This window comes from Paenibacillus lautus NBRC 15380 (assembly GCF_004000945.1).
In the GTDB taxonomy this organism is placed as follows: Bacteria; Bacillota; Bacilli; order Paenibacillales; family Paenibacillaceae; genus Paenibacillus_AQ; species Paenibacillus_AQ lautus.
In genome coordinates, this window is record NZ_BIMF01000026.1 from 1 (window position 1) to 56,795 (window position 56,795).

The following is a 56,795-nucleotide window of genomic DNA, read 5'->3' on the forward strand; positions in this document are numbered from 1 at the left end:
CCTTTTCCTATATGGAGGTAACCTATTATGTTGCCCCTTGATCACCGATGGTTCTACTCCACGCAGGCGCTAAGTTACTTATGATGGGCACCAGCTATTAAGCTAATACTTAAAAAGACGATCCCGCCGAGATCGTCTTTTTTGTTTCAGGAACCAACAATAAAATCATGAGCGATAATTTGCCTTTGTGACCTTTATATTGCCTTATATCCCTATTTGTACATCATGCGCACTCCGTTATCTCTGCGAGCTGTGGTGTGTCCGGGCACTCATGGATAGCTGCCAACCATATATACTTTATGACTTATGCTTCAACCAGGTTCCTAACATTCCTCTGTTCATAAGGCAGCACTGCAAGTGGAACGCTGATAGGTTCACTGTGGCGGATAACCCCCATTACAATCTCCTCGCTAGGCTTCATCGATGTGGTCTTATCCTCCAGCTCATTATAACATTGGATATTAAACGAGCTTTGAATTAAAAATTAGGCTTTACAGAACCAAAACACTAGTGTACTATTTAACTATAACACCGATACAATAAGGAGTGGGAGCAAAGCATGAACGGGAACGGTTCAAATGAAGCAACAACCAATATAGAGAACGCCTCAACCGACTTACAGGATAAGATACAATCTTCAAGCTCTTCGGATAAGAAGTCTAATAATGGTCCAGTCGTTCTTACCGTTGAACAAGTGACCAAAACAATTGGAAAGAAGAATATCGTTGATGGGCTATCCTTTGACATTCATCGCGGTGAAATCGTTGGTTTGCTTGGACCGAACGGCGCGGGCAAAACAACTACCATTCGGATGATTGTAGGGCTGATCGAGATGACCCAGGGCGATGTACAGGTGAAAGGACACAGTATCAAGAAGGACTTCGTTCAAGCCGTTCGCCATATCGGGGGCATCATCGAGAACCCGGAATTTTACCCATATATGAGCGGCTATGACAACCTCAGACAGTACCAGCGGATGTCCGAGGGAGTGACCATCACCAGAATCATGGAGGTTGTCAAGCTTGTTGGACTCCAGGATGCCATTCACAAGAAGGTGCGTGCGTATTCCTTGGGGATGCGCCAACGGCTTGGAATCGCGCAGGCCTTGCTGCATAATCCATCCATCCTCATTCTTGACGAGCCGACGAACGGTCTGGATCCAGCCGGTATCCGCGAGATGCGGGATTACTTGAAGCAAATCGCCAGGGATGAGGGAATTGCCATTCTTGTCTCCAGTCACCTGCTGTCGGAGATGGAGCTGATGTGCAGCCGTGTGGTCGTTATCCAGGAAGGTAAACTCGTAACCGAGCGTTCTATCGGAGGGACGGTCGTTAATGAAGAGTTAACCACGGTAAGCTTCCGCGTGAATGACGTGGCCATGGCTGAACAGACCATTAGGCATCTGAAAGACATCACATTGCTCAACACCCATCTGGAGGAGGGAATCATTACCCTTCAACTTCAGGAAGAAGATATTCCTTCGCTGATCCAGTCACTGTGTGATGCACGGGTACGGATTTACCGGGTGGAAGAGATCAAATCGTCGCTTGAAGAAGAATTCTTAAAATGGACAGGAGGCAACCGCATTGCGTAGCTTTGGAAATCTCGTCTGGAATGAATGGCTCAAAATGTTTAAGAAACGCAGCTTCTTCCTGCCATATGTAATTTTGGCCGGAATGGTGATCTTCACGGCGTTCTTGCTCTATAAGTTTTCCGGTGGCGGCAGTACCGGTTATGAATTTGCCGAGATAGCAGTAACAACCAAGGGAATGGGGCAAGTGCTGACCCTGCTTGCCATTGTCGTGACGGCAGGAGCCGTAGCGAAGGAGCACAGCATGGGAACGATCAAATTGCTGCTTATACGTGCACAGAGCCGCACCAAGATTTTGGCATCGAAATACGTTGCCGTATTGATTTACATCTTAACACTGGTGGCCTTCATGTTTGCTGCAGCCGTGCTGACAGGTCAAATTACGTTCGGCATGGATGTCGGCTCCGTTACGCTTGGCGATGTGCTCATTGGAGCATTGAATAACCTGGTGTATACGATCGTTTATGTAACGCTAACCTTTATGGTAGGCATTCTAACGAGATCTACCGGTCCTGCAATCGGCATCGGCATGTTCATGGTCATTATGGAAAGTATGGTGGTACAGCTGCTTGCGCGTTACTCCTGGTCTAAATACCTGCTGTTCCTGAACGTGGATCTTTCCATGTACAGCGGAGGTGCAGGCTCCCCGATTCCAGGCATGAGTTTAACATTCTCAATGATGATGCTCGCTGTATATCTCCTCTTGTTTCTTGCGATAGGCTTTGTTACGTTTAAAAAACGGGATGTCGCATAAGGGACCTGAGTTCGAGGTAGAGCGGCGGAAAGGAGCAACCCCACAGTGAGTATAGAATTCGACAATAATCTGCCGATCTATTTACAGATCATGACGTATTTAAAGAAAGAAATCATCATCGGTAAACTGCAGCCCGGTGATAAAATCCCATCGGTTCGAGAATTAGCGAGTGAGCTTCAAATAAATCCAAACACGGTGCAGCGAACTTTTCAGGAATTGGAGCGTGAGGGTATTGTGGAGACGCGGCGGGGATTGGGCCGATACGTGACAAGCGAGGAACCCAAAATTATGGAAATCAAAAAAGAAATGGCTGGCGATCTGCTGGAACGCTTTATTCGCGGCATGCAGGAGCTTGGCTTTAAAGATCAGGATATCATATCGATCGTGGAAGATGCTGTGAAGCAGCCATGATCCATAGTGGAGGTGAAATCACGGTGGAGAATCTGTTACAGGTAAGGAACGTGACCAAAACGTATGCCGGTGGCCGCAGAGCGTTACATGAAGTTAATCTGGATATCAACGGAGGGAAAATTATTGGTTTGCTGGGCACCAACGGCAGCGGAAAGAGTACGCTCATGAAGATTGCGGCTGGGTTGATCCAGCCGACAACGGGCGGCGCTTACGTGAATGGCAAACCGGTCGGACTGGAAACCAAAGCTATCGTTTCCTTTATGCCGGACCGGCCCGTGACGGAATCCTGGATGAAGGTATCCGATGCGGTGGCATTTTTTAAAGATTTTTATGAGGACTTTAATGTGGAAAAGGCCCGCAATATGCTGGAATTCATGAATTTAAAGACCCATGACCGCATCAGTTCCTTATCCAAAGGAATGAATGAGCGCCTGCAGTTAACATTGGCCTTGTCCCGTGAAGCCCAGCTGTATATGCTGGATGAGCCGATTGGCGGAGTGGATCCGGTAGCCCGGGGCAAAATTTTGGATGCGATTGTGGAGTTCTACAACGAAGACAGCAGCATTATCATTTCAACCCATTTGGTCCGGGATATTGAGCGGATATTTGATGAAGTGATCTTTATTCAGGGCGGCGAAGTCGTCATGCATGACGAAGTGGAGAACATCCGCCTAAGACACGGAAAAAGTGTGGATGAGATGTTTAAAGAGGTGTATGCGGAATGATGAGACTGTTGAAATACGACTGGAAGAGAAACTCGACTACGCTGCTCGGCGCTTTCGCGATTCTACTCATCGTGCAGATTGCGATCACGGTGACAGGCTCGATCAGAGACTGGGAGCTTGGCGTTATGTTCGGTTTAAGCATGCTGGCGTACGGCTCGGTGAGCGTCCTGCTGCTGGTGGTCGCTGGCAAGAACTTCGGCTATAACATAAAGGCATATCACCGGCGTTTACTCCCCGTACGTTCCGTGTGGAATGTGGTTTCATCACTTATACTGGCATGTGTAAGCTTGCTGGTACTTGGCATATTGATGGCTGTGCATTTATGGTACTATTGGAGCTCGGCGGGCATTTTGGGAAATATCAATCTCGCGGATGTTCCCGTTTCGTATTATGTCGGGCTTGCCCTGCTGATGGTATGGAAATTCATCTATTTGATGATTGCGATATTTTTTGCAATTACCGTGGCCAGAAGCATCACGAAGAAGGGCAGTACCTGGATCGGCATTCTGGTGTTCTTCGTATTGCAATACGTACTTGGCTGGCTTAGCCAAGTCCTTTTCGGAGAAGAGGCAGCGTGGGTCGGACCTATGGCTAGCATTTCATTTTTTGAGAAAGAAGCAGACATCACGGTATCGACAGTGCAATATACATTAGCATGGGGGGCACTTGCTTTTGAAGTGGTATTGGCCGCCTTGATCTTGTATGCAACGGTTTACCTCATCGACCGCAAGGTTGAGGTTTAACCAAAAGAGATACTTGGAAATCGGTATGATGAATGAACAAGGTCTAAACTATAGAACGAACAAAGAAACTGCCTATCCCAGGGCAGTTTTTTTGGTAAAACAGAACTAGAAGCATAACCATACCCGTACTCCGCAAGAGTGGAACCCTTCCTAACATCATGTAAGATGCGGATAAAATACGGAAATGTGATTTAAACATTATAACGTTATATTCACGTAGCGCGCGTTCTGTGCTATGCTATAACCACGATACTCATTACACAATGTAAACCGACGGGATAAGAGGATCCAAGGCTGGTACGGCAAGGCTGAAGGAGTGAAGCTATGAAGATATTGGAACAGCGTTTTATTATACGCAATGTAAAGACGGTGCATGATGATAAACCTTTTGACATTGTCATGGAGAACGGGTTCATAACCGAAATAACGGATGCGAACACGGCACACGGTGCGAACAGTTTCGATGGTACGGGATTATATGTGTCCAGCGGCTGGATCGATATGCACGTCCATGCCGTCGCCAAGCTGGAGCCCTACGGAGATGCCATCGACGAGATCGGCGTTAAGCAAGGGGTTGCCACCATTATCGACGCAGGGAGCTGCGGCGCGGATACGATTGGAGAATTGGCAGCCGAGGTTGCAAGGGCCAAGACGAATGTGTTTGCTTTTTTGAATATTTCGCATATCGGTCTGCAGCGGGTCGACGAGTTGTCTAGTCTGGAATGGATTGATGCCGAGAAGGCAACAAAGGCGGTATGCACGTATCCGGATTTGATCATTGGACTCAAGGCCAGAATCAGCAAAAGCGTAGTCAAGGATAATGGGGTAGAACCGCTTCGACTCGCAAGAAAATTGTCCGGGAAAACGTCACTACCGCTGATGGTACATATCGGGTCAGGGCCACCGCCGATTAAGGAAGTATTGGAGCTGCTTCAGAAGGACGACATTATTACTCATTATTTGAATGGGAAAGCCAACAATTTATTTGATTCGGACGGGAAGCCGATCCCTGCCCTGGTGGAAGCGATAGCTCGCGGCGTTCATCTGGATGTGGGTCATGGAACAGCAAGCTTTTCGTTCTTGGTAGCGGAGTATGCGAAAGCCCAAGGGATTAAACCTCACACGATCAGCACCGATATTTATCGCGGAAACCGCATCAATGGCCCGGTGTACAGCCTGGCTAATGTCATGACGAAGTTCCTGTATTTGGGGTACAGCCTGCAGGAGGTGGTTTCAGCGGTAACGGAGCATGCAGCAGGATGGTTGCGCCGTCCGGAGCTTGGCCGAATTGAAGTCGGCGATGCCGCTCACCTGACGCTGTTTGCACTGCAGCAGGGGGCTATGAGTTTAACGGATTCCGAAGGGGAGACCCGAATCGCTGATCGATATATCGAAGCTAGAGGAGTGGTAGTCAATGGATCATTCATTACATGCTAAATACGGGTTAAAACGCGTGGTTAATGCCAGCGGGCGCATGAGTATTCTTGGCGTATCGGCGCCGACGGATACCGTCATGGAAGCGATGCGGATCGGTGGGCAGAGTTACGTGGAAATTGCGGATCTGGTAAACAAGGCAGGCGATTATATCGCGCGCATTCTCGGCTCCGAAGCCGCCGTCGTTGTCAACTCGGCATCAAGCGGCATCGCCTTGTCGGTAGCGGGCATCGTGACGGAGGGCCAGCGGAGACGGAGCGACAGACTCCATCAAGAGCCGATCGCGAAGAATGAGATCATCATGTTCAAAGGACATAACGTTCAGTACGGGGCACCGGTCGAAACGATGGTTTATCTGGGCGGTGGCAAGGTGGTTGAGGTCGGGTATGCCAATGAAGGACGCAAAGAGCATATCGCGGAAGCGATTAATGAGCGCACCGCGGCGATTTTGTACGTGAAATCCCATCACTGCGTACAGAAAAATATGATTTCGGTTGAAGAAGCGGCAGAAGTGGCCCAGGCACATGGACTTCCGCTGATCATCGATGCTGCTGCCGAAGAGGATATTCAGAAATATGTGAAATACGGGGACCTGGCCATATACAGCGGATCCAAGGCAATTGAGGGCCCAACCTCCGGCATTGTCGGCGGCAAACGTCAATATGTGGAGTGGGTGAAAGCGCAGCTGCATGGTATTGGGCGCAGCATGAAGGTCGGCAAGGAAACGACGTTTGGATTGCTCCAGGCGCTGGACGAGTATATGGTGAAGGAAGATAAGAGTGAACAGGAGAAAGCGGCGCTGGAGGAAATGAAGTCCCTATCCAAATTGCCGGGCATTGAGGTCACCATTGTTCAGGACGAAGCGGGAAGAGCGATCTTCCGAGGGCGAGTGAAAGTCGATGAAAATGCGGCCGGGATCAGTGCCAAGGCTATGAACGATCAGCTTCGCGAAGGCGATATTGCTGTATACACCCGGGATTACGGCGTACGTCAGGGATATTTCGATATCGATCCTCGCTCGCTTTCCGGGGATGATTTGCAAGTCATTATCACAAGAATACAACAGATTGCAGGGGGAAACTAAGATGGCAAATATGGAGAAACGTCTTTACAGAAATCGCGCGGCACTGAACGTACTTGCAGGCAGCATTCAGAATGCGAAGGACATTTTTGAAGCTTCGGAAGGGCATGTGTTGGTCGGCGTATTGTCCAAAAATTACCCGAACGCGCAAGAGGCCGTTATTGCAATGAAGGAGTACGGCGCCGTTATCGAGGATGCGGTATCGATCGGATTGGGTGCCGGCGATAACCGTCAAGCTGCGGTGGTAGCCGAGATTGTGAAAAGCTACCCAGGCACGCATATCAATCAGGTGTTCCCGGCGGTCGGTGCTACACGTGCCAATCTGGATGGCAAAGAAAGCTGGATTAACAGCCTTGTGTCTCCTTCGGGTCAAGTGGGCTACGTGAATATCTCAACCGGACCGGTGAGTGCTGCCGGGTCGGACAAAGCCATCGTACCTGTAAAAGCGGCCATTGCGCTTGTGCGCGACATGGGCGGTAATGCACTGAAGTACTTCCCGATGCAGGGCTTGAAGCTGGAGGATGAGTACCGGGCGGTAGCGAAGGCATGTGCGGAGGAAGGATTTGCGCTTGAACCAACAGGCGGGATTGATAAAGAGAATTTTGAAGCCATCGTGCGCATCGCATTCGAAGCGGGAGTGCAGCAGGTCATCCCGCACGTGTACTCCTCGATTATCGACTCGGCAAGCGGAGATACGATCATTAGCGATGTTCAAGAGCTGCACCGCAAGCTAAAAGCGCTGGTTGATCAATATGCCTAAGACGATTGCCGCATATGGCGAAGTGATGATGCGTCTTCAAGTACCGGGATATGCTTCCTTGGCTCAAGAGAGCCATCTGAATTACTCCTTCTCCGGCACGGGTGTAAACATCGCCTCGGCTGTGGCAAGGTTCGGTCATAACGGCTATCTGGTCAGCACGCTGCCGGATAACCCGCTTGGCGAAGCAGCGATTTCCTACCTGCGCAAGCTTGGCATCGACACTTCGCTCATTAGTCGCGGAGGCAAATATGTCGGCATGTACTTTCTGGAGAATGGCTTTGGCGTAAGACCCGGACGTGTAACTTATACGGACCGACTGGGCAGCAGCTTTAATACGGCAGAGGATGCCATGTACGATTTCGGTGGGATTGCCGAAAAGATGGACATGATCCATTTTTGCGGTATAACCCTTTCCATGAACGACACGGTACGGGGCCAAATGAAGACACTGGCTCGTGAAGTTAAGGCTAACGGGGGAACCGTTGTGTTCGATTGCAATTATCGTCCCTCTTTATGGGGGATGGACCGCTACGAGTTTGCCAAGCCGCACTATGAGGAAATGCTGTCACTTGCGGATGTCGCCTTTATGAATGAAAAAGACGCTATCTATATCCTTGGCATGGAGACGACCCGTGAGGATCGCAATGAACAGCTGCAGGAGTTGATTCCGAAGGTGGCAGCGAAGTATAATATTACGGTTGCGTCGGGTACCCACCGCAAGATCAACGGGGATAACACCCATTCCCTGCAAGGCTATCTCTACACGGATGGAGCGTTTCATTTTTCCAAAACCTTGACGTTTTCCGTCCATGACCGGATCGGCGCGGGTGATGCCTACGCCAGCGGGGTGATTCATGGGATCTCGGAGGGATTTGAACCGAATCGGACGGTTGATTTTGCCGCAGCTGCGGCGATGCTTGCCCATACCGTTACAGGGGATACGCCGACGGCGAACGAACGCGAAGTGCTTCAGGCAATGAGTCATCACATGTCTGACGTGGAAAGGTAGGAGGAAGCATGTCGATCACGCGGAAGAACGGTCCGTTATACTTGCAAATCAAGAAGATCATAAAAGATCGGATTCTGCATGGGGAATATCCACTTGGCTCCCATATTCCTTCCGAGCCGCAGCTGGAACAGGAATTTAACGTTAGCAAAATGACGGTCCGCAATGCGATCCAGGAGCTGTACCAGGAAGGATATGTAGAGAAGCGGAGCGGGGTAGGAACGATTGTGACCCGGAACACGTCCTTTTCCAAGCTTTCCAAAGGCAAGCTGTTTACCGAAATTCTCGTTGAAGAAGGACATCAGATTCGGAAGCGCCACCTGAAGACGGAATGGGTACTCAATGAGCCGGATAGCGAATTGTTCTTAAAATTCGGGGAACGGTGCCTGCTTATTGAACGATTGTATTTACTGGACGGGAGCCCTTTTATTTACTACACCCACTACGTGTCATCCCAAGTGGATATGGGCGAAGAGTTCGGTTCCACCGAACTGCCGTCGCTGTATGACCGCATCGAGGAGAGTCAAATTACGCTGGAGAATTTCCGGGACCGTTTTCTGACGACCGTGGCAAATGAGGAGATTGCCTCCTTGCTTGAAGTAAGCATAGGCACGCCGTTACTAAAGCGGCTCAGATCCTCTTATGACGGGACAGGCAGCATCATTGAATACAGCATCGGCTATTACAATACGGAGTTACAGCACTACTTGATCAGTTATGACGCCTAAGGGTTTAGACTATACAAGAGCATGATATGGAGAAGTGGCCTCGAACCGGTATTCACCCGGCATGGAGACTGCTTCTTTTTTTGTTGCCTTATATGAATTGTTCTTCGGAAAGAGGCTATAAGCGATCAAAGAACTGGGTACAATAAGAATAAATGCAAAGCGCGAACATTTGAGAAGAACCCCCTTGGCAAAATGAAAAAATGTGCTATAATGAGATCAAAGTCAAAGAAAGTCAAAGTCAACGAGAGGGTTCGCCGATTTTGATTATGGTTAAAATTAACGTATAAGCAAGGCTCTGTGCGGACGTGTAAGATCACTATCCGTCTTAACGTTTCAAACAGTGGAGGATGAACAGACCAATGCGTAATATCTCTGATATTATCGAACAATACCTGAAGAGCATACTGCAGGAAAGTCCGGAGGGTACCGTTGAAATTCAACGGAACGATCTGGCGGAGCAATTTTCTTGCGTTCCTTCCCAGATTAACTACGTGATCAGTACACGGTTCACGCTGGAGAAGGGCTTTCTTGTCGAGAGCAAGCGCGGCGGGGGCGGGTACATACGCATCCAGCGTATCGAGCTTCCCCAGCATACTGCACTCCAGCAGCATCTTCATCATACCATTGGCAGCATGATTGACCAGACGGTGGCTGAAGGATTGATTTACCAGCTGGAGGAATCCCGGTTTTTAACGAAGCGAGAGGCCAGCCTGATGCGGGCCGCCATTTCAAGGGAGTGCCTCAATGTGAAGCTTCCTTATCGGGATGAGCTGCGTGCAAGGATTATGAAGGCGATGCTTATTTCTTTATTAGGTAAGTGAGTCTGTGTAAGGGGGCATCGGATTATGTTATGCCAAGAATGCGGTAAACGGCCGGCGACACTTCATTTCACCAAAATTGTGAACGGGGAGAAAACGGAGTTTCATTTTTGTGAAACCTGTGCCCGTGAAAAAGGGGAATTGATCCCCGGCACGTCGAATGGTTTTTCTATACACAGTTTGCTGTCAGGTCTTCTGGATCTGGATCCTTCAGGCAAGGGCCAGAGCCCCGGTGCAAAAACGGCCCAGACGCTGCAATGCGAAGAATGCGGTATGACGTATTCCCAGTTCAGCAAGCTTGGCCGGTTCGGCTGCAGCTCGTGTTATAAATATTTCTCGGATCGATTGGATCCATTGTTTAAGCGAGTCCATGGGGGGACTTCCCATGTCGGCAAAGTGCCGAAGCGTACGGGTGGCCGGATTCAGATCAAACGCCAAATTGATGAGCTTAAGAAGGAGCTTCAAATTCGGATCGTGCAGGAAGAGTTTGAAACGGCTGCCGAGATCCGGGACCAAATCCGTGAGCTGGAGCGAAATATGGCTCAGGGATAAGATGGCAAGATTTTGCACTTTAGTAGGAGGAATGCGTGATGTCTAATCTCCGGTTTACCGATTCGGCGCTGAGCGAGTGGATGCGCGGGAACGGTCAGGATTCCGACATTGTCATCAGCACCCGTGTCAGGGTGGCGCGCAATCTGCAGCATCTTCCTTTCCCGCTGCTGGCAACGGATCAGCAGTCGGGAGAAGTGCTAGAGCGCCTGACGAATGTGCTGAAGAATAAGGACGATTTGCAGGATTTCGGGGATTTACATGTAATTAAATTAAGTGAGATTGATGAGCTGGATAAGAAGGTTCTTGTTGAGAAGCATCTGATCAGCCCCAATCTGGCGAATGAGTCCCGAAACGGTGCCGTCATCCTTACTGAAGATGAATCCGTCAGCATTATGATCAATGAAGAGGATCACCTGCGCATACAGTGTTTATATCCCGGATTTCAGGTTCGTGAGGCATGGGCACGTGCGACGGCGCTGGATGATGCTTTTGAATCCGAGATCGATTATGCGTTTGATGACAAGCGAGGTTATCTTACGAGTTGTCCGACGAATGTTGGCACCGGCCTTCGTGCATCGGTCATGATGCATCTGCCTGCTCTTGTTATGACACAGCAGATTAACCGGATTCTCTCGGCTGTATCGCAGGTAGGCTTGACTGTAAGAGGGATTTACGGTGAAGGCAGCGAAGCGTTAGGCAACCTGTTTCAAATCTCGAATCAGATTACGCTCGGTCAAACCGAGTCCGAGATCATTGAGAATCTTCACAGCGTCGCCCTGCAAATCATTGAGCATGAGAAGAATGCCAGAGCCCGGCTCTTGGGTGAATCCAAGCTCCGTATTACGGATCGGGTGATGCGCTCCTATGGCATACTGTCCTATGCAGCGGTGATGGATTCGAAGGAAGCGGCTCAGCGATTGTCGGATGTTCGGCTTGGTGTGGATCTCGGCCTTCTGGAAGGTCCGGAAATCCCGGTCATGAATGAACTGAATGTGAAGACGCAGCCGGGCTTTCTGCAGAAGACCTATGGAGAGGGTATGACTCCTTCCGAACGCGACATGTACAGGGCTAAGCTCATCAGAGAAACATTGGGTAACGATTAAGGATCTATACTCGTTTTACAGTTGGATGACGGTTTAAGCGTCCTATAGTTGACGATACACCGAAATCCGCGAGGTTCAATATATTAATTGAAACGTGGAGGTGCAATACTATGATGTTTGGCAGATTTACGGAACGTGCACAAAAGGTGCTTGCATTGGCTCAGGAAGAAGCGGTACGTCTGGGGCACAACAATATCGGCACAGAACATATCCTGCTAGGACTTATTCGTGAAGGAGACGGCATTGCAGCCAAAGCGCTGATCGGACTTGGACTTGGTCTTGAAAAAATTCAGGATGAAGTCGAAACATTAATCGGACGCGGACAGGAGCAGCCTACCAACATTGCTTATACGCCTAGAGCGAAAAAGGTAATTGAGCTCTCCATGGACGAAGCTCGTAAGCTTGGTCATACCTACGTAGGTACTGAGCATATTCTGCTGGGGCTGATTCGTGAAGGCGAAGGGGTTGCCGCACGTGTGCTGAACAACCTTGGCATTAGTCTGAACAAAGCCCGGCAGCAGGTGCTGCAGCTGCTCGGTAGCAGCGAAGCGGTATCGAGCCATCATGGCACGCCGCAAAACGTAAGCACGCCTACACTGGACAGTCTCGCTCGCGATCTGACCGCCATTGCCAAGGAAGGCAATCTGGATCCGGTCATTGGCCGCAGCAAAGAAATCGAGCGCGTGATTCAGGTACTGAGCCGCCGTACGAAGAACAACCCGGTGTTGATTGGTGAACCAGGGGTAGGTAAGACGGCGATTGCGGAAGGCCTGGCACAACGCATCATTAACAATGAAATTCCAGAGACACTGCGTGACAAACGCGTCATGACGCTGGATATGGGCTCGGTTGTTGCTGGAACGAAATACCGCGGCGAGTTTGAGGATCGCTTGAAAAAAATCATGGATGAGATTCGTCAAGCGGGTAACATTGTTCTGTTCATCGATGAGCTGCATACCTTGATCGGTGCAGGCGGTGCAGAAGGTGCGATTGACGCTTCCAACATTCTTAAGCCATCATTGGCACGCGGAGAACTTCAGTGCATCGGGGCAACCACACTGGACGAATACCGCAAATATATTGAAAAAGATGCTGCTCTCGAGCGCCGTTTCCAACCGATTACGGTGGACCAACCGTCGCCGGAGGAAGCCATTCAGATTCTGTATGGACTTCGTGACCGTTACGAAGCGCATCACCGTGTGAAAATTACGGATGAAGCGATCGAGCAGGCTGTGAAATTGTCCGACCGCTACATTACGGACCGCTTCCTGCCGGATAAAGCGATTGACCTGATTGACGAGGCCGGTTCGAAAGTTCGCCTTCATACGTATACCATACCGCCAAATCTGAAAGATCAGGAAGCGCATCTGGAGGACATCCGCAAAGAGAAAGACGCAGCTGTCCAAAGCCAGGAATTCGAGAAAGCTGCAGCGCTGCGCGATACGGAGCAGAAGCTGCGCGAAGAACTTGAAATCACGAAGAATCAATGGAAAGAAAAACAAGGACGTACCGATTCCGAGGTAACTCCTGAGGATATTGCCGACGTTGTAGCCAACTGGACCGGTATTCCTGTAAATAAACTGAAAGAAGAAGAGACCGAGCGACTTCTGAATCTGGAAGAAATTCTGCACAGCCGCGTCATCGGTCAAGAGGAAGCGGTCAAAGCGGTCAGCCGGGCCGTTCGCAGGGCACGTGCAGGCCTGAAAGATCCGAAGCGTCCAATGGGCTCCTTCATCTTCCTGGGTCCTACCGGGGTAGGTAAAACCGAGCTGGCACGCGCCCTTGCGGAAGCGATGTTCGGAGACGAGAATGCGGTTGTGCGGATCGATATGTCCGAGTACATGGAGAAGCATTCCACATCACGTCTCGTCGGAGCGCCTCCGGGATATGTCGGCTATGAAGAAGGCGGTCAGCTGACCGAGAAGGTACGCCGCAAACCATATTCCGTTGTGCTGCTCGATGAAATCGAGAAGGCGCACCCAGAGGTATTCAACATCTTGCTTCAAGTGCTGGAAGACGGACGCTTGACCGATTCCAAGGGCCGCGTGGTGGACTTCCGGAACACCCTGATCATTCTTACCTCCAACGTGGGAGCGGAAGCGATCAAGAAGAACTCTACGCTTGGCTTTACCGCAGTGACGGATGCAGGCCGCGATTATAACAACATGAAAGGCAAAGTGATGGATGAGCTCAAGAAGAGCTTCCGTCCGGAGTTCTTGAACCGGATTGATGAGATCATCGTGTTCCACTCTCTGGAAGAAAAACACATTGCCGAAATCGTGACATTGATGTCCGACGAGCTGCGTAAGCGTCTTAAGGAATTCGAGGTGCATTTCGAACTCACCGACAAGGCGAAGGCCTTTATCGCCAAGGAAGGATACGATCCGGCCTTCGGTGCCCGCCCACTGCGCCGGGCTATCCAGAAGCACATCGAGGATCGTCTCTCCGAGGAGCTGTTGAAAGGTACTGTGGCCAAGGGCGACTCGCTCGTCATCGATGAGGCAAATGGCGAGCTTGTGGTGAACAAGAACGAAAGCGTCACTGCCGCATCAGCAGCCGAAACTGAATAAGTTGGAACAACAACACCGCCCCGCTGGATTTAAATCCGGCGGGGTTTTATGTATCAACCCAGCGGAGAGGACGGAATCGTTCTGAAGAAGCGACAGCGTTCGCCTTTAAAACCGGGAAACCACCATGATTCCAATTCCAGTTTCCTGGTTTTAACAGCGATCGTAAGAACGATCCGTCAGCGAAGCGGACACGGTTTTCATTCGTTCATAATCAGCAACAATTAACGCTGTTTCTCCCCCAATCCTTCAAATTTGAAACAAATCCTTCTCATCTCGCGTAAAGTTTCCATTTAGCCTTTACGTTGAATTATAAGAAATGGTAAACTTTGAGTAATGCCTGATTTTGCAGGGTTTTACGGAATCCGACAAATGATGTGCGACATAAAGGAGACTCACATGGCAAAAACTAAAACGAAATTTTTCTGTACCGAATGCGGCTATGAAGCGCCCAAATGGTTCGGAAAATGTCCGGGCTGCCAATCATGGAATTCCATGGTAGAAGAGACCGAGACGGTAATCAAGACGCAGGGGATGAATTCCCCTCTTTTTCATAGTAAAGAAAAACCCCTTTCGATCATAAATATAGAAAGCGGTAAAGAACCCAGAATCCAGACGGGCATTGCGGAATTGAACCGTGTGCTCGGGGGCGGGCTTGTCCCGGGCTCGCTGGTGTTAGTCGGCGGTGACCCCGGCATCGGCAAATCCACGCTGCTGCTGCAAGCCTCCAACCGATTGGCCCAGAACGGCATTCGCGTTCTGTACATTTCCGGTGAGGAATCCGTACGCCAGACCAAACTGCGTGCAGATCGGCTCGGGGCGCTGTCCCCGGAGCTGTTTGTCCTCTGTGAAACCAATCTGGAATCGATCGAGGAAGCCATTGAGAACGTGCAGCCTGGCTTTGTTGTCATTGACTCCATTCAGACGGTGTATTTGCCGGAGGTAACCAGTGCGCCGGGGAGCGTATCCCAGGTACGGGAGTGTACGGCACGCTTTATGCGATTGGCGAAGGTGAAGGGCATAGCGACCGTTCTGGTCGGTCATGTGACCAAGGAAGGCGCTATTGCGGGCCCAAGGATGCTGGAGCACATGGTGGACTGTGTGCTTTATTTTGAAGGAGAGCGTCACCACACTTACCGTTTGCTTCGCGCTGTGAAGAACCGTTTCGGTTCGACGAATGAGATTGGCATTTTTGAGATGGGTGAGGATGGGCTTCGCGAAGTCGGGAATCCATCGGAACTGTTTTTATCTGAACGGCCTTTAGGCGTAGCGGGTTCGACCGTTGTTGCAAGCATGGAGGGAACGCGCCCGGTTCTGGTCGAGCTGCAGGCGCTCATCTCCACAACCCACTTCCCGTCACCGCGCCGGATGGGTACAGGGGTGGACCACCACCGCATGAACCTGATCATTGCCGTGCTGGAGAAACGGATGGGCATGTACCTGCAAACCCAAGACGCCTATCTGAATGTAGCTGGCGGCGTGAAGCTTGATGAACCAGCGGTAGATTTGGCCATAGCGGTTAGCATTGCGTCCAGCTTCCGAGACATTCCGACCAAGCCGTATGATGTTATCTTTGGCGAGGTTGGTCTGACCGGCGAGGTTCGCGCCGTTTCCAGAGCGGAACAAAGAGTAAGGGAAGCCGAGAAGCTGGGTTTTAAGCGCGTACTCATGCCGGAGAAGAGTTTGAAGGGATGGAAGCATCCGAAAGGAATACAAATTATAGGAGTAAACACCGTTGCAGATGCATTAGCGGTTGCGTTAGATTAGGGGGCATACGAAGGTGAAAGAAACGAGCCAACTGGACAAAATGAATGATTTGCTAAAGCTGGTAGCACCGGGAACGCCGTTTCGCGACGGACTGGAGAACGTGCTGCGGGCGAAGACGGGCGCCCTGATCGTTGTGGGCTACAGCCCGGAGGTAATGGAAGTTGTCGACGGCGGCTTCTCCATTAACTGCGATTTTTCGCCAAACTATTTATACGAGCTGGCCAAGATGGACGGCGCCATCATCCTGAGTGAAGACTTGAAACGGATCTTATATGCGAATACCCAGCTGATTCCGGATTCCTCGATCTCTTCCATCGAGACAGGGATACGGCACAGAACAGCGGAACGGGTAGCGAAACAGACAGGCAAGCTGGTTGTATCCATCTCGCAGCGCCGTAACATTATTACGCTGTATCAAGGATCGCTGCGGTATGCATTAAAGGAAATCGGCGTCATCCTAACCAAGGCCAATCAGGCTATACAGACGCTGGAGCGATACCGCGTGGTGCTTAATCAATCGCTCACCAACCTTTCGGCATCTGAATTTGAAGAGCTGGTCACCATTCCGGAAGTCGTGAACGTGATTCAGCGAGTGGAGATGGTGCTCCGCATCAAGAAGGAGATCAAGCGCTATATCAACGAGCTTGGCAACGAAGGCCGCTTGATCAGCATGCAGATGGATGAGCTTGTGAGCAATATGGAGGAGGAGGCTTGGCTGCTGTATGCAGACTATGCCCGGGAGTACAGCGAGGAGAAGATCCGCGAGATCATTCTCGCGCTCAAGCGTTCAACGGATGAGGAGCTGCTGGACATTCACCATATTGTGCGGCTTCTTGGTTACCCGGCTTCCGCCGCTGCTTCGGAGGAAGAAATACTGCCGCGCGGTTACCGGATTTTGAATAAAATCCCGCGCCTTCCGAATGTGATCATTCGCAACCTGGTGGACCAGTTCCATGACTTATCCAGCATTATGACCGCTTCCATCCATGAGCTTGATGAAGTTGACGGGATCGGCGAGGTTCGCGCACGCACCATAAAAGAAGGCCTAAAACGCTTGCAAGAACAAGTATTCATTGACAGACAAATCTAAAAGCCCTACAATCGATGTTCGAACGTACATTAACGAGGTGAATATAAAAATGACGAAATCAATTCCGAACATGTTTACTTTAGGTAATCTGTTTCTCGGAATGATTGGTATCATCTTGGCGACGGAAGGTCGAACGAGTATGGCCGCCATTATGATTATCATTGCCATGCTCCTTGACGGACTGGACGGTCGGGTAGCTCGGGCTTTGAATTGCCAGAGCGAATTCGGTAAAGAACTTGACTCCTTATCCGATGTAATTTCTTTTGGCGTAGCGCCGGCACTCATTATGTATACCGTAGCATTTACGGATATCAATACCGCACTGGCTTGGACAGTGACCGCCATATTTCCGATGTGCGGCGCACTGCGGCTTGCAAGATTTAATGTTCGTCCGGGCATACCGGGTTATTTTATCGGCCTGCCGATCCCCGCTGCTGGAGGCGTGCTGGCAACCTTGGCGTTATTCCATGAAGAGATTACAGCACCTTATATGATTATTGCCGTATTACTGCTTTCTTACCTCATGGTTAGCGCAGTCAAGTACCCGAACTTCAAGAAGATTGGCATTCCGAAAACAGCGATTAAATTTACCCCGCTCGTCATCATTGGCGCAGTCATGGTTGCCGTGTTCTTTCCGGAGCAGACCTCCATGCTGATATTCTTGCCATTGGTCCTGTATGCAGGGTATGGCTTGCAGCAGAATTTTCGCAGGCTGAACCGAAAAAAACGGCGTAAAAAGGATGACTCCAATTCAGATGAGGCCTATCAATCCTCTGACCGATAAGCCGAATTTCGGTATATATCCAAATAAAAAGCATTTATTTCCCTGCTATTGCAGCGAGATAAATGCTTTTTTTGTATGCATGTGAGTACCTTGCCGTTCCGAACCGTCATCATGCTAGCGGCTTTACGACAGGTTAAAAATACCCAATGTGGAGCATTTCTGCGACTCCTTGACAACAACCTCATCCAGTTGAATGTCCAGAAGATTCGCAAGAGCAGACATATAAAATAGGTTGCGGCCAAGCTCGGTGCTTACCGCTTCGCGGCAATTCTCGCACAGATGGCCTTCGACGTGCGTGCCGGCTAATTCCCGGGCTGATTCGAGATCAGCGCCGATATCGAAGGTTTGCTTCGTGGCGTGGAGCTCGATGCATCCGCATTCTGTGATGGCCTTGGTTACGGCCCGGTTGACTGAAGCATTGCTTTGACCATTTTTAGACAGAACATCCAAGAGACTGCGGTGACGGAGCAACAATTCGGAAACTTGGTCCTGAAAAGCCTGTAAACTAGGAGCGCTCATTTATACATCCACCTCGATATTATGAATTGAGTTCATTATATTCCACTACTTCAGGCGATTTCAACCAATTTCAGGTGTCTGAAGGCGGTCAATTCCATTCGTGAGGTGGATGTTAGTACACGTCAAAGCCTGATGGGGGTAGGCGAAACCGGTAGGAAATGGGGATATGGAAATAAAATAAAAAAAGATGGGTCGGCACGATTACGACTTTATAAATTGGACCATACTGGAAAATAGAAGCAAAGATATTCAGGTATAAAAAGGAGGTGTGCGGAAGCTCATGGTAAAAAAAGCTATTTTAGCATTTACAGTATTATGCGGAGCATGGGGCGGGTATACGTTATATCATACAGTGGAACGATCTTTCTCAGGGCTCTCGCCTATTTTTGGACAAGGTTTATTTGCAGCGGGAAGCGGAGCCTTCGCGGTGCTTGGAGGATTATTGTTTGGCATGATCGGCGTGCTGTCAGCGGATCGGGTCACGAGATGGCTGCACAGCCTGATCACTTCGTTCTCTCGGATTCCGATGAATGAGCTGGCTGCGGGTACTGCCGGACTGTTGAGCGGCCTGCTGCTGTCTCTATTGCTGTCACCAGGGTTGTCCTTGCTCGGACAAGCTGGGCAGCTGCTGCAGGTTGGCATTACGCTGCTCGGCGGTTATATCGGGTTTCGCATTGGACTGGAGAAGAAGGATGAACTGGCTTCCCTGTGGATGTCGGGCAAGTGGAGTCAAGCTGCTGAGCCTGAGGGCCGGCGCATAGAGGAACATAAAATTTTGGATACGAGTGTCATTATTGACGGGAGAATTGCAGATATTTGCAAAACCGGATTTATCGAAGGAACGATTGTCATTCCTGAGTTTGTTCTGGAGGAGCTTCAGCATATTGCGGATTCTTCCGACCTTCTTAAGCGAAATCGCGGCCGGCGCGGCCTTGATATTTTGAACAAAATCCAGAAAGAGCTGGACGTCAAGGTACTCATTTATGAAGGCGACTTTGAGGAAATATCCGAAGTCGACAGCAAGCTGGTGAAATTGGCCAAAGTGCTTCAAGGCAAAGTAGTTACGAATGATTTTAACTTGAATAAGGTTTGTGAGCTGCAGGGCGTGTCGGTGTTGAACATTAATGATCTCGCCAACGCGGTGAAACCGGTGGTCCTGCCAGGGGAAGAAATTTTGGTACAGATTATCAAGGACGGCAAGGAGCATGGTCAAGGCGTCGCTTATTTGGATGACGGCACGATGATCGTTGTGGAGGGCGGTCGCGAGTACATCGGCACGATGATGGAGGTGCTCGTTACCAGCGTACTGCAAACCTCGGCGGGCCGGATGATCTTCGCGAAACCAAAACTGTTGGAAAAAGCCCAGTAAAGGGGTATGATGGGGATATACATATCCGCTATTCGTCCGTTTGTGACGTGTTGGGTGAGACAGGAGTTTGGTGCTTGATGAGTAACTTTGGCGCTGTCATTGTAGCGGCGGGAAAAGGAACGAGGATGGGCACCCGGGAGAGCAAGCAGTACCTGGCTCTGAACGGAAAGCCCATTATCGTTCATACGCTTGAAGCATTCAGCCGGATACCATGGCTGCAGGAAATTGTGCTTGTGACGGGGATGGAGGATGTCCCTCGCTGCGAATCCTGGATTCAGGAATACGGTTTGGACAAGGTGTCCGCTGTAATCCCGGGGGGGAGCGAGAGGCAGCAGTCCGTATATCAAGGCATCAAGCAAATTTCTTCAGAGTGGGTAATGATACATGACGGCGTAAGGCCGTTTGTAACGCAAGAGGAAATTGAAGCCTGCCGCAATGCGGCAATCCGTGAGGGCGCCTCGGTACTTGGGGTTCCCGTGAAGGATACGATTAAACAGGTGAACGGTAAGGGGCTGATTACAGGCACCCCGGACCGTCAAAGTCTGTGGGCCGTCCAGACCCCACAGGCTTTTCGTCTTTCCGACCTGCTATCCGCGCATGAGGCTGCAGCGAAGGATGGGTTTACAGGCACCGACGATGCCATGCTGATGGAGCGTGCAGGACATCCGGTAACCGTGGTGGAGGGGAAATACAGCAATATTAAGATCACCACACCGGAGGATCTGGAATACGCGGCTTTTTTACAGAAACGTAAGGGAGAGGACATGGAATGATTCGAGTAGGACAGGGGTTTGACGTACATCAACTCGTAGAAGGAAGGCCGTGCATCATCGGAGGCGTCACGATTCCTTATGACAAGGGGCTTCTCGGGCACTCCGACGCTGACGTGCTGCTGCACGCCGTAACGGACGCGATCCTGGGGGCGCTTGGGCTTGGCGACATTGGTCGCCACTTTCCCGATAACGATCCTGCCTTTAAAGACGCCGACAGCCTGAAGCTTTTGGAACAGGTATGGGTCATGGCGAAGGAACGCGGGTATACACTTGGTAATATCGATTCCACGATAATTGCGCAGAAACCGAAGATGGCGCCATATATTCCGCAAATGGCGGAAGTGATCGCCAAAGCGCTGGATGCCGAGGTGGATCAGGTTAACGTGAAGGCGACCACAACCGAGCAGCTCGGGTTTACCGGCAGGGGCGAAGGAATCGCCGTGCAATCGGTTGTCTGCCTCGTAAAAGGTATGCTATCATCTTGAAGTATGTGTTCAATAAGGGAGTTTTTTGAGCTAGGAATTTTGAAAGAATAGGGAAGCGGAGGGGTTACAATGACCGGAGAAGTCCGCGTGCGCTATGCACCGAGTCCAACGGGACATTTACATATCGGCAATGCCAGAACGGCATTATTCAATTATTTATTCGCCCGCAAGAACAACGGGAAATTCATTATTCGCATCGAGGATACGGATGTAAAACGCAACGTAGAAGGCGGAGAGCAAAGCCAGCTGAAATACTTGAAATGGCTGGGCATGGACTGGGATGAGAGCGTTGATGTCGGAGGCGAGTACGGACCCTATCGCCAGACCGAGCGTCTTGATATTTATAAAGAATATTGGCAGGATCTCTTGGATCGAGGGCTTGCTTACCGCTGCTACTGCACGGAGGAAGAGCTAGAGCGGGAGCGGGAAGAGCAGATGGCTCGCGGCGAAACGCCGCGCTATTCCGGAAAACACCGGGATTTGACGGAAGAGCAGCGCCAAGCGCTTGAGGCTGAAGGCCGTGTGGCGAGCATCCGTTTCCGCGTGCCGGAAGATCGTATCTACACGTTCGATGACATGGTGAAGGGCACGATTTCTTTTAACAGCAAAGAGACGGGCGACTTCGTCATCGTCAAAAAAGACGGCATTCCTACCTACAATTTCGCGGTAGCATTAGACGATCATCTGATGAAGATCAGCCATGTGCTCCGTGGGGAGGACCATATCTCCAATACGCCGCGTCAGCTGATGATCTATGAAGCTTTTGGCTGGGAGCCACCTCAGTTTGGACATATGACTCTGATCGTAGGCGAGGATCACAAGAAGCTGAGCAAGCGTAATGAGTCGATCATCCAGTTCATTGAGCAGTATGACCAGCTTGGCTATTTGCCTGAAGCGCTGTTCAACTTCATCTCGCTGCTGGGCTGGTCTCCGGAAGGGGAAGAGGAAGTGTTCTCCCAAGAGCAGCTGATCTCGATCTTTGATGAGCATCGTCTGTCCAAGAGCCCGGCGGTATTCGATACGAACAAGCTGGCTCATCTCAACAACACGTACATCAAGAATGCGGATCCGGATCGGATTGCGGATCTAGCCATTCCGCATCTGCAGAAAGCCAGCCGTTTGCCGTCCGAGCTTACCGCCGAGCAAGAGGAATGGGCACGCGCGCTCGTGGCGCTCTATCAGGAGCAGATGACCGCTGCTTCGGATATCGTGGATCTGTCGGAAGTGTTCTTCCGTACGCATCTGGAGCTGGATGCCGAAGGGATTGAAGTGATGGGCGGCGAGCAGGTGCCAGCCGTATTGTCGGCATTCCTTGCGAAGATCGAGCAGAGTGATGAGTTTAACGCTTCGAAGATTGCGGCGCTGATCAAGGAAGTCCAGAAGGAGACCGGATTTAAGGGCAAACAGCTCTTTATGCCAATCCGGGTAGCCTTGACGGGACAAACCCATGGCCGCGACCTGAACCAGACGATCTGGCTGCTGGGCAGGGATCGCGTGCTTGACCGTTTGCGCTCTCAGATCAAAGGCGCATAATTCGGGCGGCTTCCCCGATAAACGTTCCTTGTCAGCCCGTATATGATCAGTTATAATTACACCAAACTATAAGTGAAATATTCTTTGATCTAGGTTCGGGAGCAACAACTCATACGGAGAAGCAGCGGAGAGGACGGAATTGTGCTGGAGAAGCGAAGCGTTCGCCTTTGCCTTCCGATTTCCACCTAAGCAATATCGTTAAAGAAATCGGAAGGCAACAGCGATCGGAAGCACAATCCGTCAGCGCAGCGTTCTATAGAGCGTTGTTACCCTGACCTAGACCTAGATCAACAAATATAAACGTATTAAAAGCTACGATCAGGAGAAGTACGCGTAAAACAGGCACGTTCCAGAGAGGACAATCGGCAGAAGACAAGGACCACTTGAATTTGCCGGCTGAGAGTTGTCCCGTCGCCTGCAGCGGAAATGCACCTGTGAGCTGCATGGTTGAAGCGAACACAATCGTTAGATCATGCCGGTCGTCTGCCGTTAATGACATGAAGAGAATCGGTAGAATCCGTCCCTGACGAAGGGAGGAAGCTTGTGCCGGTTCTAAGCAGAGTGGAACCGCGGTCTAGCGCCTCTGCAGCGATAAGCTGCAGGGGCGTTTTTTATTTACAGGAATAACGATGGATAGCAAGTTGCATGCGCGATTGGAAGAGGGGAAAGAGGGAGCGTTCATGTTTAAACAGATGAAATCGGATATTCGGACAGTGTTCGAGAATGACCCGGCTGCCCGGGGACTTTTTGAAGTGGTATTCACCTACTCGGGGCTTCACGCACTGTGGGCGCACCGGGTAGCTCATGCATTATTTAAGCGGCGATGGTATACGCTGGCCCGGTTGATATCCCAGTTCAGCCGGTTTATGACAGGGATCGAGATTCATCCGGGAGCCCGTATTGGGCATCGGCTGTTCATTGACCATGGGATGGGGGTTGTCATTGGAGAGACCTGTGAGATTGGGGATGACGTGGTGATCTACCAAGGGGTTACGCTCGGTGGAACCGGTAAGGAAAAAGGCAAGCGGCACCCAACCATCGGTAACAACGTGGTCATCGGATCGGGGGCGAAAGTGCTAGGTTCCTTTACGATTGGGGATAACTGTAACATTGGTTCCAATGCAGTCGTATTAAGGCCTGTTCCCCAAAACAGCACCGTTGTCGGCAATCCGGGGAAAATTGTGAAACAGAACGGGGAGCGGGTGCGCGACCGGCTGGATCACACGAATCTGCCCGATCCGATTGTGGATATGCTCCGTTCGATGCAGAAGGAGATCGATCAGCTCCGGGCGGAGCTTCATGAGAGCAAACGAAACCAGCCTCAAGGCATGGTACCCGAGGCTGCTGTGTCTTCGGTCAAAGAAGAGTAAGCGCGTAAGCCGTGAAGGAATAATAAGCGATGGAATGAAAGGATTGAGATGATACCCTATGGCACTGCAAATCTATAACACGCTAACCCGTATGAAAGAAACATTTGTTGCTCAGGAACCTGGGAAAGTAAAGATCTACGTGTGCGGTCCTACCGTGTACGATTATATCCATATCGGGAATGCTCGGCCGATGATCTTTTTCGACGTGGTTCGAGCTTACTTTGAGAATCAGGGTAATGATGTGAATTACGTGGTGAACTTTACGGATGTAGATGACAAAATGATCCGGAAAGCGGAGCAAACCGGGACTACCGTTCAGCAGGTTGCGGATAAGTTTATTAACGCCTATTACGAGGATCTGGACGGTCTCGGCATACCAAGAGCGACATTGAATCCGCGCGTAACGGACAATATGGAGAGCATAATCGAATTCATCCAGGAACTCATTGACCGCGACTTTGCTTATGAGAACGGGGGAGATGTATTCTACCGGACCCGCAAATTTGACGATTACGGCAAGCTGTCCCAGCAAAATCTCGATGAGCTGCAATTCGGTATCCGGATTGAGGTGGATAAGCGGAAAGAAAACCCGGAGGACTTCGTTCTATGGAAAGCCGCGAAGCCCGGAGAGATCTACTGGAGCAGTCCTTGGGGCGACGGCCGCCCGGGCTGGCATATTGAGTGCTCTGCCATGGCCCGTCGTTATCTCGGGGATACGCTGGATATCCATGGCGGCGGCCAGGATCTGCAGTTCCCGCACCATGAATGCGAAGTTGCGCAGTCCGAGGCGCTGACGGGCAAACCGCTGGCGAACTATTGGATGCACAATGGATATATCCGAATCAATAACGAGAAAATGTCGAAATCGTTAGGAAATGGTGTATTGGTTAAGGAACTTCGTGAACAATATACGAAAGAAGCTATCCGCTATTTCATGTTGTCCACCCACTACCGCAACCCGCTGAATTATAGCGATGAGGTGATGGAGCAGGCGCAGAACAGCGTGGACCGTCTCGCGAATGCGGCGGCTAATGTCGAGCATCGATTGAGTACCGCGATCGGCTCGAAGGACGATAACGTAAGCCAGGAAGTTGCGGATAAAATATCGGCCGTCCTTGTCGAATTTCACCAAAAAATGCAGGATGATTTCAACACGCCGGACGCCATCACCGCCATGTTCCAATGGGCCAGCGAGGCGAATCAGCTGCTGAAGGAAGCTTCGATTCCTGCGGCGGACCTGTATGAAGTGCTGCGCGCTTTCAACGATATGAACGGCGTGCTGCGCATCGTAAATACAGGCACGGATGAATTGCTGGATGAGGAGATTGAAGCTCTGATTGCCGAACGTATCGAAGCCCGGAAGAATAAAAACTGGGCGCGAGCGGATGAAATCCGCGACAAGCTGGCGGACGAAGGCATCGTGCTTGAGGATACGGCGCAAGGTATGCGCTGGCGGCGTAAATGAGCGGGCCTGAGCATCATGATCTCGCAGTAGGCTGGTTCGATTTTCCGCCGTCAAAGCCCGCCCGGTTAATCCCGCCGATCGTGCTTGCCTATATCGGGGATGCCATTTATGAGGTGGCGGTGCGGCAGTTTTTGATTTCAAGAGCGAATCTCCGCCCTCATCACTTGCACCGGACGGCAACAGGATTTGTGTCGGCGAAGGCACAAAGTCGGATATTGGCTTTTTTGGATCCGGAGCTGACGGAAGAAGAGCGTGATGTTGTTCGTCAGGGACGCAATGCCAAATCAGGCAGCATCCCCAAAAATGCAGACGTTCTCGAATATCGGCATGCAACGGCGTTTGAGACGCTTGTTGGGTATTTATATTATACGGGGGAGCAGGACCGTCTCCGTGAGCTCATCGGGAAGAGCATCGAGTTTATTGAGGGGTCTGTTAAATAGACCGTAGGGCAATATGGCATCAACATTGAAACGATACAGCCGGTGTTTCTTCAGGGGACGCCGGCTGATATGCAGGAGGAGACCTACATGTTGCAAGAAGAGGAAGTAGTAGCTGGTAAGCACTCCGTAACGGAAGCACTCAAATCAGGACGTACGATCAACAAAATATGGATTGCCGAAAATGCGCAAAAGCATCTGACCCTGCCGATCATCGCGGAAGCGAAGAAATTGGGCATTGTCATTCAGCATGTGGACAAACGCAAGCTGGATCAGATGGTTCCGGGGGTTCAGCATCAAGGCGTGGTTGCCCAAGCGGCACCCTATGCTTATGTGGAAGTGGAAGATTTGCTGAAGGTTGCGGAGGAAAAAGGCGAACCGCCTTTCCTGCTGCTTCTTGATGAGATCGAGGATCCGCACAATCTGGGTTCGATTCTCCGAACGGCAGACTGCACGGGTGCTCATGGCGTCATACTGCCTAAGCGCAGATCGGCACAAGTTACGGCAACGGTGTCCAAAACATCCGCCGGCGCAGTGGAGTATGTGCCCGTAGCCAGAGTGACCAATCTGGGCCAAACCATCGATCAGCTGAAGGAAATGGGCGTGTGGGTTGTCGGCACCGTCGTTGACGCGGTACAGGAATTGTATGACACCGAGGTTTTTGACGGACCGGTCGCTATCGTTATCGGTAATGAGAATAAAGGGATGGGGCGTCTGATCCGTGAGAAATGCGATGTGCTTGTGAAACTGCCGATGGCCGGAAAAATCAACTCGCTTAATGCTTCGGTTGCCGCAGGTGTCGTCATGTACGAAGTGCTTCGCCGTCGCCGCCTTCAAGGTTAGCAATGATGGCCGATTGGCGGGATGTGCTGCTGGTCGACGGTTATAATATGATCGGCGGCTGGCCATTTCTTGCGAAGCTCGCCAATAGCAGCATGCATGAAGCGCGAGACATGCTGCTTGAGAAATTAGCGGATTACCAGGCGTATTCAGGCCTCAGAGTCGTGGTGATTTTTGACGCATACCGGGTTCCTGGATTGGGGAAATCCTACACGCAAGGCAAGGTTCAGGTGTTTTTTACGAAGGAGAAGGAAACGGCCGATGAGTGCATTGAACGGTTAGTCGGAGAGTTCAGCCACCGCCGGCGAAAAATTTATGTGGCGACCAGCGATTTAATTGAGCAGCACGTGATTTTTGCTCGGGGAGCACTCCGGCTGTCCGCCCGGGAATTGCTGAACGAAGTGGAGCAGAGCGAGCGCGAAGTGAAGCAGAAAATAACGAAAGAGCAGACCAAGAGCAGGAATACACTTGACGGGAAGCTGCCGCCGGATGTGAGACAGATGTTCGAGCGCTGGCGAAGGGAATAGTGCTGTTTTACACAATAGGGACAAAAGGTCGGCTCATTTGGAGAATGAAACGGTATATGAATCTACGAAAAAGTTTACATTAAATGTTATTATCAGTCTATTTTAGGTAGAACGTGGTTGACGGTCTAGTAGACATCATATATACTTGTCATATATTTCAAGCGAGTGACGGGCTACCGTGCGTTCCGGGCCGGAGGGATTCTATTGAGTGTGGACCTCAAGGAAGTCATGTTGTCAGGGTATGATGTGATAAGCGATGAAGACATTGTCGAGGCGGTCCGCGAGGGTGATAGCGGGGCGCTGGAGTATTTGATCAATAAATACCGGAATTTTGTACGTGCTAAAGCCCGCTCTTATTTTCTGATTGGTGCTGACCGGGAAGATATTGTCCAGGAAGGCATGATCGGGCTGTACAAGGCAATTCGTGATTTTAAAGGGGATAAGCTGTCCTCGTTCAAGGCCTTTGCCGAGCTCTGCATTACCAGACAGATTATTACGGCAATTAAGACCGCTACGAGACAGAAGCATATTCCGCTCAATTCGTATGTCTCATTGGACAAGCCGATTTATGATGAGGATTCGGACCGTACGCTGCTGGATGTCATTTGCGGTACTGCGGTAAGCGATCCGGAGGAACTGATCATTAATCAAGAGGAATTTGTCGGCCTGGAAGACAAGATGGCAGAGATCTTAAGCGATCTGGAACGAAAAGTCCTGATGCTCTATTTGGACGGTCGATCCTATCAAGAGATTGCGGTAGATTTAAGGCGTCATGTAAAATCGATTGACAATGCACTCCAACGGGTAAAGCGAAAGCTTGAACGTTATCTGGAAGTCAGGGATAATTAATAGCAAGTGTCGGATAAGAAGCAGAAGGCTCAATCAGAGCCTTTTTTTAATTGCCTGATCGTTTTTAAATCAGAATGGCCGGCGAAGGATCTGCGTATCCTTTGTCGTTATTATCATTTATTGGCAGATAGGATAGGACGATATTCAAAGATGTCCATTTTCGCAAAACGCAAAATGTGTAATATTTGGTGTTTCATCTGTTAGAAGATTGAACATACTGGATATAGACTAAATGCTATGCAGGATGGACAAAGACTGTGAAACGCCACAGTTTTTTACAGCGAGTTGTTTACAATATTCCGGGGACTCATTCCCTGGTTTAGCTGGCAATGGCATTTATTGCAGCCCGCAATCAGAGAGAAAAAGGCTTGAAATGGCGCTATCCTTGTGATAAAGTGTTTTAGGTAGGCCTAAATTCGCGTGTTTTATGAATGGATCGTTGTTACAGCTTTTGGAACAACGGTTTTATTCATCTCGCAGAAATAACCGGGTTTCGATGAGAACAAGGTTGTTTCTACTAGGATCAATATCGATTCTTCTGACAAAGAAGGACGTCTTCGGGAGGTGCACATCATGCGGGTAATTATCACTTTGGCTTGTACAAGCTGCAAACAAAGAAACTACACAACCACCAAAAACAAGCGAAATCACCCCGACCGCATGGAGATGAAGAAATTTTGCAAGTTCTGTAACGAGCAAACTCCTCATCGCGAAACCAGATAGTTTTCTTTTGGAGGTGTAGTCGGCGTGAAACGTGGTTTCAAGTCTCTGTTTTCCTTTTTCTCTGAAAGCTGGGCGGAACTTAAAAAAGTTCGCTGGCCTAATCGTAAAGAACTGACGAACTATACTTTAATTGTTCTCGGCACCATTGTGTTTGTCACGATTTATTTTTGGGTTGTAGACATCGGTATTTCCGCTGTGATCGAAGCGATAATTTAGAAGGGTCCCAGGTGGCTTGATATGGAAAAAAGATGGTACGTAGTTCATACCTACTCTGGGTATGAGAATAAAGTCAAAGCCAATTTGGAAAAACGTGTCGAGTCCATGGGCATGGAGGACAAAATATTCCGCGTTCTTGTTCCGATGGAAGAAGAAATCGTAAACAAAGACGGTAAGAAAAAAACCGTCATGCGTAAAGTTTACCCGGGATATGTCTTGGTCGAAATGATTCAGACCGATGATTCTTGGTATGTTGTCCGCAATACACCAGGAGTGACCGGTTTTGTTGGTTCGACAGGGTCCGGTTCTAAACCGACGCCTTTGCTTCCAGAAGAAGTAGAACAGATTCTGAAGCATATGGGCATGGAAGAGCCGAAACCGAAGATCGAATTCGACATCAAGGAATCCGTTCGTATCAAGGTTGGTCCTTTTGCGAATTTTGTGGGCTCCGTGGAAGAGATTTTGGCTGAAAAGAGCAAGTTGAAAGTTCACGTCAACATGTTTGGACGGGAAACCCCGCTGGAGTTGGATTATACTCAAGTGGAGAAGATCTAATTCTTCAGGTTTCTTGTGGGAGGGCGTATCAAAGCGTCCGCTACCACTATTGATGCAAGGAGGTGTCAACCATGGCTAAGAAAGTTATCAAGATTGTGAAACTGCAAATTCCTGCAGGTAAAGCGAATCCGGCTCCTCCAGTAGGTCCTGCATTGGGTCAAGCGGGTGTCAACATCATGGCATTCTGTAAAGAGTTCAACGCACGTACTGCTGATCAAGCTGGTCTGATCATTCCGGTTGAAATTTCGGTGTTTGAAGATCGTTCCTTTACATTCATCACTAAAACTCCACCGGCTGCTGTTCTGCTTCGTGTGGCTGCTAAGATCGAAAAAGGATCCGGCGAGCCTAACAAGAAGAAAGTGGCTACCGTTAAGCGTGACGCTGTTCGTCAAATCGCTGAAACAAAAATGCCTGACCTGAACGCTGCATCTGTTGAAGCTGCAATGAAGATGGTAGAAGGTACTGCCCGTAGTATGGGTATCACAATCGAAGACTAATTGTCTTTCGATTGAAACCGGACTAGGTTCGGATTATGTGGGAGGAATTTCCGCTAACACCACAAAGGAGGAAAACAAACATGGCTAAACACGGTAAGAAATACGTTGAAGCTGCGAAGCTGATTGACAGCGAAGCAACTTATGAGCCTTTGGAAGCTGTAGAGCTTGTGAAGAAGGCTGCAACTGCCAAATTCGACGAAACTGTTGAAGCGGCTGTACGTTTGGGTGTAGACCCACGTAAACAAGACCAGGCTGTTCGTGGTGTTGTTGTCTTGCCTCACGGCACAGGTAAAACACAACGCGTTCTGGTATTTGCAAAAGGTGAAAAAGCGAAAGAGGCAGAAGCTGCTGGCGCTGATTTTGTTGGCGATCAAGACATGATCAACAAAATTCAACAAGGCTGGTTCGAGTTCGATGTCTGCGTAGCTACACCTGATATGATGAGTGAAGTCGGTAAACTTGGCCGTCTGCTCGGTGGTAAAGGCCTGATGCCTAACCCTAAAGCTGGTACGGTTACATTCGATGTTGCTAAGGCTGTTCAAGAAATCAAAGCCGGTAAAATCGAGTACCGTCTGGACAAAGCAGGTCAAATTCACGCGCCAATCGGCAAAGTGTCTTTCGATGCAGCTCAATTGAATGAGAACCTCAAAGCTCTCATCGATGCATTGAATCGTGCGAAACCAGCTGCTGCTAAAGGTGTATACCTGAAAGGTATTGCTGTTTCCTCGACAATGGGACCAAGCGCTCGCGTGAACACAACCGTTTACAGATAATATTACCATTGACTTTGGTCAATGAGGTTTGATATTATGTAACAGTTGTGAGTCTTCGAGACTGACCCTTAAAGTTGAATATGCTTACCGTAGACAGTAGGTGCCCTAAGCAGGCTTAATTTCCTACCGAGGTGTTATGATAGAACGTCAACAATTTGTCCGGTTACACCGGCCAAATGATGATTCATCAGGCCTTCGTGATTCTACGGAGGCTTTTTTAGTGCCCGTAGGAAGAGTGGAGAGCTTGGTGCTCTTACGCTACTAATACAACCAGGAGGTGTAATCATTGGCAAACGCAAAAGTGATTCAAGCGAAACAAGAAGCGGTTGATGTCGTTGCTGCTAAGCTGCGCGAAAGCGTATCGACAGTAGTTGCTGACTATCGCGGACTGAACGTTGCGCAAGTAACTGAACTTCGTAAACAGCTTCGTGAAGCTGGCGTCGAGTTCCAAGTACTGAAAAACACGCTGCTTCGCCGTGCAACTGCGGCAGCAGAGCTGACTGATCTGGACGAAGTCTTGACTGGTCCAACAGCTGTTGCATTTGGTACCAATGACGCTGTCGCTCCAGCAAAAATCCTCAACGATTTTGCTAAGAAAAACGACGCGTTGAAATTGAAAGGCGGCGTAGTAGAAGGCCGTGTAATCGGAGAGAGCGAAATTAAAGCTCTGGCAGAACTTCCGTCCCGCGAAGGTCTCCTCTCCATGCTCCTCAGCGTGCTTCAAGCTCCAGTGCGGAACTTCGCGCTTGCAGTTAAGGCTGTTGCTGAGAAGGAAGAACAAGGCGCATAAGCTATGTCTTGCTGAAGCTGTGTAACAACAACTATAAAATCTTAATAATAAATGGAGGTTCAACCCAATGAGCAAAGAGCAAATCTTGGAAGCAATTAAAGGTATGTCCGTTCTGGAACTGAACGATCTCGTAAAAGCAATCGAAGAAGAATTTGGTGTAACTGCTGCAGCTCCAGTAGCTGTTGTAGGTGGCGCTGGTGCAGCTGAAGCTGCTGAGCAATCCGAATTTGACGTAATCCTGACTAGCGCAGGCGCGTCCAAAATCAACGTAATCAAAGTGGTTCGCGAAATCACAGGTCTTGGCTTGAAAGAAGCAAAAGAACTGGTTGACAACGCTCCAAAACCATTGAAAGAAAAAGTAGCTAAAGAAGAAGCAGAAGCTGTTAAAGCTAAATTGGAAGAAGCAGGCGCATCCGTAGAAGTTAAGTAATTAGCTTCTTGAGATTCACGCAGCAAGAATCAAACCCCTTGAATATTTGTTCAAGGGGTTTGTTATTGTGGCGGGGAGATCACGGGGTACTGATTCTCCGGAAGAAAGGTTATACTGGGGATAAGAGCGCTTAAGAGCGAAATAGCTTAGGCGGGCAGACTTTGATTCAAGACGGAGGAAATGATGCCGAATCAACATTATTACTCGAACCAGCCGGAAATTGCTCATGACCGTAAGGAGTTAAAGACGGAGCTTCGGGGGCAGACTTTCAACTTTATCAGTGACGCGGGCGTATTCTCTAAGAGCGGCGTGGATTATGGCAGCAAGGTGTTAATAGAGGCAATGAACTTTAACCAGCATGCTGAAGTGTTGGATGTAGGCTGCGGATATGGTCCGATCGGTCTGTCGGCGGCAAGAATGGCTGCGCAAGGCCATGTGACCATGATCGACATCAATAGCCGTGCTGTCGAATTAGCCAAGGAGAATGCGAAACGTAACGGTATATCCAATGTGACCATTGTGGAGAGCGATTTGTTTGCTGCGGTGCAGGGTCAGCAATTTGACGTGGTTCTAACCAATCCGCCGATTCGTGCCGGGAAAGAGACGGTACATGCCATATTCGAAGAATCGTGGAAGCATTTGCGCGAGGATGGGCAGCTGTGGGTTGTGATTCAGAAGAAGCAAGGCGCGCCTTCAGCGAAAGCGAAACTGGAGAGTTTATTTCATCAGGTAGAGGAAGTAACGAAGGATAAAGGATACCGGATATTTAAAGCGACGAAATCTTCTTAAAATAGTTCGACTAGGCTGTTGACTTGGGTATGCTGGTATGGTATTATTATAAAATGTCAGTATTAGGATGGTCTCTTTGTCTTTAGTTGACTGAAATGTCAAGACTTAATGTGTGGAAAGATGCATAAAGTCGATCATATTGACGTATAATATGTACATTTTGGGCAAATCTACAGGATATGAGATGATTATCATAACCATGGATAAGCTGCTCTTTTTTCGAAAAGGTATTCGATAAGGGCTTTTCTCTATTTATGGGAGTGTCCTCTGTATGTTCCATTATAGTGTTACAAACAGAGGTTCGCAATGAAATTTTTAAAGTGAGTAGACATGAGGGGTGAGTTTAAGTTGGCAGGACATCTTGTTCAATATGGTCGACGCACTCGGCGAAGTTATGCTCGTATTAACGAGGTACTCGAAGTTCCGAACCTGATTGAAATCCAACAAAAATCTTATGAATGGTTTTTGGAGGAAGGACTCCGCGAAATGTTCCAGGACATCTCGCCGATTCAGGATTTCACAGGTAATTTGGTACTAGAGTTCATTGACTACAGCCTTGGAGAACCGAAATACACCGTCGATGACGCGAAAGAACGCGACGTTACTTATGCGGCGCCGCTCCGCGTGAAAGTCCGGCTCATTAACAAGGAGACCGGAGAGGTCAAGGAGCAGGAAGTGTTCATGGGAGACTTCCCGTTAATGACGGAAACCGGAACATTCATTATCAATGGTGCCGAACGGGTTATTGTCAGCCAGTTGGTTCGCTCTCCCAGCGTCTATTTCAGCACAAAAGTGGATAAAAACGGTAAGACGACGTACACTGCAACAGTTATCCCTAACCGCGGCGCTTGGCTGGAACTGGAGATGGACGCGAAGGACATTATCTATGTCCGGATCGACCGCACCCGTAAAATCCCTGTAACGGTACTTTTACGTGCACTTGGTTTTGGTACAGATGCCGAGATTCTGGATCTTCTGGGCAATGATGAATATATTCAAAATACGCTGGATAAAGACAACACCGACTCTACGGAAAAAGCGCTCATCGAAATCTATGAACGTCTTCGTCCGGGCGAGCCGCCAACACTGGAGAATGCGAAGAGCCTTCTCGTTGCCCGTTTCTTCGATCCGAAGCGTTATGATTTGGCTAACGTTGGTCGCTACAAGATCAACAAGAAGCTTCATATTAAGAACCGTCTCTTTAATCAACGTTTGGCAGAGAGTTTGATAGACACCGATACGGGTGAGATCATTGCGGAAGCTGGTCAAACCGTAGATCGCCGTCTTTTGGACGAGATCATGCCTTACCTTGAGAAGAGCGTAGGCTTTAAGAATTACCATGTTACCGGCGGCGTGATGGACAGCGAGGATATCCCGCTGCAAACGATCGACGTATTCTCTCCAATCGAGGATGCAAAAGTCGTGAAGGTCATCGCGAACGCAAACATTGATAAATCCGTGAAGCATATTACGCAGGCGGATATCATTTCTTCCATCAGCTACTTCATCAACTTGCTGCATGGAATCGGCAACACGGATGATATCGACCACCTGGGTAACCGTCGTCTGCGCTCCGTAGGCGAATTGCTTCAAAATCAGTTCCGTATCGGTTTGTCCCGTATGGAACGTGTCGTTCGTGAAAGAATGTCGATTCAGGATGCTAATGTGATTACGCCGCAGGCGCTCATCAACATACGTCCGGTTATCGCATCGATTAAAGAGTTCTTCGGTAGCTCCCAGCTGTCCCAGTTCATGGATCAGACCAACCCGCTTGCGGAACTGACGCATAAACGTCGTCTGTCTGCTCTCGGACCCGGCGGTTTGACGCGTGAGCGTGCGGGCTTTGAAGTGCGGGACGTTCACCACAGTCACTATGGCCGTATGTGTCCGATCGAGACGCCGGAGGGACCGAACATCGGTCTGATCAACTCCCTGTCGACGTTTGCGCGCATCAACGAATATGGCTTCATTGAAGCTCCGTATCGTTGGGTGGATCCGAAGACCGGTAAAGTAACGGACCAAATCGATTACCTGACTGCAGATGAAGAGGATAACTATATCGTTGCCCAGGCGAACGCCGAACTCAACGAAGACGGAACCTTCGCTGACGAAATGGTTATCGTACGTTATAACAAGCAATCCGATAACATCCTTCCTATGCCGAGCGACCGTGTAGACTACATGGACGTATCGCCTAAGCAGGTCGTGTCGGTAGCGACGGCGCTCATTCCGTTCCTTGAGAACGATGACTCCAACCGCGCGCTGATGGGATCCAACATGCAGCGGCAGGCTGTTCCGCTTCTTATTCCTAAAGCTCCGCTGGTCGGAACCGGAATGGAACACAAGTCTGCAAAAGACTCCGGTGTATGTATTGTGTCCAAATATGACGGGATTATCGAACGTTCATCCGCTAATGAAATCTGGGTCCGCCGTGTGGAAAATGTCGACGGACAAGAAGTCAAAGGCGATCTTATTAAACATAAATTACACAAATTTATGCGTTCGAACCAAGGAACATGCATCAATCAGCGTCCAATCGTTAAACGCGGCGATGTAATCAAAAAAGGTGACATCCTCGCAGACGGTCCATCCACAGAGATGGGTGAATTGGCACTGGGCCGCAACGTCGTTGTTGCGTTCATGACTTGGGAAGGTTACAACTACGAGGATGCGATTCTTCTCTCCGAGAAACTGGTCAAAGAGGACGTGTACACTTCGATTCATATCGAGGAGTACGAATCCGAAGCTCGTGACACGAAGCTTGGACCGGAAGAAATTACGCGTGATATTCCAAACGTAGGGGAAGAAGCGCTGAAGAACCTTGACGAGCGCGGAATCATCCGCATCGGTGCCGAAATCAGCGCCGGAGACATCCTCGTGGGTAAGGTAACACCTAAGGGTGTAACCGAACTGACGGCAGAAGAGCGTCTCCTGCATGCGATCTTCGGTGAGAAGGCTCGCGAAGTGCGCGATACCTCGCTGCGCGTTCCTCACGGTAGTGACGGGATCATCGTAGATGTTAAGGTGTTTACACGTGAGAACGGCGACGAATTGCCGCCGGGCGTTAACCAACTGGTTCGCGTTTACATCGCACAGAAACGTAAAATCTCCGAAGGTGACAAAATGGCCGGACGTCACGGTAACAAAGGTGTCGTTGCCCGTATTTTGCCTGAAGAAGATATGCCGTTCCTGCCAGATGGCACGCCGGTCCAAGTTGTGTTGAACCCTCTAGGGGTTCCATCACGGATGAACATCGGTCAGGTGCTCGAGGTTCACTTGGGTATGGCTGCGCTCCAGCTCGGCATTCACGTGGCTTCACCGGTATTTGACGGTGCAAGCGAGTATGACGTGTTTGATACGATGGAAGAAGCAGGCATGCAGCGCAATGGTAAGACCGTATTGTACGACGGACGGACGGGTGAGCGTTTTGAACGTGAAGTTACCGTCGGCGTCATGCACATGATCAAGCTCGCGCATATGGTTGATGATAAAATTCACGCCCGTTCTACGGGACCATACTCACTCGTTACGCAGCAGCCGCTGGGTGGTAAAGCTCAGTTCGGCGGACAGCGCTTCGGTGAGATGGAAGTGTGGGCGCTTGAAGCTTACGGTGCTGCCTATACGCTGCAAGAAATTCTTACCGTCAAGTCGGATGACGTGGTCGGCCGGGTGAAAACCTACGAATCCATCGTCAAGGGCGAGAACGTTCCGGAACCGGGTGTTCCTGAATCGTTCAAGGTATTGATTAAAGAGCTTCAGTCTCTCGGTATGGACGTCAAAATCCTGAGCGAGAATGAAGAGGAAATCGAGATGAAAGAACTCGACGACGAAGACGATGCTCAAGGTGATAAACTGAGCCTTAACTTGGAAGGCACTGAAGTCGGAGTGGAATAACGGTCAATCATTCACCCCCGTCGGCTTATAAGTCGGCGGTGGTGTTATGGTCGTATAGCACATAAATAGGACTAGGTTGAGGAGGGTTGCTCCTTGTTGGACGTTAACAATTTTGAGTACATGAAAATCGGTCTTGCTTCACCGGAAAAAATTCGCTCTTGGTCTCGCGGAGAGGTGAAGAAGCCGGAAACGATTAACTACCGTACATTGAAGCCGGAGAAAGAAGGCCTGTTCTGTGAGCGGATTTTCGGTCCGCAGAAGGACTGGGAATGTCATTGCGGTAAGTATAAGCGTGTCCGTTATAAAGGAGTAGTCTGCGATCGCTGTGGCGTTGAAGTAACACGCGCTAAAGTCCGTCGTGAACGGATGGGCCATATCGAGCTTGCGGCTCCTGTATCGCATATTTGGTATTTCAAAGGCATTCCAAGCCGTATGGGTCTGGCTCTGGATATGTCCCCAAGATCTCTGGAAGAGATCATTTACTTCGCATCTTATGTTGTAACCGATCCAGGAGATACACCGCTGGAGAAGAAGCAGCTGTTGTCCGAGAAGGAATATCGCAGCTATCGTGAGAAGTACGGCTACGGATTCCAGGCAGGCATGGGTGCTGAGGCGGTTAAGAAGCTTCTTCAAGACATCGATGTTGACAAAGAGCTTGAGTTCCTTAAGGAAGAACTGCGCACTGCACAGGGTCAGCGCCGCAACCGGGCCATCAAACGCCTGGAAGTGATTGAGGCGTTCCGTAACTCCGGCAACAATCCGGAGTGGATGATCATGGATGTGCTGCCGGTCATTCCGCCGGAGCTTCGCCCGATGGTTCAACTTGACGGTGGACGCTTTGCGACCTCCGACTTGAACGATCTGTACCGTCGTGTTATTAACCGGAACAACCGTCTGAAAAGACTGCTGGATCTCGGCGCGCCGGATATTATCGTACAGAACGAGAAGCGCATGCTGCAGGAAGCTGTCGATGCATTGATCGATAACGGCCGTCGCGGTCGTCCGGTCACAGGTCCAGGTAACCGTCCGCTTAAATCCCTCAGCCACATGCTGAAAGGTAAACAAGGACGTTTCCGTCAGAACTTGCTCGGTAAACGGGTTGACTATTCCGGTCGTTCCGTTATCGTTGTAGGTCCTTACCTGAAAATGTACCAGTGCGGTCTGCCTAAGAAAATGGCGCTTGAGCTCTTCAAGCCGTTCGTTATGAAAGAACTGGTCAACAAAGGCCTGGCTCATAATATCAAGAGTGCGAAACGCAAAGTAGAACGTGTAAGTCCAGAAGTATGGGATGTGCTCGAAGAGGTCATTAAAGAGCATCCGGTTCTTCTGAACCGTGCACCGACGCTTCACAGACTCGGTATTCAAGCATTTGAACCGATTCTGGTTGAGGGCCATGCGATCCGTCTCCATCCGCTCGTATGTACAGCGTATAACGCTGACTTTGACGGTGACCAAATGGCGGTTCACGTTCCTTTGTCCGCTGAGGCTCAAGCTGAAGCGCGTCTGTTGATGCTGGCATCGGGTAACATTCTGAACCCGAAAGACGGCAAGCCGGTTGTTACGCCGTCTCAGGATATGGTACTGGGTTCCTTCTATCTGACGATGGATAACAAGGAAGAGAAAGGTACCGGCATGATTCTGGGCAGCGTGAACGAAGCGGTTTCCGCTTATCAGCGTGAAGCAGCCGGTCTGCATGCACGCGTAGCGATTCCGGTTAAAGCCCTGGGCAAGACCAGCTTTACGGAAAAACAGCAGGATGCGATTTTGGTTACGACGATCGGCCGGATTATCTTTAACGAGATTTTCCCTGCCAGCTTCCCTTACATCAATGAAGCGACTCGTACGAACTTGCTGCAAGGCACGCCTGAGAAGTATTTCGTATACGAGAAGGGCGCAGATATTCAAAAAGTGATTCAGGAACTGCCAATCAGCGGTGCTGTTGGTAAGGAATATCTGGGTTCCATCATTGCACGCTGCTTCGAAACGTACCATACAACGGAAACCTCTGTGATTTTGGATAAAATCAAGCAGCTCGGTTTCACCTATTCTACTCGTGCAGGCGTAACCGTTGCGGTATCCGACGTTATCGTACCTGACGAGAAGAATGAAATTCTGAAAGAGTCCGACGAGAAGGTTAAAGTGGTAACGAACCAATATCGCCGCGGCTTGATTACGAATGAAGAACGTTATGACCGTGTTATCGATATCTGGTCCAAGACCAAGGACGATATTACGGATGTACTCATGAAATCGATGGACCGCTTTAACTCCATCATGCTCATGGTTGATTCGAAAGCACGGGGTAACAAATCGCAGATCACTCAGCTCGGTGGTATGCGGGGTCTGATGGCGAACCCGTCGGGTCGTATCATCGAACTCCCAATCAAATCGAACTTCCGTGAAGGACTGACGGTACTCGAGTACTTCCTGTCCACGCACGGTGCGCGTAAAGGTCTTGCCGATACAGCGCTTCGTACCGCTGACTCCGGTTACTTGACTCGTCGACTTGTTGACGTAGCCCAGGATGTTATCGTTCGCGAAGATGAGTGCAGCACGGATAAAGGCTTTACTGTTAGCCGTATTCAGGACGGTAAAGAAGTTATCGAGGATCTCTATGACCGTATTGAGGGACGTTATGCATTTGAAACCGTCCGTCATCCGGAAACGAAAGAGATCATCGTAAATCGTAACGAATTGATTGACTCCGACAAAGCTGAAGAAATCGTAGCAGCTGGCGTTGAGAAGCTTCAAATTCGTTCCATCTTGAGCTGTCGTGCACGTTATGGCGTCTGCAAAAAATGTTACGGTCGTAACTTGGCTACTGGTAAGCATGTTGAGATTGGTGAAGCGGTTGGTATTATCGCGGCTCAATCCATCGGCGAACCGGGAACACAGCTCACGATGCGTACGTTCCACACAGGCGGCGTTGCCGGTGATGATATTACGCAAGGTCTTCCGCGTATCCAGGAGCTCTTTGAAGCCCGTAATCCTAAAGGTCAAGCGACCATTAGTGAGATCGACGGTGTGGTTAAAGAGATCCGCGAAACAAAAGACCGTCGTGAAATCGAAATACAAGGTGAAGCTGAGACTAAGGTTTACGCAGTTACCTATGGCTCTCGTCTGCGCGTAAGCGAAGGCAAGCAAATTGAAGCCGGGGATGAACTGACCGATGGTTCCATTGATCCGAAGGAAATGCTTCGCATCAAAGGTATCCGTGGCGTGCAGAACTACATCCTACAGGAAGTACAACGCGTATACCGTAACCAAGGCGTAGAAATTAACGATAAACACGTTGAAGTTATGATCAGACAGATGCTGCGTAAATTCCGTATCGTTGATGCGGGAGATACGAACCTGCTGCCAGGCTCCTTCGTGGATATGCATGAATACGAAGCAGCAAATAAAGATGCTATTCTCTCCGGGAAAGAACCTGCGGTTGCCAAACCGGTTCTCCTCGGGATTACAAAAGCATCTCTCGAAACCGATTCGTTCTTGTCAGCAGCCTCCTTCCAGGAGACGACTCGCGTGTTGACTGACGCTGCCATTAAAGGTAAAGTCGATCAGCTGCTTGGTCTGAAAGAGAATGTTATCATTGGTAAACTGATCCCTGCAGGTACCGGTATGAACCGTTATCGCAGCGTGAAGTTCGCGGGACAAAACGATGTGAATGACGAAAGTCAGGAACTCGAAACAGCTTCTATAGATTAAGAGACAGTCAGGTGATGGGGAGATTTCCGTATCTTAAGATGCGGAAGCTCTCCGTCCCAAAGTTTCTTTTTTCCTCATTTAATAGCTTGACATCGATTAGGGCAGATGCTAATATAGCAAAGGTGCGTGAATAGTTTCTTTGTTCCCTGTTCTTTTGGAGGAATGACTTATGTCTAATGATAAAGGATTACAGGATGCACACATCAAGATTGGCACCAAACAAACGATGAAGGCCGTTGAATCCGGTTTGGCTGCAGAGGTTTATGTGGCCGAAGATTGCGACCAACGTTTGATTTCAAAAGTCGTATCCGAGTGTGATAAGAATGGCGTGCATATCAACTATGTACCCACGATGATAGAGCTTGGAGAAGCATGCGGTATTGAAGTTGGTGCAGCTATGGTAGCTGTCTTGAAATCATGATTTGAGAAATCGTTTTTGTTGGAGAAGACGTTACTTCTCTCGGCAAAAACTTTTCATTTGTTCTTTTATGAACCGCCTGGGTCTGTGGACTTAAACGGGGTTTGTAATCGAATGATAAATACGGGAAGGGGGTGGCTAGCATGCCAACAATTAACCAACTGGTTCGCAAGGGCCGTCAAGCCAAAGTTTACAAATCGAAATCTCCAGCTCTTCAAAAAGGTTTTAACGCTTTGAAACGTGAGGAGACCGACTTGAGCGCTCCGCAAAAACGCGGTGTATGCACTCGTGTAGGCACAATGACGCCGAAAAAACCGAACTCCGCACTTCGTAAATATGCTCGTGTTCGCTTGACGAACCGCATTGAGGTGACGGCTTACATTCCGGGTATCGGACATAACTTGCAAGAGCACAGTGTTGTATTGGTTCGCGGTGGACGGGTAAAAGACCTTCCGGGTGTACGTTACCATATCGTTCGCGGCGCACTTGATACCGCTGGTGTAAACAACCGGATGCAAGCTCGTTCCAAATACGGCACGAAGCGTCCTAAAGCAAAAAGCTAATTGATGCTCATGTTTTCGTAACATGACTCATGACTGAAGAAAGGGGGATATCCATGCCACGCAAAGGTCCAGTAACTAAAAGAGACGTGCTGCCAGATCCAGTGTATAACAGCAAGCTGGTAACTCGTCTGATCAACCGCATCATGTTGGATGGTAAAAGAGGTGTTGCTCAAAGCATCCTTTACAATTCATTCAACATCATCAAGGAACGTACTGGTAATGATCCGATGGAAGTGTTTGAAGCAGCTATCAAGAACATCATGCCAGTATTGGAAGTTAAAGCTCGTCGTGTCGGCGGTGCAAACTACCAGGTTCCAATCGAAGTTAAACCAGAGAGACGTACATCCCTTGGATTACGTTGGCTCGTAAACTACTCCCGCAACCGCGGCGAGAAGACGATGGAAGAGCGTTTGGCGGCTGAGATCATCGATGCTTCCAACAACACAGGCGCTTCCGTTAAGAAACGCGAAGATACACACAAAATGGCTGAAGCGAACAAAGCGTTTGCTCACTACCGTTGGTAGGATTCAGCAACTAATTTATACTTCTAATTTTGAAGGGAGACTATTCGCATGGCGACAAGAGAGTTCTCCTTGAAAAATACACGTAATATCGGGATCATGGCGCATATTGACGCTGGTAAAACGACCACTACAGAGCGGATTTTGTTCTATACAGGCCGTACGCACAAAATCGGGGAAGTTCACGAGGGTGCAGCTACAATGGACTGGATGGAGCAGGAGCAGGAGCGCGGTATCACGATCACATCCGCTGCGACTACCGCTTCTTGGAAGGGTCATCGCGTTAATATTATCGACACCCCGGGGCACGTTGACTTCACAGTAGAAGTTGAACGTTCCCTTCGTGTATTGGATGGGGCAGTAGGTGTATTCAGTGCGAAAGAGGGCGTTGAACCTCAGTCGGAGACGGTTTGGAGACAAGCAGACCGTTATGGAGTTCCGCGGATCGCATACGTAAACAAAATGGATATTATCGGTGCCGACTACTTGAACGTAGTTAAAGATATGAGAGAGCGTCTGCAAGCGAACGCGGTAGCGATTCAGCTTCCGATCGGTGCAGAGAATGATTTCATTGGCATCATCGATATTATCGAGGAAAAAGCTTATATGTATAAGGATGACCTCGGACAAAATATCGAAGAAACCGAAATTCCAGCAGAGTTCAAGGATCAAGTGGAAGAGCTTCGCAACGAGTTGGTTGAGAAGGTAGCAGAACTTGACGAAGACTTGACAATGAAATATCTTGAAGGTGAAGAAATCACCATCGCTGAGTTGAAAGCTGCTCTGCGTAAAGGTGTTGTCGAAGTTAAGATCTTCCCGGTTATCTGTGGATCTTCTTACCGTAACAAAGGCGTTCAGTTGATGCTTGATGCCGTAATCGATTATTTGCCGGCTCCAACTGACGTTCCAGACATCAAGGGTACCCTTGAAGACGGAACTGAAGCTATTCGGCATTCTTCCGATGAAGAGCCGTTCTCGGCTTTGGCATTCAAAATCGCTACGGACCCTTATGTTGGTAAGCTGACATTCTTCCGCGTATATTCCGGTGTACTGCAATCCGGCTCTTACGTACTGAATGCAACTAAAGGCAAGCGTGAGCGCATTGGTCGTATCCTTCAAATGCATGCAAACAGCCGTCAAGAAATTTCCGAAGTATTCGCCGGAGATATCGCAGCTGCCGTAGGTTTGAAAGATACGGGTACAGGTGATACACTATGTGATGAGAAAAACCCGGTTATCTTGGAGTCCATGAACTTCCCTGATCCGGTTATCGAAATCGCAGTTGAGCCTAAAACAAAAGCTGACCAAGATAAAATGGGTGTAGCTCTCGGTAAGTTGACTGAAGAGGATCCAACTCTTCGTGCGCATACTGATGAAGAAACAGGCCAAACGATCCTGGCAGGTATGGGTGAGCTTCACTTGGATATCATCATCGACCGTATGCGTCGTGAGTTCAAGGTAGAAACTAACGTGGGTAAACCACAGGTAGCTTACCGCGAAACATTCCGTTCACCAGCTCGCGTTGAAGGTAAATTCGTTCGTCAGTCCGGTGGTCGTGGACAATACGGTCACGTATGGGTTGAGTTCGAACCTCTGGAACCAGGTAGCGGTAACCAATTCGACAGCAAAGTTGTCGGTGGTTCGGTACCAAGAGAATACATTGGTCCTGCACAGCAAGGTATTGAAGAGCAAATGAAGAACGGTGTACTCGCCGGCTTCCCGCTTGTTGACGTTAAAGCAACGATCGTCGACGGTTCTTACCATGATGTTGACTCCAATGAAATGGCGTTTAAAATCGCCGGTTCCATGGCTTTGAAAGCAGCTAAAGACAAGTGTAAACCTGTCCTGCTTGAGCCAATCATGAAAGTTGAAGTTACCGTGCCTGAGGAATACATGGGCGACGTAATGGGTATGCTGAACTCCCGCCGTGGACGTATCGAAGGTATGGACTCCCGTGGTGGTACTCAAATTATCCGTGCGAAAGTACCTCTTTCCGAAATGTTCGGTTACTCCACTACCCTTCGCTCCGGTACACAAGGACGCGGTGTGTTCTCCATGGAACTCTCCCACTACGAAGAAGTTCCTAAGAATATCTCCGATGAAATTGTGTCCAAGATCAAAGGCGGAGAGTAATAACGTTTTACCTGCTGGATAGGAGGCGGGACCAACATCCCGTTAACTCCGCTTCCGGCCTAACATATATATCCCCTTAAGGAGGAATTGTTCAAATGGCAAAGGCTAAATACGAACGTACGAAACCCCATGTTAACATCGGTACTATCGGTCACGTTGACCATGGTAAAACAACTTTGACAGCTGCAATCACATCTGTATTGTCCAAAACTTACGGTGGTGCTGCAATGTCTTTCGACCAAATCGACAAAGCTCCAGAAGAGCGCGAGCGCGGTATCACAATTTCGACTTCCCACGTTGAATACGAAACTGATACTCGTCACTATGCACACGTTGACTGCCCAGGTCACGCTGACTATGTTAAAAACATGATCACTGGTGCTGCTCAAATGGACGGAGCGATCCTGGTTGTATCCGCAGCTGACGGCCCAATGCCGCAAACTCGCGAGCACATCCTGTTGTCCCGCCAAGTAGGCGTTCCTTACATCGTTGTATTCTTGAACAAATGCGACATGGTTGAAGACGAAGAGCTCTTGGAATTGGTTGAGATGGAAGTTCGCGACCTGCTGAGCGAGTATGACTTCCCAGGCGACGACACTCCGATCACTCGTGGTTCCGCTCGTGAAGCTCTGCAAAACCCAGAAGGCGAATGGGCACAAAAAATCGTTGAAATGTTCAAAACAATCGACGAGTACATCCCATTGCCTGAGCGCGACACTGACAAGCCTTTCTTGATGCCTGTCGAGGACGTATTCTCCATCACTGGTCGTGGTACCGTTGCTACAGGTCGTGTAGAGCGTGGTACGATCAAAGTTGGTGACGAGATCGAAATCGTTGGTATCGCTGAAGAAACTAAGAAATCCGTTGTTACGGGCGTTGAGATGTTCCGTAAATTGCTGGATTCCGCACAAGCTGGTGACAACATCGGTGCATTGCTTCGTGGTGTTGAGCGTACTCAAATCGAGCGCGGTCAAGTACTTGCTAAGCCGGCTTCCGTTAAACCACACACAGAGTTCACAGCTCAAGTATACGTACTGAGCAAAGAAGAAGGCGGACGTCATAAGCCTTTCTTCACTGGCTACCGTCCACAGTTCTACTTCCGTACTACGGACGTAACTGGTGTGATCAACTTGCCAGAGGGTTCTGAAATGGTTATGCCTGGTGATAACATCACTGTAACGGTTAACCTGATCAACCCAATCGCGATTGAAGAAGGAACTAAATTCTCCATTCGTGAAGGCGGCCGTACCGTAGGTGCTGGTTCCGTTGCTACCATCATTAAATAATTAAGGCTTACGAATAGCGTTGAATATAGCAACAGTGTATTGTAACGAGCAACAATGTGATGTCCTGATAAAAGAGTCTGGTCCTTTGGATCAGGCTCTTTTTCTATTGCAATCAGCCCAAATTACCTGTTTACAATCTCTGGTGGATGTCAGCACTTAGATTCGGGACAATCTATTATATAGAAGAGAGATTTCGGTACAATATGATATGCGGAAGCGATGGAATCTATTAACCAAGTCCTGCAACTTTCGGTTAAAGATGCAAATGCATATTAATTATGAATTAGTGCTTGCAATACGCCTATCTTTTATATATAATAGTGAATGTTGTTCTGCGACGTTGCGATGATGCGAGAGGTTACCGACACACCCGGCCCCTTTGCCATGAGGCAGGTGGTTGGAAAATTTTCGCGGAGTATGTCCGATACCAAATTGGGCGATAGAAGGAGGGAATAAAATGGCAAAGCAAAAAATTCGTATTCGCTTGAAAGCATACGACCACAGAGTTCTTGATCAATCCGCTGAGAAAATTGTTGAGACAGCAAAACGTTCGGGTGCTGGTGTATCCGGTCCGATCCCGCTTCCAACTGAGAAACAAATAATTACCATTCTCCGTGCGGTACACAAGTATAAGGATTCTCGGGAACAGTTCGAAATGCGTACACATAAACGCTTGATCGACATCGTGAACCCGACTCCACAAACTGTGGATGCCTTGATGCGCTTGGACCTGCCGTCCGGTGTAGATATCGAAATCAAACTGTAAGAATTGCATAATGAATTAGAGAAGAGAAAAGAGGTGTCAACATGAAAGGTATCTTAGGTAGAAAGCTCGGAATGACTCAAGTGTTTACCCCTGAGGGTGTTGTAATTCCTGTAACGGTTATCGAAGCAGGTCCTTGTGTTGTTCTTCAAAAGAAAGATCTGGAAAACGACGGATACGAAGCGATTCAAGTCGGTTTCTCTGATAAGAAAGAGAACAGATCTAACAAACCAGAAGCAGGCCATGCGAAAAAAGCAAACACTGCGCCTAAGCGCTACATTCGCGAAATTCGCGGTGTTGACCTCGCGAGTGTCGAGGTTGGACAAGAGCTGAAGGCTGATGTCTTCGCAGAGGGCGAATTTGTTGACGTAACGGGTATTTCCAAGGGTAAAGGTTTCCAAGGTGTAATCAAACGTTGGGGCCAAAGCCGCGGACCAATGTCTCACGGTTCCCGTTATCACCGTAGACCAGGTTCCATGGGTTCGATCCAGGCAAACCGTGTTCCTAAAGGAAAACGTCTGCCAGGTCACATGGGCAATGAGACAGTTACGATTCAAAAGCTCGAGGTTGTTAAAGTCGATGCAGAGCGTAACGTAATCCTTGTAAAAGGCTCCATTCCTGGACCTAAAAAAGGTTTTGTTCAAATCAAAGAAACGGTGAAGAAATAATCGCCTAAAGAAAGGAGGAACAAACAATGCCTAAAGTAGCACTTTATAATGTCAGCGGTAGCCAAGTTGGCGAAGTAGAATTGAATGAAGCTGTATTCGGCATCGAGCCGAACGCACACGTACTGCACAGTGCAGTGTTGTTGCAGCGCGCTTCCCTTCGTCGCGGTACCCACAAAGTAAAAGGACGTTCTGAAGTACGCGGCGGCGGACGTAAGCCTTGGAAACAAAAAGGTACTGGCCGTGCTCGTCAAGGTTCGATCCGTTCTCCACAATGGAAAGGCGGCGGCGTGGTATTTGGACCAACTCCGCGCAGCTACACATTTAAACTTCCTAAGAAAGTCCGTCGTTTGGCTATTAAATCCGCATTGTCTTCCAAAGTGATTGACAACGCAATTATCGTATTGGATCAATTGACGCTGAATACGCCGAAAACGAAAGAGTTTGCTAACATTCTTAGCAACCTGAAAGTAGGCCGTAAAGCTCTGATCGTTGCTCCAAGCTATGATGATAATGTAGCCCTTTCCGCACGTAATATTCCTGGTGTGAAATTCGTAGCGGCTGACGGCATTAATGTTCTTGACGTACTGTCGTACGATCAACTGATCATTACGAAGGAAGCAGTTCAGAAGGTAGAGGAGGTGCTCGCGTAATGAAAGACCCACGCGATATAATCAAGCGCCCGGTGATCACGGAACGTACGGCTGACTACATGGCAGAGCTGAAATATGCTTTTGAAGTGGATATCCGTGCTAACAAGACCGAGATTAAGCAAGCTGTCGAATCTATTTTTAAAGTTAAAGTATCGAACGTGAATACGATGCGTGTCCCTGCAAAACCAAAGCGTTATGGCCGTTATTCCGGTTACACAACCGAATGGAAAAAGGCAATCGTGACTTTGGCTCCAGACAGCAAACCGCTCGAGTTCTTTGAATCGGTTGAATAAGAATTTCTTAAGTAAGGAGGGAAAATTCAGTGCCTATTAAAAAGTATAAACCGACATCCCCGGCTCGACGCAACATGTCCGTGTCGACTTTCGAAGAAATCACCACGAATCAGCCGGAGAAATCGTTGCTGGCTCCGCTGAGCAAAACAGCTGGCCGTAACAACCAAGGTAAAATTACGGTTCGTCACCATGGCGGCGGACACAAGCGTAAATACCGTATCATCGACTTCAAACGGAATAAAGACGGCATACCAGGTCGCGTTGCTACAATCGAATACGACCCGAACCGTACTTCCAACATCGCTCTGATTCACTATGTAGATGGTGAAAAGCGTTATATCATCGCTCCTAAAGGTCTGAAAGTTGGAGATCAAGTAGTATCTGGAGTAGGTGCTGACATCAAGATCGGTAACGCACTTCCACTGGAAAACATTCCGGTAGGTACCGTTATCCACAACATTGAATTGAAACCAGGTAAAGGCGGACAATTGGTTCGTGCTGCTGGTACAGAAGCTCAACTTCTCGGTAAAGAAGATAAGTACGTAACTGTTCGTCTTTCTTCCGGTGAAGTTCGTCGCATCCTGAAAGTTTGCCGTGCAACCATCGGTTCTGTGGGTAACCAAGACCATGAGTTGATCAAAATCGGTAAAGCTGGTCGTAGCCGCTGGCTTGGACAACGTCCTGAAGTACGTGGTGTGGTAATGAACCCTAACGATCACCCTCACGGTGGTGGTGAAGGCCGCGCTCCAATCGGACGTAAATCGCCTATGTCTCCATGGGGTAAACCAACCCTTGGTTACAAAACACGTAAAAAAGGTAAAGCTTCTGACAAATATATCGTTCGCCGCCGCACGAAGTAATGCGCGATTAAGTGCATAACTTCGTGACAGGCTCGAAGGTAACGAGACAATTTGGTGAAGGGAGGATTTCAATATGAGCCGTAGTTTGAAAAAAGGACCTTTTATTGACGGATATCTGCTCAAAAAAGTGGAGGACATGAACAGCGCAAGCAAAAAGGCTGTGATCAAAACCTGGTCCCGCCGCTCCACTATTTTCCCGCAATTTATCGGTCACACGTTCGGAGTATACGATGGCCGTAAGCATGTACCTGTATATGTAACAGAGGACATGGTAGGACACAAGTTGGGTGAGTTTGCTCCAACTCGTACTTACAAAGGTCATGAAGATGATAAGAAAACAAGAAGATAATTAATGAAGCTCTTTGTTTGAGAGGAGGTTAAACATATGGAAGCAAAAGCACATGCTAGATCGATTCGTATTGCTCCTCGTAAAGCTCAACTCGTTGTTGACTTGATCCGCGGTAAGCAAGTCGGCGAAGCGATCGCAATTCTTCGTCACACTCCGAAAGCTGCATCTCCGGTTGTTGAGAAGCTTTTGAACTCGGCTATCGCAAACGCTGAGCATAACTACTCTTTGGATGTAACTAAATTGGTTGTGACGCAAGCTTATGTCAACCAGGGACCGACTATGAAACGTTTCCGCCCGCGTGCGATGGGACGTGCAAGCCGGATCAATAAACGCACCAGCCACATTACTTTGGTGGTAGCTGAAAAATAAGGAGGGAAAACGTGTGGGCCAAAAGGTAAATCCAGTAGGACTCCGTATCGGTATTATCCGTGATTGGGAATCCAAATGGTATGCAGGCAAAGACTTCGGTGATCTTTTGCTGGAAGACGTGAAAATCCGTGAATACCTGAAAAATAAATTGAAAGACTCCGCTGTATCCCGTATCGAAATCGAGAGAGCGGCTAATCGTGTGAACGTGACGATCCACACTGCGAAGCCAGGTATGGTTATCGGTAAAGGTGGTTCCGAAGTAGAAGTACTGCGCGGACAAGTGACTAAAATTGCCGGCGGTAAAAAAGTTCACATCAACATTTCTGAAATCAAAAACCCTGAACTGGACGCTATTCTTGTTGCTGAAAGCATTGCACAACAGCTGGAACGTCGTGTATCTTTCCGTCGTGCATTGAAACAAGCGATTCAAAGAACTATGCGCTCTGGAGCAAAAGGGATTAAAACATCGGTCAGCGGACGTCTTGGCGGAGCCGAGATTGCTCGTACGGAAGGCTACAGTGAAGGAACTGTTCCACTTCATACGCTTCGTGCAGACATCGACTATGGTACAGCAGAAGCGCATACGACTTACGGCCGTATCGGCGTGAAAGTATGGATCTATCGTGGAGAGGTTCTTCCTACGGCTAAGAAACAAGCTGCTCAGGAAGGAGGCAACTAATCATGTTGGTACCAAAACGTGTAAAACACCGCAAACAACAGCGCGGCCATATGAGAGGTCAAGCTAAAGGCGGTACTGAACTGAACTTCGGCGAATTCGGTCTGCAAGCTACAGAACCAGGCTGGATCACGAACCGTCAGATCGAAGCTGCTCGTATCGCGATGACTCGTTACATCCGTCGTGGCGGTAAAGTATGGATCAAGATTTTCCCAGATAAGCCGATTACTCAAAAGCCTCTCGAAGTGCGGATGGGTAGCGGTAAAGGTAACGTTGAGAAATGGGTTGCCGTTGTAAAACCAGGCAAGATCATGTTTGAACTTGGAGGCGTGTCCGAGGAAATCGCCCGCGAAGCGATGCGTCTCGCCGCTCACAAGCTGCCTGTTAAAACGAAGTTTGTGAAACGTGAAGAAGTGGGTGGTGAAGCAAATGAAAGCTAATGAACTGCGCAACTTAACCACTGCAGAAATCGAGCAAAAAATCTCCGGATTTAAAGAGGAACTCTTTAACCTCCGTTTTCAATTGGCCACAGGCCAGCTTGACAACCCGACTCGGATCCGTGACGTTCGCAAAGAAATAGCTCGTGCTAAAACCGTTATCCGTGAAAGAGAACTTGGGATTAGTTAATGAAACAGAAACGTCGTGTTCTGTATTCAGGAAGGAGGCTAACAAATGAGCGAAGAACGCAATGCTCGTAAAGTGCAAATTGGTAAAGTTGTCAGCGATAAAATGGATAAAACCATTGTTGTAGCTGTTGAAACTTATAAGAAGCATGACTTGTATCACAAACGCATTAAATACACGAAAAAATTTAAAGCGCATGATGAGAACAATCAAGCTCAAATCGGAGATACCGTTAAAATCATGGAAACTCGCCCTCTCTCCAAAGATAAGCGCTGGAGATTGGTAGAAGTGGTTGAAAAAGCGGTTATCATCTAAGATATGATCAGTTTTTGATGGAAGGAGGAAATTTAAATGATTCAACCATTTACACGTTTAGCTGTTGCTGACAACTCCGGTGCGAAGGAACTGATGTGTATCCGCGTATTGGGTGGTACTGGTCGTCGTACAGCTCAAATCGGTGATTTGATCGTATGTTCCGTCAAACAAGCAACACCAGGCGGCGTTGTCAAAAAGGGTGATGTAGTAAGAGCGGTAGTCGTTCGTACGAAACGTTCTGTGCGTCGTAAAGACGGATCTTACATCTCATTTGACGAGAATGCAGCTGTTGTTGTTAAAGACGACAGAAGCCCACGCGGAACTCGTATTTTCGGACCAGTTGCTCGCGAACTTCGCGAAAGAGACTACATGAAAATCGTTTCCTTGGCTCCGGAAGTAATCTAATAACACCCCAAAAAGTGACGTAACTTTTCGGGAACCCGATAAATAGTTGAACTGGCTAGTCATAGGAGGTGTAACGAATGCCTAAAGTGAAAAAAGTTCTGGAATCCCATAGCAACAAACTGCACGTGAAAAAAGATGATACAGTTATCGTCATCAGCGGTAAAGACAAAGGCAAAAAAGGCCGTGTCATCGCAGCGTACCCTCGTGAAAATCGTGTTTTGGTTGAAGGTGTGAACATGATCAAGAAGCACCAGAAGCCAAACCAAATGAACCCACAAGGCGGTATCATCGAGAAGGAAGCTCCGATCCATGTATCGAACGTTATGCACGTTGATCCGAAGAGCGGAAAAGTAACCCGTATCGGTTACAAAGTACTGGACAACGGCAAAAAAGTTCGCGTAGCAAAAAGATCCGGAGAAGTTATCGATAAATAAGACGGTTTAGAAAGGAGGTCCTTGAATCATGGCAGCAAGAATGAAAGAACGTTTTTTGAACGAAGTAACTCCTGCTCTGATGCAGAAGTTTAGCTATAAGACAGTAATGCAAGTACCAAAAATCGAGAAGGTTGTCATCAACATGGGTGTAGGTGACGCTGTAGCTAACTCAAAGGTGCTTGATTCCGCTGTGAACGACATGCAGCTGATTGCTGGTCAAAAACCGGTTATCACCCGTGCGAAGAAATCTATCGCGGGATTCAAACTGCGTGAGAACATGCCAATCGGTGTGAAGGTAACATTGCGCGGTGAGCGTATGTACTACTTCCTCGACAAGCTGTTCAACGTTACACTTCCACGTGTACGTGACTTTCAAGGCGTGTCCACCAAAGCATTTGACGGACGCGGTAACTATACGCTCGGTCTGAAAGAGCAACTCATTTTCCCTGAAATTGAGTATGACAAAGTGGATAAAGTTCGCGGTATGGATATCGTTATCGTAACGACTGCTAAAACCGACGAAGAATCCCGTGAACTGCTTGCTCAACTGGGCATGCCTTTCGCGAAATAAGACGGTTGTCCTTTTCTCCGAAACTATTTAGGAGGTGTCAGGCTAAGTGGCAAAAACTTCGATGAAAGTTAAACAACAACGTACACCGAAATATAAAGTACGGGCATATACCCGTTGTGAACGTTGTGGTCGCCCACATTCGGTACTGCAGAAGTTTAAAATTTGCAGAATTTGTTTCCGTGAATTAGCTTATAAAGGCCAGATTCCTGGCGTGAAAAAAGCAAGCTGGTAAGAAGTTTATAAACGGGAAGGAGGTTTATCCTACATGACTATGTCCGATCCAATTGCAGATATGCTAACTCGTATTCGTAACGCGAACACGGTTCGCCACGAAACAGTAGAAATGCCTGCTTCGACGATTAAAAAACAAATCGCTGACATTTTGAAGCGTGAAGGCTTCATCCGTGATGCAGAGTTTGTGGAAGACAATAAACAAGGGATCATTCGTGTATTCCTGAAATATGGTTCCAACAACGAACGTGTTATCACAGGTCTGAAAAGAATCAGCAAACCAGGTCTTCGCGTTTACACGAAGAGCAACGAAGTACCTCGCGTACTTGGTGGTTTGGGTATTGCGATCATCTCCACGTCTAAGGGAGTTATGACCGACAAAGAAGCTCGTCAATCCAAAGCTGGCGGAGAAGTTCTCTGCTACGTATGGTAATCAACGTCACAAGATAGGAGGTGTAATGAATGTCCCGTATTGGTCGTAAACCAATTGCTATTCCAAACGGTGTGGAAGTCACACTGGATAACACTGTAATCACTGTTAAAGGACCTAAAGGTACCTTGACTCGTGAACTGCATAAAGACATGCAAATTACGGTAGAAAACAACGAGATCAATGTTGTTCGTCCTTCCGACAACAAAACACATCGCTCTCTTCACGGCACGACCCGCAGCGTTGTCTCGAATATGGTCAACGGTGTAACTGAAGGATTCTCGAAAAACCTTGAGTTGGTAGGTGTCGGGTACCGTGCAAGCAAAACCGGAGATAAAATCGTTCTGAACGTGGGTTACTCCCACCCAGTTGAAATTACACCGGAAGCTGGTATCGAATTCGAAGTACCAACAAACACAAAAATCACCGTTCGCGGTATCGATAAAGAGCGCGTAGGTGCATACGCAGCTAAGATCCGTTCCGTACGTGAGCCTGAGCCATACAAAGGTAAAGGTATTAAATACGAAGGTGAACGCATTATCCGTAAGGAAGGTAAAGCTGGTAAGAAGAAATAAGTTAGTTAACCGGGGATTCACTTGGTGGATAACTTACTTCTTCTCCCATACTTACCCGATGCGTCTAAAAGTGAAGCTCTTAAGGCAAAACTGAAGGGAGGAAATGGAAGCATGATCACGAAACAAGACAAGAACAAAGCTCGTCTGAAAAGACACCTGCGTGTCCGTAAGAAAATCCAAGGCACAGCAGAACGTCCACGTCTGAACGTGTTCCGTTCTTCGAAACACATCTATGCTCAATTGATCGACGACGTGGCTGGCGTGACTTTGGCATCAGCTTCTACGCTGGATAAAGAACTGGCTAACGACATCAAGAACGGCGGAAGCGTTGAATCCGCTCGTAAAGTCGGCGAACTCGTTGCAAAACGTGCTGCAGACAAAGGTTACAAAGTGATCGTATTCGATCGTGGTGGTTACTTGTATCATGGACGTATTCAAGCACTTGCAGAGGCAGCTCGCGAGGCAGGCCTTGAATTCTAAGATATTTTCAAAAGGAGGTAAACGACTTGCGTGTAGATCCTAACACTTTAGAACTGACTGAAAGAGTAGTAAACATTAACCGCGTTGCTAAAGTTGTAAAAGGCGGACGTCGCTTTAGCTTTAGCGCACTGGTAGTTGTCGGTGATGGCAAAGGTTGGGTAGGAGCAGGTATCGGTAAAGCAGGCGAAGTACCGGATGCAATCCGCAAAGGTATTGAAGATGCTAAGAAAAACCTGATTCACATTCCACTTGTTGGAACAACTATTCCTCACCTCGTAACAGGTCACTTCGGAGCAGGCCGAGTATTGTTGAAGCCGGCATCTGAAGGTACTGGAGTTATCGCTGGCGGACCGGTTCGTGCAGTACTTGAACTGGCTGGCGTAGGCGACATTTTGACAAAATCTCTAGGTTCTTCGAACTCCATGAACATGGTCAATGCGACTTTGGAAGGGTTGTCCCGCCTGAAGCGTGTTGAAGATGTTGCCAAGCTTCGCGGCAAATCCGTCGAAGAGCTGTTGGGTTAAGGAGGGAATCTCATGGCTAAACTTGAAATCACCCTCGTACGCAGCGTGATTGGTCGTCCAGAGGATCAGCGTGCAACCGTGAAAACACTCGGACTTCGCAAAATCAACCATTCCGTGGTTCAAAGCGACAATGCTGCAATTCGCGGAATGATCAAGAAAGTAAATCACCTGGTTTCTGTTAAAGAAATCGAAGGTTAATCCCGGGCAGTTTATTCCCGGACATATTAAGGAGGTGCAACGAACGATGAAGTTACATGAGCTGAGCCCAGCACCTGGATCCCGCAAAGAGCGCAAGCGCGTTGGACGCGGTACTAGTAGCGGTACGGGTAAAACGTCGGGTCGCGGTCACAAAGGACAAAACTCTCGTTCCGGCGGTGGTGTACGTCCAGGCTTCGAAGGTGGACAGAACCCATTGTATCGTCGTCTTCCGAAGCGCGGTTTCGTAAACCCAACTCGGAAAGAGTACGCGATTGTGAACATCGAAGAACTTAACAGCTTTGCAGCAGGTACTGAAGTGACTCCAGAAGTTTTGGTTGAGAGCGGTATTGTTAACAATACAAAGAGCGGAATCAAAATTCTTGGCAACGGTGAAGTTACCGTTTCTTTGACTGTAAAGGCTAATAAGTTTTCTCAATCTGCGGTAGAGAAGATCGAGGCTGCCGGCGGTAAAACCGAGGTGATCTAATGTTTAAGACCCTGAAAAATATATGGCGTGTGGATGACCTTCGCAAGCGTATTTTGTTCACCTTATTCGTTCTGATCATCTTCCGTCTTGGATCATTTGTTCCGGTTCCCGGTGTTAACAAAGATGTTTTTACCCAGACGAATCAGGCAGGCAATGAGTTGTTCGGTCTTCTTAACACGTTCTCGGGGGGCGCACTATCGCAGTTTTCGATCTTCGCCCTTTCGATATTTCCATATATTACTTCGTCCATTATCGTGCAGTTGCTGTCGATGGACGTCATTCCAAAGTTTGCGGAATGGAACAAACAAGGGGAACACGGGAAGAAGCAGTTGGCTCAAATTACACGTTATGGTACGGTAATATTGGGTTTGATTCAGGCGTTCGGTATGTCCGTCGGGTTTAACCGCCTGTATGGTGCCGAAATGGTTCCTGGAGCAACCTTTATCGACTTTGTTGTTATCGCGATCGTGCTTACTGCAGGTACATCATTCTTGATGTGGCTCGGTGAACAGATTACGGAACGCGGAATCGGTAACGGTATTTCGATCATTATCTTTGCTGGTATCGCTGCTGGTATTCCGATGCACATTCGGACAACGATCGAATCGAACTTCATTCAGGATGGTCAGGTGTTTATGAACATTCTGAAGGGTGTCATCATCCTTCTGATTTTGATTTTGATCATTACCGGTGTTGTATTCATTCAGCAAGGTATCCGTAAGATTCCGGTTCAATACGCGAAGCGTGTTGTAGGAAACAAAATGTACGGCGGACAGAACACACACATTCCACTCAAGATTAACGGAGCAGGCGTTATTCCGGTAATCTTTGCGATGTCATTGCTGCAATTCCCAGTTATCCTGGCCAGCTTCTGGGCACACATGAATTGGGCAAAGTGGATTACGGCGAACCTGGCTTATGACAGCCCGCTTGGAATGGTACTGTACGTACTCATGATCATTGGTTTCACGTTCTTCTACACCTTCGTGCAGATGAACCCGAACCAAATGGCTGATAATATGAAGAAGAACGGCGGCTATGTACCGGGCATTCGTCCTGGTAAAGCTACCGAGAAGTATCTGACTCGGGTTATGACTCGTTTGACCATGACAGGAGCATTGTTCCTGGCCGTGATCTCCGTACTTCCGGTGTTCTTTGGATCACTTGCAGGTCTTCCTCGTACAGTTCAGATTGGTGGTACGTCCCTCTTGATCGTGGTCGGTGTTGCACTGGATACGATGAAGCAGATCGAAAGCCAACTGATCAAACGTCACTACAAAGGTTTTATCAATAAATAGGCGATAGGTTCCGGCGAGTGGTCTGTATCGCTTCCCGGCGCCTATTGTGTTGTTCTTGCTAGTCAATCAAGGGGAGGGAGTGACGTAAGGTGAACATCTTATTCATGGGTCCTCCTGGGGCAGGAAAAGGGACGCAAGCAGAAAACATCGTGAATGAATTCGGTATTCCTCATATTTCAACGGGCGATGCATTTCGTCTGGCGATCAAACAAGGAACT

67 protein-coding genes and 1 other annotated feature (1 of these 68 running past the window's edge) are annotated in these 56,795 nt (G+C 48.8%); of the genes, 65 read left to right on the top strand and 2 right to left on the bottom strand.

Going from position 1 to position 56,795, the window contains the following annotated elements; all coding sequences use genetic code 11:
* The first annotated feature begins 559 nt into the window (after positions 1–559).
* From PLA01S_RS28105 to pssA, 17 genes are all read left to right on the top strand, one after another.
* The gene (locus PLA01S_RS28105) at positions 560–1,594 is read left to right on the top strand and encodes an ABC transporter ATP-binding protein (protein ID WP_127595234.1); all 1,035 of its coding nucleotides are present in this window, start codon (positions 560–562) and stop codon (positions 1,592–1,594) included.
* Positions 1,587–2,345, top strand: a complete 759-nt coding sequence (locus tag PLA01S_RS28110; RefSeq protein ID WP_127595236.1) for an ABC transporter permease — start codon at positions 1,587–1,589, stop codon at positions 2,343–2,345. Before PLA01S_RS28105 ends, PLA01S_RS28110 begins: the two co-directional genes overlap by 8 nt.
* Before the next feature lie 45 nt (positions 2,346–2,390).
* Positions 2,391–2,756 carry a GntR family transcriptional regulator gene (locus PLA01S_RS28115; protein WP_100541576.1) on the top strand — a complete coding sequence of 122 codons (366 nt, stop codon included), beginning with the start codon at positions 2,391–2,393 and terminating at the stop codon, positions 2,754–2,756.
* A gap of 23 nt (positions 2,757–2,779) precedes the next feature.
* Positions 2,780–3,481, top strand: a complete 702-nt coding sequence (locus PLA01S_RS28120) for an ABC transporter ATP-binding protein (protein WP_174819270.1) — start codon at positions 2,780–2,782, stop codon at positions 3,479–3,481.
* On the top strand, positions 3,481–4,224 hold the full coding sequence (locus tag PLA01S_RS28125) for a hypothetical protein (protein WP_246059898.1): 744 nt from the start codon (positions 3,481–3,483) through the stop codon (positions 4,222–4,224). Before PLA01S_RS28120 ends, PLA01S_RS28125 begins: the two co-directional genes overlap by 1 nt.
* A 333-nt stretch (positions 4,225–4,557) precedes the next feature.
* Positions 4,558–5,661 carry an amidohydrolase/deacetylase family metallohydrolase gene (locus tag PLA01S_RS28130; RefSeq protein WP_174819271.1) on the top strand — a complete coding sequence of 368 codons (1,104 nt, stop codon included), beginning with the start codon at positions 4,558–4,560 and terminating at the stop codon, positions 5,659–5,661.
* Positions 5,639–6,742, top strand: a complete 1,104-nt coding sequence (locus PLA01S_RS28135; RefSeq protein WP_127595244.1) for a DgaE family pyridoxal phosphate-dependent ammonia lyase — start codon at positions 5,639–5,641, stop codon at positions 6,740–6,742. Before PLA01S_RS28130 ends, PLA01S_RS28135 begins: the two co-directional genes overlap by 23 nt.
* A 1-nt stretch (position 6,743) precedes the next feature.
* On the top strand, positions 6,744–7,499 hold the full coding sequence (dagF, locus tag PLA01S_RS28140) for a 2-dehydro-3-deoxy-phosphogluconate aldolase (protein ID WP_127595246.1): 756 nt from the start codon (positions 6,744–6,746) through the stop codon (positions 7,497–7,499).
* Positions 7,492–8,508 (top strand): sugar kinase, encoded by a 1,017-nt coding sequence (locus PLA01S_RS28145; RefSeq protein WP_127595248.1) that lies wholly within the window; start codon positions 7,492–7,494, stop codon positions 8,506–8,508. Before dagF ends, PLA01S_RS28145 begins: the two co-directional genes overlap by 8 nt.
* Before the next feature lie 8 nt (positions 8,509–8,516).
* Positions 8,517–9,233 (top strand): GntR family transcriptional regulator, encoded by a 717-nt coding sequence (locus PLA01S_RS28150; RefSeq protein WP_127595250.1) that lies wholly within the window; start codon positions 8,517–8,519, stop codon positions 9,231–9,233.
* A gap of 359 nt (positions 9,234–9,592) precedes the next feature.
* Positions 9,593–10,054: a CtsR family transcriptional regulator gene (locus tag PLA01S_RS28155; protein WP_071221042.1), complete on the top strand. Its 462-nt coding sequence runs from the start codon at positions 9,593–9,595 to the stop codon at positions 10,052–10,054.
* A 24-nt stretch (positions 10,055–10,078) separates the two neighbouring features.
* A complete protein-coding gene (mcsA, locus tag PLA01S_RS28160) occupies positions 10,079–10,603 on the top strand; it encodes a protein-arginine kinase activator protein McsA (RefSeq protein WP_100541568.1) in 525 nt (174 codons plus the stop codon).
* A gap of 38 nt (positions 10,604–10,641) precedes the next feature.
* Positions 10,642–11,706, top strand: coding sequence for a protein-arginine kinase McsB (gene mcsB, locus PLA01S_RS28165; RefSeq protein WP_127595252.1), 1,065 nt, complete (start codon positions 10,642–10,644; stop codon positions 11,704–11,706).
* Positions 11,707–11,816: 110 nt separating this feature from the next.
* Positions 11,817–14,276: an ATP-dependent protease ATP-binding subunit ClpC gene (gene clpC / locus PLA01S_RS28170; protein WP_100541566.1), complete on the top strand. Its 2,460-nt coding sequence runs from the start codon at positions 11,817–11,819 to the stop codon at positions 14,274–14,276.
* A 396-nt stretch (positions 14,277–14,672) separates the two neighbouring features.
* A complete protein-coding gene (gene radA / locus PLA01S_RS28175) occupies positions 14,673–16,040 on the top strand; it encodes a DNA repair protein RadA (RefSeq protein ID WP_009594669.1) in 1,368 nt (455 codons plus the stop codon).
* 13 nt (positions 16,041–16,053) lie between these two features.
* Entirely contained in the window at positions 16,054–17,130 is a 1,077-nt protein-coding gene (gene disA / locus PLA01S_RS28180; RefSeq protein ID WP_009594677.1) for a DNA integrity scanning diadenylate cyclase DisA, read from the top strand.
* Between the two features lie 49 nt (positions 17,131–17,179).
* Positions 17,180–17,914: a CDP-diacylglycerol--serine O-phosphatidyltransferase gene (pssA, locus tag PLA01S_RS28185; protein ID WP_164817531.1), complete on the top strand. Its 735-nt coding sequence runs from the start codon at positions 17,180–17,182 to the stop codon at positions 17,912–17,914.
* Positions 17,915–18,037: 123 nt separating this feature from the next.
* Here pssA and PLA01S_RS28190 read toward each other — a convergent pair whose 3' ends face one another.
* A complete protein-coding gene (locus tag PLA01S_RS28190) occupies positions 18,038–18,433 on the bottom strand; it encodes a nucleoside triphosphate pyrophosphohydrolase family protein (RefSeq protein WP_071221035.1) in 396 nt (131 codons plus the stop codon).
* Between the two features lie 280 nt (positions 18,434–18,713).
* On the opposite strand from PLA01S_RS28190, the gene PLA01S_RS28195 reads away from it, so the two are divergent.
* The 4 genes from PLA01S_RS28195 to gltX all read left to right on the top strand — a co-directional run bounded on the left by PLA01S_RS28195 (position 18,714) and on the right by gltX (position 22,593).
* On the top strand, positions 18,714–19,802 hold the full coding sequence (locus PLA01S_RS28195) for a PIN/TRAM domain-containing protein (protein ID WP_127595254.1): 1,089 nt from the start codon (positions 18,714–18,716) through the stop codon (positions 19,800–19,802).
* Between the two features lie 77 nt (positions 19,803–19,879).
* Complete coding sequence (ispD, locus tag PLA01S_RS28200; RefSeq protein WP_127595256.1) at positions 19,880–20,575, top strand: 2-C-methyl-D-erythritol 4-phosphate cytidylyltransferase; 696 nt, start codon at positions 19,880–19,882, stop codon at positions 20,573–20,575.
* Entirely contained in the window at positions 20,572–21,060 is a 489-nt protein-coding gene (gene ispF / locus PLA01S_RS28205) for a 2-C-methyl-D-erythritol 2,4-cyclodiphosphate synthase (protein ID WP_127595260.1), read from the top strand. Before ispD ends, ispF begins: the two co-directional genes overlap by 4 nt.
* A 69-nt stretch (positions 21,061–21,129) precedes the next feature.
* Complete coding sequence (gene gltX / locus PLA01S_RS28210; protein WP_127595263.1) at positions 21,130–22,593, top strand: glutamate--tRNA ligase; 1,464 nt, start codon at positions 21,130–21,132, stop codon at positions 22,591–22,593.
* Between the two features lie 253 nt (positions 22,594–22,846).
* Here the strand turns inward: gltX and PLA01S_RS28215 are convergent, their stop codons facing one another.
* Entirely contained in the window at positions 22,847–23,092 is a 246-nt protein-coding gene (locus PLA01S_RS28215; protein WP_127595266.1) for a hypothetical protein, read from the bottom strand.
* 181 nt (positions 23,093–23,273) lie between these two features.
* Between PLA01S_RS28215 and cysE the strand changes: the two genes are divergently transcribed.
* The 44 genes from cysE to PLA01S_RS28440 all read left to right on the top strand — a co-directional run.
* Positions 23,274–23,963 (top strand): serine O-acetyltransferase, encoded by a 690-nt coding sequence (cysE, locus tag PLA01S_RS28220; RefSeq protein WP_100541559.1) that lies wholly within the window; start codon positions 23,274–23,276, stop codon positions 23,961–23,963.
* A gap of 58 nt (positions 23,964–24,021) precedes the next feature.
* Positions 24,022–25,428 (top strand): cysteine--tRNA ligase, encoded by a 1,407-nt coding sequence (gene cysS / locus PLA01S_RS28225; RefSeq protein ID WP_127595269.1) that lies wholly within the window; start codon positions 24,022–24,024, stop codon positions 25,426–25,428.
* Entirely contained in the window at positions 25,425–25,868 is a 444-nt protein-coding gene (locus PLA01S_RS28230; protein WP_127595272.1) for a Mini-ribonuclease 3, read from the top strand. Before cysS ends, PLA01S_RS28230 begins: the two co-directional genes overlap by 4 nt.
* An 87-nt stretch (positions 25,869–25,955) precedes the next feature.
* On the top strand, positions 25,956–26,708 hold the full coding sequence (gene rlmB / locus PLA01S_RS28235) for a 23S rRNA (guanosine(2251)-2'-O)-methyltransferase RlmB (RefSeq protein ID WP_113061177.1): 753 nt from the start codon (positions 25,956–25,958) through the stop codon (positions 26,706–26,708).
* A 5-nt stretch (positions 26,709–26,713) separates the two neighbouring features.
* Positions 26,714–27,232 (top strand): NYN domain-containing protein, encoded by a 519-nt coding sequence (locus PLA01S_RS28240; protein ID WP_100541555.1) that lies wholly within the window; start codon positions 26,714–26,716, stop codon positions 27,230–27,232.
* A gap of 204 nt (positions 27,233–27,436) precedes the next feature.
* Complete coding sequence (gene sigH, locus PLA01S_RS28245) at positions 27,437–28,081, top strand: RNA polymerase sporulation sigma factor SigH (RefSeq protein WP_127595275.1); 645 nt, start codon at positions 27,437–27,439, stop codon at positions 28,079–28,081.
* A gap of 573 nt (positions 28,082–28,654) precedes the next feature.
* Positions 28,655–28,804 (top strand): 50S ribosomal protein L33, encoded by a 150-nt coding sequence (gene rpmG, locus PLA01S_RS28250; RefSeq protein WP_006212941.1) that lies wholly within the window; start codon positions 28,655–28,657, stop codon positions 28,802–28,804.
* A gap of 24 nt (positions 28,805–28,828) precedes the next feature.
* Complete coding sequence (gene secE / locus PLA01S_RS28255; RefSeq protein ID WP_006212940.1) at positions 28,829–29,020, top strand: preprotein translocase subunit SecE; 192 nt, start codon at positions 28,829–28,831, stop codon at positions 29,018–29,020.
* Positions 29,021–29,041: 21 nt separating this feature from the next.
* Positions 29,042–29,575: a transcription termination/antitermination protein NusG gene (gene nusG / locus PLA01S_RS28260; RefSeq protein ID WP_006212939.1), complete on the top strand. Its 534-nt coding sequence runs from the start codon at positions 29,042–29,044 to the stop codon at positions 29,573–29,575.
* A gap of 71 nt (positions 29,576–29,646) precedes the next feature.
* Complete coding sequence (gene rplK / locus PLA01S_RS28265) at positions 29,647–30,072, top strand: 50S ribosomal protein L11 (RefSeq protein ID WP_076326233.1); 426 nt, start codon at positions 29,647–29,649, stop codon at positions 30,070–30,072.
* Positions 30,073–30,152: 80 nt separating this feature from the next.
* Positions 30,153–30,845 carry a 50S ribosomal protein L1 gene (rplA, locus tag PLA01S_RS28270; protein WP_009591966.1) on the top strand — a complete coding sequence of 231 codons (693 nt, stop codon included), beginning with the start codon at positions 30,153–30,155 and terminating at the stop codon, positions 30,843–30,845.
* Positions 30,846–30,914: 69 nt separating this feature from the next.
* Positions 30,915–31,073: a sequence feature (ribosomal protein L10 leader region), on the top strand.
* Positions 31,074–31,131: 58 nt separating this feature from the next.
* Positions 31,132–31,635 carry a 50S ribosomal protein L10 gene (gene rplJ / locus PLA01S_RS28275; protein ID WP_009591975.1) on the top strand — a complete coding sequence of 168 codons (504 nt, stop codon included), beginning with the start codon at positions 31,132–31,134 and terminating at the stop codon, positions 31,633–31,635.
* 67 nt (positions 31,636–31,702) lie between these two features.
* Positions 31,703–32,065, top strand: a complete 363-nt coding sequence (rplL, locus tag PLA01S_RS28280; RefSeq protein ID WP_076326231.1) for a 50S ribosomal protein L7/L12 — start codon at positions 31,703–31,705, stop codon at positions 32,063–32,065.
* Positions 32,066–32,248: 183 nt separating this feature from the next.
* Positions 32,249–32,854, top strand: a complete 606-nt coding sequence (locus tag PLA01S_RS28285) for a class I SAM-dependent methyltransferase (RefSeq protein WP_127595320.1) — start codon at positions 32,249–32,251, stop codon at positions 32,852–32,854.
* A gap of 348 nt (positions 32,855–33,202) precedes the next feature.
* The gene (rpoB, locus tag PLA01S_RS28290; protein ID WP_100541553.1) at positions 33,203–36,748 is read left to right on the top strand and encodes a DNA-directed RNA polymerase subunit beta; all 3,546 of its coding nucleotides are present in this window, start codon (positions 33,203–33,205) and stop codon (positions 36,746–36,748) included.
* Positions 36,749–36,841: 93 nt separating this feature from the next.
* Positions 36,842–40,456, top strand: a complete 3,615-nt coding sequence (rpoC, locus tag PLA01S_RS28295; RefSeq protein ID WP_127595279.1) for a DNA-directed RNA polymerase subunit beta' — start codon at positions 36,842–36,844, stop codon at positions 40,454–40,456.
* Positions 40,457–40,625: 169 nt separating this feature from the next.
* Positions 40,626–40,877 carry a ribosomal L7Ae/L30e/S12e/Gadd45 family protein gene (locus PLA01S_RS28300; protein ID WP_006212931.1) on the top strand — a complete coding sequence of 84 codons (252 nt, stop codon included), beginning with the start codon at positions 40,626–40,628 and terminating at the stop codon, positions 40,875–40,877.
* A gap of 140 nt (positions 40,878–41,017) precedes the next feature.
* Positions 41,018–41,437 carry a 30S ribosomal protein S12 gene (rpsL, locus tag PLA01S_RS28305; protein ID WP_006212930.1) on the top strand — a complete coding sequence of 140 codons (420 nt, stop codon included), beginning with the start codon at positions 41,018–41,020 and terminating at the stop codon, positions 41,435–41,437.
* A gap of 53 nt (positions 41,438–41,490) precedes the next feature.
* Positions 41,491–41,961 carry a 30S ribosomal protein S7 gene (rpsG, locus tag PLA01S_RS28310; RefSeq protein ID WP_006212929.1) on the top strand — a complete coding sequence of 157 codons (471 nt, stop codon included), beginning with the start codon at positions 41,491–41,493 and terminating at the stop codon, positions 41,959–41,961.
* A 48-nt stretch (positions 41,962–42,009) separates the two neighbouring features.
* The gene (fusA, locus tag PLA01S_RS28315; protein ID WP_127595282.1) at positions 42,010–44,091 is read left to right on the top strand and encodes an elongation factor G; all 2,082 of its coding nucleotides are present in this window, start codon (positions 42,010–42,012) and stop codon (positions 44,089–44,091) included.
* A gap of 95 nt (positions 44,092–44,186) precedes the next feature.
* Positions 44,187–45,377, top strand: coding sequence for an elongation factor Tu (tuf, locus tag PLA01S_RS28320; RefSeq protein ID WP_100541550.1), 1,191 nt, complete (start codon positions 44,187–44,189; stop codon positions 45,375–45,377).
* Between the two features lie 457 nt (positions 45,378–45,834).
* Positions 45,835–46,143: a 30S ribosomal protein S10 gene (gene rpsJ, locus PLA01S_RS28330; protein ID WP_006212922.1), complete on the top strand. Its 309-nt coding sequence runs from the start codon at positions 45,835–45,837 to the stop codon at positions 46,141–46,143.
* A gap of 41 nt (positions 46,144–46,184) precedes the next feature.
* Entirely contained in the window at positions 46,185–46,808 is a 624-nt protein-coding gene (gene rplC, locus PLA01S_RS28335; protein WP_127595285.1) for a 50S ribosomal protein L3, read from the top strand.
* A 26-nt stretch (positions 46,809–46,834) separates the two neighbouring features.
* Positions 46,835–47,458, top strand: a complete 624-nt coding sequence (gene rplD / locus PLA01S_RS28340; RefSeq protein WP_009589231.1) for a 50S ribosomal protein L4 — start codon at positions 46,835–46,837, stop codon at positions 47,456–47,458.
* Positions 47,458–47,751, top strand: a complete 294-nt coding sequence (rplW, locus tag PLA01S_RS28345; RefSeq protein WP_006212919.1) for a 50S ribosomal protein L23 — start codon at positions 47,458–47,460, stop codon at positions 47,749–47,751. The genes rplD and rplW overlap by 1 nt, the downstream gene beginning before the upstream one ends.
* 29 nt (positions 47,752–47,780) lie before the next feature.
* Positions 47,781–48,611 carry a 50S ribosomal protein L2 gene (gene rplB, locus PLA01S_RS28350; RefSeq protein ID WP_006212918.1) on the top strand — a complete coding sequence of 277 codons (831 nt, stop codon included), beginning with the start codon at positions 47,781–47,783 and terminating at the stop codon, positions 48,609–48,611.
* Between the two features lie 73 nt (positions 48,612–48,684).
* Positions 48,685–48,960, top strand: coding sequence for a 30S ribosomal protein S19 (gene rpsS / locus PLA01S_RS28355; protein ID WP_023964919.1), 276 nt, complete (start codon positions 48,685–48,687; stop codon positions 48,958–48,960).
* Between the two features lie 36 nt (positions 48,961–48,996).
* Positions 48,997–49,329, top strand: coding sequence for a 50S ribosomal protein L22 (rplV, locus tag PLA01S_RS28360; protein WP_015737624.1), 333 nt, complete (start codon positions 48,997–48,999; stop codon positions 49,327–49,329).
* Positions 49,330–49,342: 13 nt separating this feature from the next.
* Positions 49,343–50,008, top strand: a complete 666-nt coding sequence (gene rpsC, locus PLA01S_RS28365) for a 30S ribosomal protein S3 (protein WP_006212915.1) — start codon at positions 49,343–49,345, stop codon at positions 50,006–50,008.
* 2 nt (positions 50,009–50,010) lie between these two features.
* Positions 50,011–50,445, top strand: a complete 435-nt coding sequence (gene rplP, locus PLA01S_RS28370; protein ID WP_009589221.1) for a 50S ribosomal protein L16 — start codon at positions 50,011–50,013, stop codon at positions 50,443–50,445.
* Complete coding sequence (gene rpmC, locus PLA01S_RS28375) at positions 50,435–50,632, top strand: 50S ribosomal protein L29 (protein WP_023964925.1); 198 nt, start codon at positions 50,435–50,437, stop codon at positions 50,630–50,632. The genes rplP and rpmC overlap by 11 nt, the downstream gene beginning before the upstream one ends.
* A gap of 45 nt (positions 50,633–50,677) precedes the next feature.
* Positions 50,678–50,944 (top strand): 30S ribosomal protein S17, encoded by a 267-nt coding sequence (gene rpsQ, locus PLA01S_RS28380; RefSeq protein WP_009589223.1) that lies wholly within the window; start codon positions 50,678–50,680, stop codon positions 50,942–50,944.
* A 36-nt stretch (positions 50,945–50,980) separates the two neighbouring features.
* Positions 50,981–51,349, top strand: a complete 369-nt coding sequence (gene rplN / locus PLA01S_RS28385) for a 50S ribosomal protein L14 (RefSeq protein WP_006212911.1) — start codon at positions 50,981–50,983, stop codon at positions 51,347–51,349.
* Between the two features lie 77 nt (positions 51,350–51,426).
* Positions 51,427–51,783, top strand: coding sequence for a 50S ribosomal protein L24 (gene rplX, locus PLA01S_RS28390; RefSeq protein WP_006212910.1), 357 nt, complete (start codon positions 51,427–51,429; stop codon positions 51,781–51,783).
* A gap of 28 nt (positions 51,784–51,811) precedes the next feature.
* Positions 51,812–52,354: a 50S ribosomal protein L5 gene (gene rplE / locus PLA01S_RS28395; RefSeq protein ID WP_007132558.1), complete on the top strand. Its 543-nt coding sequence runs from the start codon at positions 51,812–51,814 to the stop codon at positions 52,352–52,354.
* 46 nt (positions 52,355–52,400) lie between these two features.
* Positions 52,401–52,586, top strand: a complete 186-nt coding sequence (locus PLA01S_RS28400) for a type Z 30S ribosomal protein S14 (RefSeq protein WP_074961883.1) — start codon at positions 52,401–52,403, stop codon at positions 52,584–52,586.
* A gap of 33 nt (positions 52,587–52,619) precedes the next feature.
* Positions 52,620–53,018, top strand: a complete 399-nt coding sequence (gene rpsH / locus PLA01S_RS28405) for a 30S ribosomal protein S8 (protein ID WP_006212908.1) — start codon at positions 52,620–52,622, stop codon at positions 53,016–53,018.
* Positions 53,019–53,047: 29 nt separating this feature from the next.
* On the top strand, positions 53,048–53,590 hold the full coding sequence (rplF, locus tag PLA01S_RS28410; protein ID WP_076326220.1) for a 50S ribosomal protein L6: 543 nt from the start codon (positions 53,048–53,050) through the stop codon (positions 53,588–53,590).
* A gap of 111 nt (positions 53,591–53,701) precedes the next feature.
* Positions 53,702–54,070: a 50S ribosomal protein L18 gene (rplR, locus tag PLA01S_RS28415; RefSeq protein WP_071221017.1), complete on the top strand. Its 369-nt coding sequence runs from the start codon at positions 53,702–53,704 to the stop codon at positions 54,068–54,070.
* 26 nt (positions 54,071–54,096) lie between these two features.
* The gene (gene rpsE / locus PLA01S_RS28420; RefSeq protein ID WP_009589212.1) at positions 54,097–54,594 is read left to right on the top strand and encodes a 30S ribosomal protein S5; all 498 of its coding nucleotides are present in this window, start codon (positions 54,097–54,099) and stop codon (positions 54,592–54,594) included.
* A 12-nt stretch (positions 54,595–54,606) separates the two neighbouring features.
* On the top strand, positions 54,607–54,792 hold the full coding sequence (gene rpmD / locus PLA01S_RS28425) for a 50S ribosomal protein L30 (protein ID WP_006212904.1): 186 nt from the start codon (positions 54,607–54,609) through the stop codon (positions 54,790–54,792).
* 46 nt (positions 54,793–54,838) lie between these two features.
* A complete protein-coding gene (rplO, locus tag PLA01S_RS28430) occupies positions 54,839–55,279 on the top strand; it encodes a 50S ribosomal protein L15 (RefSeq protein ID WP_006212903.1) in 441 nt (146 codons plus the stop codon).
* On the top strand, positions 55,279–56,577 hold the full coding sequence (gene secY / locus PLA01S_RS28435) for a preprotein translocase subunit SecY (RefSeq protein WP_127595288.1): 1,299 nt from the start codon (positions 55,279–55,281) through the stop codon (positions 56,575–56,577). Before rplO ends, secY begins: the two co-directional genes overlap by 1 nt.
* 89 nt (positions 56,578–56,666) lie before the next feature.
* Positions 56,667–56,795, top strand: the 5' portion of a protein-coding gene (locus tag PLA01S_RS28440; protein ID WP_127595291.1) for an adenylate kinase. It continues 516 nt past the right edge of the window; only the first 129 of its 645 coding nucleotides appear in the window; it begins with the start codon at positions 56,667–56,669; its stop codon lies off the right edge, out of view.

Coding starts and splice junctions, on each gene's coding strand:
- dagF (WP_127595246.1), top strand. CDS start 6,744: ATGGCAAATATGGAGAAACGTCTTTACAGAAATCGCGCGGCACTGAAC.
- rpsH (WP_006212908.1), top strand. CDS start 52,620: ATGACTATGTCCGATCCAATTGCAGATATGCTAACTCGTATTCGTAAC.
- nusG (WP_006212939.1), top strand. CDS start 29,042: ATGGAAAAAAGATGGTACGTAGTTCATACCTACTCTGGGTATGAGAAT.
- PLA01S_RS28145 (WP_127595248.1), top strand. CDS start 7,492: ATGCCTAAGACGATTGCCGCATATGGCGAAGTGATGATGCGTCTTCAA.
- rplP (WP_009589221.1), top strand. CDS start 50,011: ATGTTGGTACCAAAACGTGTAAAACACCGCAAACAACAGCGCGGCCAT.
- tuf (WP_100541550.1), top strand. CDS start 44,187: ATGGCAAAGGCTAAATACGAACGTACGAAACCCCATGTTAACATCGGT.
- mcsA (WP_100541568.1), top strand. CDS start 10,079: ATGTTATGCCAAGAATGCGGTAAACGGCCGGCGACACTTCATTTCACC.
- PLA01S_RS28105 (WP_127595234.1), top strand. CDS start 560: ATGAACGGGAACGGTTCAAATGAAGCAACAACCAATATAGAGAACGCC.
- clpC (WP_100541566.1), top strand. CDS start 11,817: ATGATGTTTGGCAGATTTACGGAACGTGCACAAAAGGTGCTTGCATTG.
- rplV (WP_015737624.1), top strand. CDS start 48,997: ATGGAAGCAAAAGCACATGCTAGATCGATTCGTATTGCTCCTCGTAAA.
- rplD (WP_009589231.1), top strand. CDS start 46,835: ATGCCTAAAGTAGCACTTTATAATGTCAGCGGTAGCCAAGTTGGCGAA.
- rplW (WP_006212919.1), top strand. CDS start 47,458: ATGAAAGACCCACGCGATATAATCAAGCGCCCGGTGATCACGGAACGT.
- rplE (WP_007132558.1), top strand. CDS start 51,812: ATGGCAGCAAGAATGAAAGAACGTTTTTTGAACGAAGTAACTCCTGCT.
- PLA01S_RS28215 (WP_127595266.1), bottom strand. CDS start 23,092: ATGTCATTAACGGCAGACGACCGGCATGATCTAACGATTGTGTTCGCT.
- rplN (WP_006212911.1), top strand. CDS start 50,981: ATGATTCAACCATTTACACGTTTAGCTGTTGCTGACAACTCCGGTGCG.
- rplL (WP_076326231.1), top strand. CDS start 31,703: ATGAGCAAAGAGCAAATCTTGGAAGCAATTAAAGGTATGTCCGTTCTG.
- rplK (WP_076326233.1), top strand. CDS start 29,647: ATGGCTAAGAAAGTTATCAAGATTGTGAAACTGCAAATTCCTGCAGGT.
- PLA01S_RS28150 (WP_127595250.1), top strand. CDS start 8,517: ATGTCGATCACGCGGAAGAACGGTCCGTTATACTTGCAAATCAAGAAG.
- rplA (WP_009591966.1), top strand. CDS start 30,153: ATGGCTAAACACGGTAAGAAATACGTTGAAGCTGCGAAGCTGATTGAC.
- rplX (WP_006212910.1), top strand. CDS start 51,427: ATGCCTAAAGTGAAAAAAGTTCTGGAATCCCATAGCAACAAACTGCAC.
- rpmG (WP_006212941.1), top strand. CDS start 28,655: ATGCGGGTAATTATCACTTTGGCTTGTACAAGCTGCAAACAAAGAAAC.
- rpmD (WP_006212904.1), top strand. CDS start 54,607: ATGGCTAAACTTGAAATCACCCTCGTACGCAGCGTGATTGGTCGTCCA.
- PLA01S_RS28240 (WP_100541555.1), top strand. CDS start 26,714: ATGGCCGATTGGCGGGATGTGCTGCTGGTCGACGGTTATAATATGATC.
- rpsG (WP_006212929.1), top strand. CDS start 41,491: ATGCCACGCAAAGGTCCAGTAACTAAAAGAGACGTGCTGCCAGATCCA.
- rpsS (WP_023964919.1), top strand. CDS start 48,685: ATGAGCCGTAGTTTGAAAAAAGGACCTTTTATTGACGGATATCTGCTC.
- pssA (WP_164817531.1), top strand. CDS start 17,180: ATGACGAAATCAATTCCGAACATGTTTACTTTAGGTAATCTGTTTCTC.
- rlmB (WP_113061177.1), top strand. CDS start 25,956: ATGTTGCAAGAAGAGGAAGTAGTAGCTGGTAAGCACTCCGTAACGGAA.
- PLA01S_RS28190 (WP_071221035.1), bottom strand. CDS start 18,433: ATGAGCGCTCCTAGTTTACAGGCTTTTCAGGACCAAGTTTCCGAATTG.
- fusA (WP_127595282.1), top strand. CDS start 42,010: ATGGCGACAAGAGAGTTCTCCTTGAAAAATACACGTAATATCGGGATC.
- rpsJ (WP_006212922.1), top strand. CDS start 45,835: ATGGCAAAGCAAAAAATTCGTATTCGCTTGAAAGCATACGACCACAGA.
- PLA01S_RS28230 (WP_127595272.1), top strand. CDS start 25,425: ATGAGCGGGCCTGAGCATCATGATCTCGCAGTAGGCTGGTTCGATTTT.
- rplC (WP_127595285.1), top strand. CDS start 46,185: ATGAAAGGTATCTTAGGTAGAAAGCTCGGAATGACTCAAGTGTTTACC.
- cysS (WP_127595269.1), top strand. CDS start 24,022: ATGGCACTGCAAATCTATAACACGCTAACCCGTATGAAAGAAACATTT.
- rpmC (WP_023964925.1), top strand. CDS start 50,435: ATGAAAGCTAATGAACTGCGCAACTTAACCACTGCAGAAATCGAGCAA.
- PLA01S_RS28135 (WP_127595244.1), top strand. CDS start 5,639: ATGGATCATTCATTACATGCTAAATACGGGTTAAAACGCGTGGTTAAT.
- cysE (WP_100541559.1), top strand. CDS start 23,274: ATGTTTAAACAGATGAAATCGGATATTCGGACAGTGTTCGAGAATGAC.
- PLA01S_RS28125 (WP_246059898.1), top strand. CDS start 3,481: ATGAGACTGTTGAAATACGACTGGAAGAGAAACTCGACTACGCTGCTC.
- secY (WP_127595288.1), top strand. CDS start 55,279: ATGTTTAAGACCCTGAAAAATATATGGCGTGTGGATGACCTTCGCAAG.
- rpsL (WP_006212930.1), top strand. CDS start 41,018: ATGCCAACAATTAACCAACTGGTTCGCAAGGGCCGTCAAGCCAAAGTT.
- rplO (WP_006212903.1), top strand. CDS start 54,839: ATGAAGTTACATGAGCTGAGCCCAGCACCTGGATCCCGCAAAGAGCGC.
- ispF (WP_127595260.1), top strand. CDS start 20,572: ATGATTCGAGTAGGACAGGGGTTTGACGTACATCAACTCGTAGAAGGA.
- mcsB (WP_127595252.1), top strand. CDS start 10,642: ATGTCTAATCTCCGGTTTACCGATTCGGCGCTGAGCGAGTGGATGCGC.
- PLA01S_RS28155 (WP_071221042.1), top strand. CDS start 9,593: ATGCGTAATATCTCTGATATTATCGAACAATACCTGAAGAGCATACTG.
- rpsQ (WP_009589223.1), top strand. CDS start 50,678: ATGAGCGAAGAACGCAATGCTCGTAAAGTGCAAATTGGTAAAGTTGTC.
- gltX (WP_127595263.1), top strand. CDS start 21,130: ATGACCGGAGAAGTCCGCGTGCGCTATGCACCGAGTCCAACGGGACAT.
- radA (WP_009594669.1), top strand. CDS start 14,673: ATGGCAAAAACTAAAACGAAATTTTTCTGTACCGAATGCGGCTATGAA.
- ispD (WP_127595256.1), top strand. CDS start 19,880: ATGAGTAACTTTGGCGCTGTCATTGTAGCGGCGGGAAAAGGAACGAGG.
- PLA01S_RS28300 (WP_006212931.1), top strand. CDS start 40,626: ATGTCTAATGATAAAGGATTACAGGATGCACACATCAAGATTGGCACC.
- rplF (WP_076326220.1), top strand. CDS start 53,048: ATGTCCCGTATTGGTCGTAAACCAATTGCTATTCCAAACGGTGTGGAA.
- rplR (WP_071221017.1), top strand. CDS start 53,702: ATGATCACGAAACAAGACAAGAACAAAGCTCGTCTGAAAAGACACCTG.
- PLA01S_RS28285 (WP_127595320.1), top strand. CDS start 32,249: ATGCCGAATCAACATTATTACTCGAACCAGCCGGAAATTGCTCATGAC.
- PLA01S_RS28195 (WP_127595254.1), top strand. CDS start 18,714: ATGGTAAAAAAAGCTATTTTAGCATTTACAGTATTATGCGGAGCATGG.